The following is a 56,932-nucleotide window of genomic DNA, read 5'->3' as shown; positions in this document are numbered from 1 at the left end:
AGTTGATGACGCAGACGGCGCTGAGCGCGGACGAGATGCGCGCCCAGTTGGCCGAGCAATTTCGCATGAAGCCGATCAGCATGCGCGAGTTGAACCAGTACGAGCCCGATTTCGACGTGATGTCGTTCGTCGAAGCGACGACTCGCCTGTGTGTGTGCTTTCGCGAGGCAAGCGGCGCAAATGGTACAAGCGGCACAAACAGTGGCAACGGTCTTCTGTTCGTCATCGCCGATCCGCTCGACGCGCGCACGCGAGGCTGCGTCGAACACCGCATGCGCTCACGGCCGACCGTGCCGTACGGCTGGGCGCTCGCGAGCGCGGGAGACATCAGCGCGTATCTGGCCGTGCGCGAAAAAGACGTGCGGGCGATGGATTCGCTCGCGTTCGACGACCCGATCCAGAGTGCAGTCGATCCGTCTTCGCTTGCGTTGACGCTGCAGGGCATCAGCAGTGACGACAGCCCGGTGGTGAGGCTGCTCAACTCGACGATCTATGACGCGCTGAAGATGATGGCAAGCGACATCCACCTCGAATGCCGTGCCAGCGGTTTGATGATCAAGTGCCGCGTGGACGGCGTGCTGACTGTGGTCCGCCGGGTGGAAGGCCGCGATGTCGCCGACCAGGTCCTGTCGCGCGTGAAGGTGATTTCCGAACTTGATATTGCCGAGCGCCGCGTTCCGCAGGACGGGCGTTTCAAGGCGCAGTACGCGGGACGTGACATCGATTTCCGCGTGTCGATCATGCCGAACCAGTTCGGCGAGGACGCGGTGCTGCGGATCCTTGACCGCTATCAGCTCTCGCAGGCTTCCGGCGGCCTGACGCTCGAGGCACTGGGTTTTCAGCAGGCCGATACACGCTTCATGCGTTCGGTCGCCTCGATGCCGTATGGAATGCTGCTCGTGACCGGGCCGACCGGCAGCGGCAAGACGACGACGCTCTACGCGATTCTTACTGAAATCAACAACGGCCTTGAAAAGATCGTGACGATCGAGGACCCGGTCGAATATCAGTTGGGCGACATCCTGCAGATTCCGGTCAACGAAGCGAAGGGGCTGACGTTCGCGCGCGGACTGCGGTCGATTTTGCGGCATGACCCCGACAAGATCATGGTCGGCGAAATCCGCGATCCGGAAACCGCGCAAATCGCCGTGCAGGCAGCGCTGACCGGTCACCAGGTGTTCACCACCGTGCACGCGAACAACGTGTTCGACGTGATCGGCCGCTTCACGAACATGGAGGTCGATCCGTACAGCTTCGTGTCCGCGCTCAACGGCGTCGTCGCCCAGCGTCTCTTGCGGCAGTGCTGCCCGGATTGCACAACCGATGAGACGGTCGACGCGGACACGCTGGTCCGTTCAGGCATCGATCCGGATACCGCCGGCAGTTATTTGTTTCATCGCGGCACGGGCTGCGCGGCGTGCCGCGGCAGCGGGTACCGCGGACGCCGCGCGATCGCGGAAGCTTTGCGCATGAACGACGAGTTGCGGCAACTGTTGTCGGAGCGCGCGCCGCTTGGAGCTATCAAGGCGGCAGCGATGCGCTACGGCATGCAGTCGCTGCGTACCGCCGCGGTCGAACTGGTGAAGCGCGGCGAAACGACTCTCGAGGAGATTAACCGTGTCACGATGGTTGAATAGTCCGCTTGCAATCGGAGTCGGCACACGCGAGATTGTCGTCGGTGCACGCATGCCCCGGCTGTCGCGCCTGCGCAAACCGGCATCTGCCGCCGAGCCTGCCAGCGTTGCGATTCCAGAGGCGCAGTGCTGCACCGAACCGGGCGCACTCGATGCGCTGCGCACAGCGCTTGCCGACACGCTCATCGCCACGCCCGCGGCGGATGCCGCGTCAGTGCAGCAGGAGGTTGTGCAGAAGCGCAGCGCAACCATCGTGCTGGATGATTTCTGGGGCAATCACGCGATCTTGCGCGGCGATTTCCGCGCGCTGCGCGCGCGCGAACTCGAAGAGATCGCCTTAGCCTATTTCACCGATACCTACGGGATTGACGGCGCGTCGCTGGTGGTGCGGTTCAGTGTGCAGCGCGGCGGTCGGGCTCTGTTTGCCAGCGCGATGTCGCGCGAACTGCTTGACGGTATCCACGACGTGAGCGCGGCCGAACATGTCGGGATTGGCCGCTTGACGCTCTGCCTTCCGGAGATGCTCAACCGCGTCGGCGATGCAGCCGAGGGCGGTGAGGCGCTGCTGCTGTTCGTCGCGGACGAGCAGATGCAGGCGGTCATGATCGAGCAGAATCGCTGGGTCGCCTACGACACACAGCGCCTGTTTCCGGGTGATGCGGGCGACGCGTCCCGGCTGGCCGAACTGGCCGAGCAGTTGTTCGAACGCTCGGCGACGCGGGCGAGCCTGAAGCACGAAGACTGCAAGATCCATCTCTTCGGGGTCGAGACCGAACTGGCGCCGTTCGAAGCGCGTTTTGCGGCGGCAATCCGGCAGACGCCGGCAACGGACCGCTCGCCTGCGCATCGGCTGATGGAGTGTGCACAATGATCCCGCGCCTTGACCTCGACTTCAGTGGGCGCCGCGCCACCCCCGCGGCGGGCGGCCTGATCCTGCTGTGCGCCGCTGCCGTGCTGTTGCTCGCAAGCGGCGCGCGGCTCTGGCAAGCGCACGCGGAAAACGATCGCGCGCAGGCGCAACTGGAGGCCGTCCGGCAGCAGACAATGGCAAGCCGGCATTTGCTGAAGGCGCCGCTGACGCCGGCCGCCAGGCTCGCGGAAAAGCAGAGTCAGTCGGTTCTGCGGGAACTGACCGTGCCGTGGCAGGACCTCTTCTCGATCGTCGAAGACTATCCGGATCACGATGTCGCGCTGATCGGCATCGATCAGAACCCCGCGCAAAGCCAGATCCGTATCACGGCCGAGGCGAAGAACTTCGACGCGATGATCGCGTACCTGAAGTATCTGCAGAGCAGCGTTCTGCTGCGGGAAGCCGTGCTCAACGATCACCTGATCGAGACGAACGTGCCGGGCAAACCGGTGCGTTTCCAGATCACTGCCGTCTGGAGGAAGTCATGAAAGCGGACCAGCTACAGGACATGCTGTTGACGCTGCGCTTCGAGATGCGGCGCGCGTTCGGCCTGCCGGGACTGCTCGGCGCGCTGGTGATCGGCGCGGCCGCCATCGTGTGCGCCTCAACTCCCAGTGTGGACGCCGGGACGCGCGACATGCACGAGATGCAGGATCCTGCGCGCGTCGCGCGGACGGCGAACGCGCATCACCGTGCCGGCGAGCGCAGCGAGCCGGCGGATGCGGTTGCGCTCGATACCTTGCCGGGACTGTTCCCGGGTTTCACGCAAAGCGCGAGCGATATCGCGGTGATATTCGCGCAGGCTCGCGACAGCAATCTGACGCTCGGCTCCGCCGAATATCAGGTGACGACCGAAGCCGGTGCGCCCTTTACGCGGTATCAGGTGCTGTTGCCTGTCAAGGATCAGTACAGCGCGATCCGGCATTTTCTCGCGGCAGTCCTGAACAACGTGCCCAATGCGGCGCTACAGGCGATCCACGTCGAACGTCCTGCGGTCGACGGCAACATTCTCGATGCGCGGGTCCGCTTCGAACTCATCTATCGGACGGCGCAGCCATGAACCTCGCTCTGGTCAAACGCGTTCGAACTCATCTATCGGACGGCGCAGCTTTGAACCTCGCTCTGGTCAAACGCGTTCGAGCTCATCTACCGGACAGCGCAGCCGTGAAACCCGCTCTGGTCAAACGCGTGTTGCTGACGTTCTGCGCGATCGCCGCCGTGGGGCTCGGATATCGCGTGCAGGTGGCGGCGACCCAGACGCCGACGGTGCTTGCCGCGCTCCACGGCGCGAGGCATGACGACATGCAGGCGCGGCCGGCTTCCGTTCATCTCCAGTCCACCACATCGGCCGCGTCCGCAGCTACACACGCAACTACGCACGCAGTTGCGCCGGCCCCGGTTCCTGCGTCGCACGTCGGCGCCGCCAACGCGAAGCCGACGATAGCGGCGACGCCACGCGCAAGGCTGATCTCCCTGCGCGCGCCTCTGTCCGTCGAATCGACCAACAATCCGTTCGCCGCCTCTTCGTGGCTTCCGCCGCCGCCTCCTGTCGAGGTGCCGGTCGTACCGGAGGTGCGAGCACCGGCGCCGACTGCGCCACCCGTGCCTTTCACGTACGTGGGCGAGCTGGATGCGAAAGCGGCCAAGCCGCAGGTATTTCTTAGCAACGGCGAGCGGTTGCTGATTGTTTCACCGGGCGAAGTTGTCGATGACCAGTACCGCGTCGAGTCGGTTTCGGAATCCGACGTGGTGCTGACCTATCTACCGCTTAACCAGACGCAGTCCGTATCCATACCAAGAGAGGCAAAGTAGATGACAACCTCACGCACACGGGGTGCGGGCCGCAATGGGGACAGCGGCCCAGCGAACCATCTCTTGCCACTTGTCCCGTTCCGTGCTCAGCGCAGGCCAATCGCGGGGGTCGCGAGAAAGCGTGCGCTCGCGGTCGCTATCTCCATGCTTGCCGTCAGTGGTTGCGTGCAAATGCCGATCCTGCATGACACTCCAACCGGCGCCGAGGCGAAACTCAACTATCTGCACGACCGCAATGATCAGGTCAACGCGCTACTCGATCAGGCCGACCAGTTTCGTCAGAGCTACCAGTTCGATGCCGCGATCCAGAAGCTTTATGCGGCAAGCCAGATCGATCCGACCAACGAACGCGGCCGCAAGATCGGCGCGCTGATCGACCAGGACCGCCGGGATCTCGCAACCCTGCAGGAAGCGGACCGCATGATGCAGCGCGGTTCGTTTGGGCCGGCGTCCGATCGCGTGCACCGCGTATTGCTGACGAATCCGACCAATGCGCTCGCGTTGCAGATGCAAAAGGAAATCGACGACAAGATTCGGCAGCAACGCGCGGACAAGGAAGAGCAGCGTGCCGCATCGTCGATCATGCGTACCCCGATCACACTGCAGTTTCGCGATGCCAATGTGCGCATGGTCTTCGAAGCGTTGTCGCGCACTTCGGGATTGAACGTCATCTTCGACCGCGACGTTCGTGCGGACCTGAAGACGACCATCTTCGTGACGAACGCGTCGCTGCAGGATACGGTCGATATGATCCTGATGCAGAATCAGCTCGACAAGAAGCAACTCAACGCGAATACGCTTTTCATCTACCCGGCGACGCCGGCCAAGCAGCTTGAATATCAGGAATTGAAGGTACGCACGTTTCAGTTGTCGAATGTCGACGCCAAACAGATCCAGTCGCTGCTGAAGAGCCTGCTGAAGATCAAGGAAGTCGTGATCGACGAGCGCGCGAACACCGTGACGATCCGCGGCACCCCGGACACCATCAAGGTTGCCGAAGAGATGATCGCCGCGCAGGACTTGCCAGAACCGGAGGTGATGCTGGAAGTCGAGGTGCTGGAGGTATCGCACGAACGCCTGTCCAATCTCGGGATCGAATGGCCGAACTCGTTCTCGGTGTCGACACCGTCCACGGCGGACACATGGGGCGCATTGCACCATCTTCCCATCAATGCGCTGAATGTCAGCGGCCTCTCCGCGACGGCGAACTTCAAGCTTACGGATACCGACGCGAATTTGCTGGCGAGTCCACGCATCCGGACGCGTAACAAGGAGAAGGCCCGGATCCTGATCGGCGACAAGTTGCCGGTGATTTCGAGTTCCAGCACGCCCAGCACGAGCGGTCCGTCGTACACGCAAATGATTCAGTACATCGATGTCGGTATCAAGCTCGAAGTGGAGCCGCAGGTCTATCGGGATGGCGATGTCGGCATCAAACTGAATCTCGAAGTCAGCAATATCACCAATACGATCCAGAGCGGCAATTCGCAAACAGGTCTGAGCTCGCTCGCCTATCAGATAGGAACGCGTAGCGCGTCGACAAGCCTGCGTCTGAGAGACGGTGAAAGTCAGATTCTCGGCGGGCTGATTTCGGATCAGGACCGCAGGTCGGCCGACAAGGTGCCCGGCCTCGGGCAGTTGCCTGTGCTCGGGCGCCTGTTCTCGGACCACAACGGCGACCATGTGAAGACGGAGATCGTGTTGCAGATCACGCCGCACATTGTCCGGCCGCAGCTCGCGGCTGACGTGGACACGCAGGAGGTCTGGTCCGGCACCGACGTCAATGTGCACGCCGACCAGCTTCGGCTCGATCCCGTCATGGCCGCCGCAGCGGTGCCCGGAGCGCCTGCTGTAAAGCCGCTGCCCGGCAGCGTAGGCGGTGGCACGACAGGTGGCAAGTCCGCTCAAGCCGGCGCAGCGGCGAACAGTTCGGCGACGGTGCCCGCGACCGGTTCGTTTGGGCAACTGCCGCCACCGCCGCGCACGACGCCGCCACCCGCACCCTACGGAGGACGCTTTGCGCCGCAATCGACCGCGCCGGCGCCGGTGCCGGTTCCCAATGCGCCGCCGGCAGCGGAGCAGGCGGGAGGCGAGGCCGAGCCGGGCGCTGGGGCGAATGCGGCGCCGGCGGCCACCCAGCCGCCCGCGCCTGCCCCGGCGGCACCCGCACCGGCACCCACGCCCCCTCCGTCGATCCTGCAGATGCCGCCGGGTGACATGCCGACCGAGAACCCGCTTCGCTCGATTCAAAACGGGTATTGAGGCGTGGCCATGCCGAAGAACACGGTCCACTCGGGTAGCGCAAGCCGGCTCGATCAGCGTGGGTTCACGTTGATCGAGCTGGTGATCACGCTCGCGCTCGTGTCCATCCTGGCGCTCGCGATCATGCCGTTCTCCGAACTGATCGTGCAGCGTCAGAAGGAACAGCAGTTGAGCGCCGCGTTGCGCGAGATTCGCACGGCACTCGACGCCTACAAGGATTCGAGCGACGCGGGGTTGATCGACAAGGAGGCAGAGGCGTCCGGCTATCCGGCGTCGCTGACCGTACTCGTGACAGGCGTACCCAATGCGAAGGATCCGAAAGGCAGTCTGTTGATGTTCCTTCGCCACGTGCCACGGGATCCGTTTTTTTCCGGCGATCCGGAAACGGCCGCGGAAGACACCTGGAACGTGCGGTCCTATGGGGTGCCGCCGGATCAGGTCGGTGCCGATGCGCCGTCGGGAAACGATCAGGCCGGCAAGGATGTGTTCGACGTGTCGTCGAAATCCGATCGCGCCGGCATCAACGGCGTGCCGTACAAACAATGGTGACGGTGCATCATGAAACCCGCTTATACGCGCAGATCCCGCGGTTTTACGCTGATCGAACTGGTTGTCGTGATGGCGATCATTGGCCTGCTTCTGACGATCGCGCTGCCGCGCTATATGCACAGCATCGAACGCGGCAAGGAGCAGGTCCGGCAGCAGAACGTCGCGGTGATGCGCGATGCGATCGATAAATACTACGGCGACAACGGCCAGTACCCGGATACGCTCGAAGAACTGGTGACGAAGCACTATCTGCGGGCGGTTCCAACCGATCCGGTCAACGGCGACGACAAGTGGGCGGTGATCGCCTCGCCCGATGAAACCAAGACGGGCGTGTACGACGTCGTGCCGGCGAGTAGTCCGCAGGGCACGCCTGCCGACCCAGCAGGAGCAGGCAAGTGAGTCGCGGCGCTTGCTCAGTGCGAGGCGGCGCGCGTATTCCGTCGGCATCGAAGCGGGCTGCGTGGCGCCGAACCAGGCCTTGCGCCGCGCGCCAGCGTGGACTCGTGCTGCTGGCGCTATTGATCGCGCTGACGCTGATGTCGATCGCGTTGGCGGGCGCGCTCGATGTCTGGTCGTTGGAACGGCGGCGCGAGCAGGAGAAACAACTGTTGTTCGTGGGTGACCAGTACCGGCAGGCGATTGTGCGGTATTACCGCGTCGGCCGCGTCTATCCGGCGTCGGTCGACGATCTGCTGGACGACGCGCGCTTTCCGGTTCCGATGCATCATCTGCGTCAGGCATACCCGGATCCGGTCACTGGCAAGACCGATTGGCTCTTCTTGCGGCAGGGCGATCGCTTTTATGGCGTGTACAGCAGCTCGGAGGCGCCGACGATCAAGCGCGCGGAGTTTCCGCGGCGATATGCAGACTTCGAGACGGAGCAGACTTACGGCGGGTGGAAATTCGTCTATCTTGCACCGGGGCTGCGCAACACGCCCACCAATGCTGTTACCCCAGCGCCTGGTCGTCCGGTGCAGACCTTTAGTCCACAAAACGGTATGGGACGCGTTCCGTCGAGACTGACTCGATAGTTGATGAGACGCTCGAAGCGAAGCAGCCGGCGCCGCAGCGGCTTTGTCATGCGGGCAGTCTGGCGTGGATGCGGCGGCAGCGCTGGAAGTGGCGGGGTGGCGCAAGACATCTTTAGATCAACGCGGGGGCCTGAAAAACCGCCGCCTTAAAAGAAAAACGCCCCGCAGGGCGTTTTCCAGAACCTCGGGGACAGCAAGGAACTCGCGCTCCTCACCGACAAGGCAAAACTCGCTTAGAACTTGTGACGCAGGCCTGCGCGAACTGCCAGTTGCGTGCTTGCGCCTGCCACCGGCAGGAAGCTGCTCGTGCTGGAGCCGATCTGCGCTTGCAGACCGGTATTCTTCGACGTCTTGCCCGCAGCAGCCTGATAGACGCCCAGCAGGTACACGTCGGTGCGCTTGCTCAGTGCGTAGTCGACGCTGGCGTCGATCTGATTCCAGTGACCGTTGGTCTGATCCTTGGACTGCATGTACGTGTAGCCCAGCGCGCCCGTCAGTGCCGGCGTGAATGCGTACTTGCCGCCTGCTTCGTACGCGTTGAACGTCGTCATGTGACCGGTAATCTGCTCGATGTTCGTGTGCGTCCAGAGAGCCCACATCGTTGCCGCGCCGATCGAGTACTTGGTGCCGACGCCGACCGTGGACAGGTCCTTCGCCGTACCGCTGATCGCCGAGTTTGCGAGCGTCGTCGAGAAGGTGGTCGGCGATGCCGAACCCGGGTAGCGGATGTCCGTGTACGCAGCGCCGATGCCGAACGGGCCGTTCGCATAGTTCACGCCAAAGCTGTAAACCGACGATGAACCGCTTGCGCCCGGCGCGCCAGCAAATGCACCAGCCTGGTTCGAGAAGCCGTACATGCCGCCGAAGGTCAGGCCCGCGAAGTTCGCGCTGGTGAACTTGACCGCGTTGCTGACGCGGCTCGACGTGAGCTGGTCGACATCGTTGATGTGATAGCCGTAGTTACCAGCGACGGTCTGGCTGCCGTTGGTGTACACGCCACCCAGAAAGTCGGTCGAGAACGAGTATTGGCGACCGAACGTGAGCGTGCCGATGCCGTTCTGCGACAGACCGACGTATGCCTGACGGCCGAACAGCGAGCTGCCCTGGCCGAGCGCGCCGGTGCCGGAGTTAAAGCCGTTTTCCAACGTGAACAGCGCCTTCAGGCCATTGCCGAGGTCTTCAGAACCGCGCAGGCCCCAACGGCTGGCTTGGGCGACACCGTCGCCGTATTGATAGAGCTTCTGGCCTTGAGGGCCAGCATGGTTGACATAGGTGAAACCGGCATCGATCAAGCCATACAGCGTGACGCTGCTTTGTGCGTGTGCGGCGGTGGCGAAGACGGCGAGCGTAGCGGCGGCCAATACTTTCTTGTTCAAGACTTTCTCCGATTAAAAATTAAGCGATCACCACGCCGTACTCTTTGGTAAGGTCGTGCGATGGCCCGAAATTTAAGGGAACGCAGAGTAAGGTATGTGACAGCTTTGCTTATTTTTGTAATCTGTCGCGCCGGCGCGACACTCACATAGCGTTGCCAGTTGAAATCAAGCAAGGCACGCCGCTCATAAGCTTTTTCCAGATCGTGCATATAAGCGTGTGAAAAACGATTGGTTTTCGGGGGCATCGGGGGCATGCGACGATCCGCACCTACCAATCAAAATCGCTTGTGGGGAAACGCATGCAACGCCGCAAAATCATCCAGAATCTGCTCGCTATCGCCGCCGTTTCGCTTACGGCAACGTTTGCGCATGCCGACGACAAACAACTGAAGATCGGCACGATGAGCGGCCCGGACGCACAAATCTGGTCGGTCGTGACCAAAGTGGCCGCGCGCGAAGGGCTGAATGTGAAGGTCATCGAATTCAACGACTACGTGCAGCCGAACGCGGCGCTCGACTCCGGTGACCTCGACGCCAACGGTTTCCAGCACCAGCCGTTTCTCGATAGCCAGATCAAGCAGCGTGGCTACAAGATCGTCAACGTCGGCCTGACCTACGTTTCGCCGATGGGCTTCTATTCGAAGAAACTCAAGTCACTGAAGGACTTGCCGGAAGGCGCGAAGGTCGGCATCCAGAACGATCCGTCGAATGGCAACCGCGCGCTGCTGCTGCTGCAGAAGTACGGCGTGATCAAACTGAAGCCGGGCGTCGGCACGAACGGCGTCAATGCCACGCCGCTCGACGTCGCCGAGAATCCGAAGAAGATCAAGCTGGTGGAGCTCGACGCCGCGCAATTGCCGCGCTCGCTCGACGACCTCGACGCGGCGTCGATCAACACGGACTACGCGGTGAAGGCCGGCTTGCAGCCGACGAAAGACGCGATCGCGATCGAGGACCTCAAAGGTCCGTACGCGAATCTGATCGCCGTGCGCGCGCAGGATCGCGACAAGCCGTGGGTCAAGAAGCTGGTCGCGGCGTACGAGTCGGATGAAGTGCGCAAGTACATCGACACGCAGTTCAAAGGCGCGATCATTCCGGCTTTCTGAGCGCTTTTATAGGCGGCTTTCCGGCCGCCTTTGAGCACTCCGCTCTTTCGCAACAGACCCGTAAACGCAAAACACCCGCAGAAATAGCGGGCGTTTTGCTTGGCAGACACAGCTTCCGCAGATGAATCCTGGGAAGGCGCGGCTTCAGTTGTTCTTCAGTTGCTCAACAACGACCCGCTTCTGAACGCCTTCGCTCCGGCAATGCGCGCGAATTCCAGCCCGGCCGTCGCGAAGCGCGTCAAATGCCGCGCATACAGCACGCCGGCTACGGTGCTCTTCAGTGTGACGACACGATCGGTCAACGGATCGACAATATCGGCGATCTCATGGCCGACATCGACCCAGGTACCGACTTCACAACGATACACGAGCACACCGCTGATCGGCGCGACGATCGGCTCGGCGCCGGCCAAAGGCGTGGCGGCGAATTCGAGCACCGGCAGCGGCGCCGGTGTGCCGTCGATCACGCCACGCGAGGTCAGGTACTCGATGATCGCCTGAGCGTCACGCTCCGCGTACTCGTACGACACTTCGCGTTGACCGCGCAGCTCGATCGTGACCGAGACCGAGCCGTTCGGAATCGGGAAACGCTCGCCGTAACGGCCGCGCAGATCCGACCAGCAGAAGCTGTGGATTTCGTCGAACGGATTGCCCACCGAATTCAGCGCCAGCAGCGACGCCTTGGCGTCCAGATAGCAGGCGAGCGGCTCGACTTCCGGCCACAGGTCCGGGTTCGTGTAGAGGTGCATCGCGGCTTCCCAGTCGCAGTGCAGATCGAGCACGACATCGGCGTCATACGAGAGCTTTTGCAGCGCCAGACGTTGCGATTCGAGTTCTGTTTCTGGCTTCTGCGCGTCGAGCGCTTCACGCATCGCCGCGCGGATCGCCGTGCGATTGGCGTCGATGTTGTCGGTCAGGCGCGCTTCGATGCCGGGCTGAATCAGCGCCGACAGCTCGTAGAAATTGCGGTTGAAGTTCTGCGCGCTGTTGGTCTCGAAGCGGCCCGTCAGATGGCCGAGAAAGTGCTGGTTCAGGCCGATCGGATTGGCCACCGGCACGATCACGACTTCGCCGCGCACCTTGCCGGCCGCTTCCAGCGCGGCGAGCTTGCGGCGCAACGCCCACGAAACCAGCATGCCAGGCAACTCGTCGGCATGCAGCGACGACTGGATGTAAATCTTCTGCCCGCCGCCGGGACCATAGTGAAAACTCGTCAGAATACGGGCGGTGCCGAGCGTCGGGGCAATCAGCGGATGGGTTTGGGTTTGCATGGTTTTCAAATCCGCGGGCATCTGGGGCGTGCCGCGCTATGTCGATGATTACAAGGGGAAAGGGTGTCTAAAGGTCGGTCATTGGCGGGCGGGTTCGCAGCGCCTCTAGCGCACGATCTTAGCCGATATGACGCGGCGCGTGGTCTTATGCGGCGCGGCCCGGAGCGCACGGCGCGCGGGCCGGCCGGTCAGCTTCGATCGCAGTCCAGGCGGCGCGGCAAAGCGGTCCCGCAAACGAAACGGGCTCCGCGTGATGCGGAGCCCGGTTTTTGCGAGCCGGCAAGCGCGCCGTCAGGCGCGCGTGGCTGGCTTAGCCGCCGTACACGTCGAAGTCGAAGTACTTCTTCTCGAGCTTCTTGTACGTACCGTCCTTGATGATGTCGGCAATCGCCTTGTCGACCTTCGCCTTCAGATCGGCGTCTTCCTTGCGCATGCCGATGCCTGCGCCGTTGCCGAGGATCTTCGGATCGTCGAGGTCCTTGCCGACGAAGTCGAAGCCCGCGCCGCGCGGCGTCTTCAGGAAGCCGATGTCAGCTTGCACCGCGTCTTGCAGCGCTGCGTCCAGACGGCCCGACAGCAAGTCGGCATAGACCTGGTCCTGGTTCTGATACGGCACGACCTTCGCGCCCTTCGCTTCCCAGTACGTCTTCGCGTAGGTTTCCTGGATCGTGCCTTGCTCGACGCCAACCGTCTTGCCCTTGAGCGAATCGGCGGTCGGCAGGATGCCCGAACCCTTCTTCGCGACGAGGCGCGTCGGCGTGTTGAACAGCTTCGACGAGAAGGCGATCTGTTCAGCGCGTTGCGGCGTCATGGACATCGACGACAGCACGCCGTCGAACTTCTTCGCCTTCAGGGCCGGGATCATGCCGTCGAAGTCGTTTTCGACCCACACGCACTTGGCCTTCAGGCGCGCGCAGATTTCATTGCCGAGGTCGATGTCGAAGCCCGCGAGCTTGCCGTCCGAGCCCTTGGACTCAAACGGGGGGTAGCTGGCGTCAACGCCGAAACGGATTGTCGACCAATCTTTAGCGTGTGCGCCAATCGAGACGGTTGCAAGCAGAGCAACCGTCAAAGCCGCTAGCAGTTTTTTCACTGTTTAACTCCTCGGTGTAGTTCGAATACTCCCGTATGCGGTTGTGCCGCTGCGGGACGCCCGGCGCGACTCACGACCAGGCTTGGGTTGAAGCTGCCGGCCGGGGCGGCCAGCAGCGCGCGCCAAGCTTATCAGTTCAAAAAGATAGGGTAGTTAGTGAAACACCGGATAGCGTTCGGGAATAGCTTCTAAAGCCTGAATGTGGTGGAGATTCGACGGCGCCGCCATGCGTCTTGCATGGCCTTGGGATGCTACCTGTTGTCGTGTAACGAAGCCGTAATGAAGTTGGCTAACCACGGCGCGTTGCCGGCGTACTTCGCAAGACGCGTTGTACCGGCAAAACCAGTATTCAGAATGGCGCTATTACCAGCACTTATTGCAGACTATTACGGCGAGCGCGATTGTTTCAATTGCCTGTCGGCGAGTTAAAGATTTCGCTTGAACAACCGTTAAATACAGATGAGCGTATTTGTTAAATCACACCTGACCGATTGTTTTTTCTCGATTGAGGCGGGGCCGGAACCAAAAATGCATGGCTTGGCGCTATGATCAACGCTCCGAACGGCTGCCGTTGCAGCGTACGATCATATCGGTATCTGTCTGAACAAAGTCATCGAGCACTACGCCCGCGATTAAATACCGCGCGCCTGTTTGCGTTCGTCTTAATGACCTTCTGCTAAGCGGTTGTATATGCACACGATTTCGATGGCAGACGAAATGCGCTGTTTCAAACCATCGCACCGGAGCCGAACTGCAGTCGCAGCGGCACGCGCGAAGTCACTGCGCGGCCGCGGGTTTTCCGGGTTTTTGACATTACTGATAAACGCCGCTTTCTGCTGTAGCCTTTTGTCTTCAGCACCCGTCGTGGCCGCCGACAACGTTCTGCGTGTACTGGCATGGCCCGGTTATGCGGACGCCGACGTCGTCAAGACTTTCGAGGCGCGCTACAACGCGAAGGTCGAAGTCACGCTGGTCGATTCCGACGAGGCGCTATGGGCGCAGATGCATGCTCAGGGCACGCCGCAGTTCGATGTGCTCGCTGCGAATACTGCTGAAATCGAGCGCTATACCCGCGCGAATCTGCTGGCGCCGCTCGATCTGGCCAGTTTGCCGAATACGAAAAAACAGTTGCCGCGGTTTCAGGCGCTGTCGTCGATCGAAGGGCTGACCTCGGCAGGCAATGTGTACGCCATTCCATTCACGTACTCGTCGATGGGGCTGATCTATGACCGCAAGCAGATCGCCGTTGCGCCGCGCTCGATGCGCGAATTGTGGAACCCGCGCTATCGCGGCAAGGTTCTCGACTTCAATAGCGCCCAGCATAATTTCTCGTTCACCGCGCTGGCGCTGGGCTATCCCCATCCCTTTCAGCTCGACGCCACGCAGATGCGCGTGATCGCTCACAAGCTCGTCGATCTGCGCCGCAACCTGCTGACCTATTACACGCTGCCTGAAGAAGCGACCGCGTTCTTCATCCAGCATAAAGTTGCCTTGATGTTCGGTAACTACGGCACTCAGCAGGTTGAATCGTTGCGCCGCGCCGGCGCCGACGTGGGCTACGTGATTCCCGACGAAGGGGTGCTCGCCTGGCTGGACTGCTGGTCGATGACGCGAACCGCCAACGATCGCCCGCTCGCGCTTGCGTGGATCAACTACATGCTCGAACCGGACGTCAGTGCGTTGCTGACGCAACGCCAGGGGCTCGCCAACACGTTGACGGCGCCGGCGGAGAACAGCGACAAGGCGCATATCGTCTGGATCGGCCCGGTGGAAGATATTCAGCGGCGCGAAGACCTGTGGAGCAGAATCGTGTCCGGCGACAGGTCGGAGCGTTTTTGATGATGCGCCCCGGCTTGACATTCAAGTTATCGATTCTGCTTGCGTGCATTGGCGTGCTCGCGTCCGGTGCGACCGGTTATTACACGTATCGTGCCAACCGTACGATGCTCGTGAACGAAGCCGGACACAGCCTGCTGACTTCAACGGAGCTGTTGGGCCAGCGCTTTTCCGTGGCGATCGACGATGTTGCCGCAGACGCGCTGGTGCTCGCGAGCTTGCCGTCTTTGGCGGACGTCGCGCAGACCGACGACGGCGTTGGCGCGAATGCGCCGCGCGAACAACTGGCGCAGGTGTATGCCAGCTTCATGGTTCACCACCCCGAGTACCTGCAGATTCGTTTCATTACTCGCAAGCACTTCGGACTCGAGCTGATCCGTTTCGACCGCGATGCGGACGGCCTCGTGCGGGTCGAGGGGAACAACCTGCAGGAAAAAGGCCAGTTTGCGTATGTGTTCGACACACTGGCGTTCTCGCCCGGACGCATTTACACCTCGCCGATCGCGGTGAACCACGAGTACGGCGCGCATGCCGCCGAGGGCAAACCGACACTGCGGCTCGGCACACCTGTGGCGGACGCGAGTGGCGCAGTGGTGGGCGTCGTGATTATCGATATCGATCTGGCCGGACTGTTCAACCGTTTGCAGAGCGATTTGCCGAGCGACTATCAGGTTTATCTCGCCAACGAATGGGGTGATTTCCTGGTCCATCCGGATGCCTCGAAAACGTTCGGCTTCGACAAGGGCCGCCGCGTTCTGATGCAGGACAGCTTTTCCGCTACGAGGCCGCTCTTCGATCTGTCAAAAAGCGAAGTTCTGCTGGACGGTCTCGAGCGGCCGAGGCAGGCGGCCGGTCAGGTGCTTGCTTTCGTGCGCAGACCGTTCGGCGCCTCCGAAGGCAACCGTTTTGTCGTGATCGGCCTCGCCAAGCCGCTCGAGGATGTATTGTCCGGCGCCACCCAACTGGGTAACAGAATCATTCGCATGGTGTTGATCTTCAGCGTGCTGGCGCTGTTCCTCGCGATTCTGTTTGCGCGCGCCCTGACCAAGCCTTTGCACATTCTCGCGTATGCGGCGACGCATCTGTTCGCCGAGCACGCGATGGAAACGCTGCCGCTCAAACGTACCGACGAGATCGGCATACTCGCGCGCTGCTTCGATCGTCTGCGCCGGGAAATCAAGTCGCAAATGGATGTGCTGCATAACAAGCAACGTGAGCTCGTGCATCTCGCCACGCACGACGGGCTGACCGGCCTGCCGAACCGCATGTTGTTCATGCAGAAGCTCGAGGCGGCGATCGGGGAAGCGACACGGCGCCAGGAAGGGCTTGCCGTGCTGTTCGTCGACCTCGACCGCTTCAAGCAGATCAACGACCAGTTCGGCCATTCGATTGGTGACAAGGTGCTCGCCGCGGTGGCGCAGCGGCTGAAGCAGGTGCTCTGCAGCGCGGATGTCGCCGCGCGCCTCGGCGGCGATGAGTTCATCGTGTTGGTCGAGGGGCCGCGCTCCACGGAGGCCGCACCGGGGATTGCCTCGCGCATCATGGGGGCGTTGAACGAAGAACTGCTGATCGACGGACAAAGCATGACGGTGGGCGCGAGCATCGGCATCAGCCAGTTTCCGGACGATAGCGCCACAGTGGAGGAGCTGCTGCTCCACGCCGACGCGGCGATGTATGCGGCCAAAGCCGGTGGACGGTGTGGCTATCTGCGCTACCAGGATGTGCTGGCGGCGCGCAAGCGCGAGCAGGAGAAGGCGAGCGAAGGCGCAACGGAAGGGCGTGAGGCGAAGCCGACCGCCTGAAGCGCCGAATTTCATTGCAATGCCGCAATGGCCCCTTGCGCGCCGTTTTCGTGAAGCAACTGCAATGCGTGTCGAAGCGCTTTCCTGAACTCGGGAAGGGTGGCCAGATCTTCCGGAAACACCTCACGCACAGTCAGTAACGCGTCCATCAGCGCCTGCGGCTCAGCTTGCGCGGATGCCGCGAGCGCCTTTAATCTGCCGGCCAGCGGATCGCTGATTTCGTAACGCGTGCCGTCGTCCGCGTGGCCGCGCAAAAACATCATCCAGGCCGCTATCGCCAGCGCGAGACGCGTGAACGGTTGACCTGCGCCGATTCGCGCCGCAATCGTCGCGAGCAGACGCGGTGGAATCTTCTGGCTGCCATCCATCGCGATCTGCGCGCAGCGATGTTTCAGCGCCGGATTCGCGTAGCGCTCGAGCAGTGCGTCCCGATAGGCGGCCAGGTCGAATGATGCGGGCATGGTTAGCGTCGGCGCGATTTCTTCCATCATCATCGCGTGGATGAGATTGCGCATGGCGGGGTGAGAGATCGCTGCATCGATCGTCTCGAAGCCGCCGAGCATCGACAGATAGGCCAGCGTCGAGTGCGTGCCGTTCAGCATGCGCAGCTTCGCCAGTTCGAAAGGCGTGACGTCCTCGACGAGTTGCGCGCCGACTGCGTCCCATGCGGGACGTCCCCCGGCAAAACGATCTTCAATGACCCATTGCCGGAACGGCTCGCATGGCACCGGTGCGGCATCCGCATAAACGATTGCGTGGGCTACGGTGATGCGTTCAGCGTCGGTGGTGGCCGGCACGATACGGTCGACCATCGTCGACGGAAACGCAACGTGGGCGGCGATCCAGTCGGCCAGATCGGGATCGCGTTGCCGCGCGAACGAACAGACCACCTGGCGCAGCGCGGCGCCGTTATGGGAAAGGTTGTCGCACGAGAGCACCGTGAACGGTTTGCCGTGCGCACCGTCGCGCCGCTCGCGCAATGCCGCGACGAGGATGCCTGGCACCGTGCGCGGTTCGAGCGGGTTGGCCAGATCGTGTGCAACGGCGGGATCGTCCAGCGCGACCTCGCCGGTTTTCGGGTCGCGGCAGTAGCCTTTTTCCGTGACGGTCAGCGAGACGATCTGAACCAGCGGATCCGCGAGGCGCGCGAACAGGGCGGAGCGATCGTGCGGCATGGCCAGCACTTCGCGCAGCGCACGCACGACCGTCACCTTGGCACCATGCGGCCCGCGTTCAACCACGCTATACAAACCTTGCTGCTCCATCAGCGCGTCGCGCTTGCCGACATCGCCTTGCAGCGTGACGCCGCAAATGCCCCAGTCGCCGCCCGCGGCAAGCATGGCCTCCTCCGTGTAGAGGGCTTGATGCGCGCGATGGAAGTTGCCAATCCCCAGATGAACGATGCCGATGCGCGGCTCCTGCCATTGAGGTGAGAGCAGATGTGTTTGCAGCGTAGGTAGTGCTTGGCGGACGAGGCGAGGCAAGGTAGCTACAGAAATCATGTGACGAATTCCAGGTTGCGGAAAGGCTTCAGACCGACGCCGTTCAACGGGAAAACCCTGATTTGACGTGTCGCTATACTTGTATGGTAGCATCGTTCAAACGGTTTGAGACAGGTTGACGAGTGCGATTTTCCACTTCATTTTCCACTTCAACCGGCACTCAAAATCGACATGAAAAACAGCCAGTCGCATGCCGCCGTTGTGCACGGTTCGCGACTCGCCTCTGCAAGGAAGATGTCATGAAGATCGTTCGCGCCGACGTGATCGTCACGTGCCCGGGCCGCAATTTCGTCACATTGAAAATCGTCACGGACGAAGGCGTACACGGCATCGGCGATGCAACGCTGAACGGCCGCGAACTCGCAGTCGCTTCGTATCTGAAAGACCACGTGTGCCCGTTGCTGATCGGCCGCGATCCCGGTCGTATCGAAGACACCTGGCAGTACCTCTACAAAGGCGCGTACTGGCGCCGCGGCCCTGTCACGATGACGGCGATCGCCGCGGTGGATATGGCGCTGTGGGACATTCTCGGCAAAGTAACGGACATGCCGCTGTACAAGCTGCTAGGCGGCGCGTCACGAGAAGGCGTGATGGTGTACGGCCACGCCACCGGCCGCGACATTCCCGAAGCGCTCGACCGTTACGCGGAACACATCGAAGCCGGCTATCAGGCCATTCGCATTCAATGCGGTGTGCCGAATATGCGCTCGGTGTATGGCGTGTCGAAAGGCAGTGGCATGTACGAGCCGGCCACCAAGGGCGCGGTGGAGGAGCAGAGCTGGTCGTCGGAAAAGTATCTCGACTTCGTACCCAAGCTCTTTGAAGCGGTGCGCGACAAATTCGGCTTCGATACGCATTTACTGCATGACGTCCACCACCGTTTGACGCCGATCGAGGCCGCGCGTCTCGGCAAATCGGTCGAGCCGTATCGCCTGTTCTGGATGGAAGACCCAACGCCCGCGGAAAACCAGGCCGGCTTCCGGCTGATTCGCGAACATACGGTCACGCCGATCGCCGTCGGCGAAGTCTTCAACAGCATCTGGGATTGCAAACAGTTGATCGAGGAGCAATTGATCGACTATATCCGCGCGACGTTGACGCACGCGGGTGGCATTACGCATCTGCGGCGCATTGCAGATTTCGCTTCGCTGTACCAGGTGCGAACCGGTTGTCATGGGCCGTCGGATCTGTCTCCAGTGTGCATGGGCGCGGCGCTGCATTTCGATCTGTGGGTGCCGAATTTCGGCGTGCAGGAATACATGGGCTTTCCACCCGAGGCGCTCGACGTATTCCCGCATGCATGGCGCTTCGAGCGCGGCATGATGCATCCCGGCGAAGCGCCGGGTCATGGTGTCGATATCGACGAAGCAGCGGCCGCGCGGTATCCCTACGACCCCGCGTATCTGCCGGTCGCGCGTCTCGAAGACGGGACGCTGTGGAACTGGTGAGCTGATTTCGCTTCTTCATCTTCTTTCGCGCGGCACTGAGCGCGAGACCTTTGTCATACCGGAGTCCTTCATGCTCGCAGCCGTGCTTCACGAACCCAAACTGATCCGCATCGACGAAGTCGAGCCGCCTGTACCCGGCCCCGGCCAGGTGCGAGTACGCGTGCGCGCCGGCGGCATTTGCGGCTCCGATCTGTCGTACTACTTCAAAGGCAAGAGCGGTGATTTCGCGGTGCGCGAGCCATTCGTGCTCGGACATGAAGTGGCCGGCGAGATCGATTCGCTCGGCGAGGGCGTGAGCGCGGAGAGTCGTCTGACACCCGGACAGCGTGTTGCCGTCAATCCTGGACTTGCCTGTGGGACGTGCCGCTTTTGCATCGGCGGGATGCCGAATCATTGTCTGAACATGCGCTTCATGGGCAGTGCATCGACGTTCCCGCATACGCAGGGCATGTTCCGTCAATACATCGTCGTCGCGGCGCGGCAATGCGTACCGGTGCCGGATGGCGTCGATTTTGCGCAGGCGTCGATGGCCGAGCCGCTTGCCGTTGCATTGCATGCAGTGAAGCAGGCGGGTTCGCTCGTCGGCGCGAGTGTCTTGCTGGTGGGTTGCGGGCCGATCGGTTGCATTCTGCTGAGCGTGGCGCGCCGCGCCGGTGCTCATCGCGTGGTCGCGCTGGATCTTTCGGATCGCGCGTTGCAGGTTGCGCAGCAACTCGGTGCGGATCAGACCGTGAATGCGACAGACAGCGCCACGATCGATCAATGGTCCGCGCAACGCGGCACGTTCGACGTGGTCATCGAGGCATCGGGCAGTCCCGCCGGACTCGATACGGCGCTGCGTGCGGCACGAGCCGGCGGTACGGTGATTCAGGTGGGCAATCTGCCGGCCGGCCAGTCGCCGGTGGCGGCGAACCTGGTGATGTCGAAGGAACTCCGCTATCAAGGCTCGTTCCGCTTCACTGGCGAATACGCCATCGCTGCCGATGAAATCGCCTCCGGCAAAGTCGATTTGCGACCGCTCATGACGCATGCATTCGCGATGAACGAAGCGAACCATGCGTTCGAAGTGGCTCTCGATCGCTCGCAGTCGATGAAGGTGCATCTGAACTTCGATTGAACATCGCCCGTGGCATGAGGCGTTGCACGTGACCGCTGCGCCAGGCCAATCCAGATACTTAAGCTATTCAAAACGCCCATCAAGAGGCGACCCGAAGGAGACACCTGATGATCAAGAGTCAACGCTGGTTTGTTGTCGCGCTACTGTTTCTGGCCGGCGTCATCAACTATCTCGACCGCGCGGCGCTGTCGATTGCGGCACCGTTGATCCAGAAAGACCTGCACTTCTCGCATGCGCAGTTGGGCATCGTGTTCAGCAGCTTTTTCATCGGCTATGCGCTGTTCAATTTTGTCGGCGGCGTGCTGTCGGACAAGGTCGGTGCGAAACGCGTATTCGGCACCGCGATGGGCGTGTGGTCGGTGTTCTGCGGCGCGACCGCGTTGGCCGCCGGCATCGGTTCGCTGATCGTGCTGCGTGTGCTGTTCGGCATGGGCGAAGGTCCGTTCAGCTCGTCGAACAGCAAGATGGTCAATAACTGGTTCCCGCGCAAGGAGGTCGCGAGCGCGATCGGCGTGATCAGTTCGGGCACACCGCTCGGCGGCGCGCTGGCGGGGCCGGTGGTCGGCTTCATGGCGGTGCAGTTCGGCTGGCGCTGGGCCTTTGTCGCGATCATGATGCTGGGCCTCTTGTGGCTTGTATTGTGGGCGGCAACGACCACCGAACACCCGCACGAAAACTCGCGCGTTACGCCTGATGAGATCGAACTCATCCGCGCCGGACAGGCGGACGAGCATGCGATCGCGCATTCGGCCGACGGCGAGCGGCTCGGCCTGCGGCACTTCCTGAAGAAGCCGATCATTCTTGCGACGGCCTTCGCGTTCTTCTCATACAACTACGTGCTGTTTTTCTTCCTGTCGTGGTTCCCGACCTATCTGACCGAAGCGCATCACCTGAGTCTGCGCGACATGAGTTTCGCCACGGTGATTCCGTGGCTGCTCGGCAGTATCGGGCTCGCGGCGGGCGGCTTCATCTCGGACTTCATCTTGCGCCTGACCGGTAAGCCGCTGCTGTCGCGCAAGATCGTGCTGAGTACTTGTCTGGGCGCGGCGGCGGTGTGTGTCGCGTTGGCCGGGCGTGTTGCCAGTACTCAGGGGGCGGTCGCGCTGATGTCGGTGTCGATCTTCTTCCTGTATGTGACGGGCGCGGTGTATTGGGCCGTGATTCAGGACACCGTGCCGCGCGAACACGTCGGCGGCGCGGGCGGTTTTGTGCACTTGCTGGCGAATCTGGCCGGCGTGATCGGACCCGCGGTGACGGGCTTCATCGTCGAAGCGACGCACGGGAATTACGCTAGTGCGTTCGTGCTGGCGGGGGCGATTGCCGTGCTCGGCGCGCTGTGTTCGCTGGTGTGGATTCGCGAGCCGCGAGCGAGTGCCTTAAACATGAAGCGTGCATGGTAGTATGGTGCGACACACTTTAGTGGATATCCTGGTGGGTATTCATGGTGTGCGCCGTCTCTGTCGCTATTCATTCGTTGCTATCCGCTGCTTTACCCGATGCCGACCAAGAACCTCCACGCCAACGCGTCTTCTTTCTCCTCCGATGCCTCGCTTGCGTCCCGCACAAGGCGTCGCGCGAGCGTGCAGGCCGGCGCGCGTGTCGAACTGCCGGATCTGACCGCCAGCGTCTCGTTCGACTCGCATGAGCCGATCGGCAAGCAGATTTTCCGTGCGCTGCGTCAGGCAATTTTCGTCGGTCAACTGGTGCCGGGCACGCCGCTCTCGGAGAAGGAAGTGTCCGACATGTTTCAGGTGTCGCGGCAACCGGTGCGGGAGGCGTTCATCAAATTGGTGGAAGCAGGTGTGCTTCAGGTATTGCCGCAGCGCGGCACTTTCGTGAAGCGCATTTCGCCGCGCCAGGTGCGGGAAGGGCGTTTCATTCGCGAAGCGATCGAGACGGCGGTGGTGAAGAAGGCAGCCGTGTCGATCACGGACGAGCAGTTGCAGGCACTGGCCGACAACCTTCGTGACCAGAAGCTTGCGGCGAAATCGAACGACACCGCCGCCTTCCTCGCGCTCGACGAGGCGTTTCATTACGCGATCGCCCAGGCGATCGATTGCACGGCGGCATGGGAAACGATTCAGGACATCAAGGCGCAGATGGACCGGGTGCGCTACCTGAGCTTGCCCGACGTGTCACCGCTCGATCTGCTGATCAAGCAGCACGCGAAGATTCTGGCGGGCCTGCGCGCGCACGACCCGAGCGCGGCTGAAGAAGCAATGCGCAGTCACCTGCGCGAGATTCTGATGTCGCTTGGTCCGATTGCGGAGCGCAATCCGGCGTGGTTCGATGCGGATGAACCGGAGCGCGTGCCGCTGTCGACTTAGGCCGATGTGCGGGTAGGCCGCCGGCTTGCTCGCTTACGGCCATATTACGGCCCTAGGCGTAGCCCCCCGCTGCGCCAGCCAATTTCATCCACGCATAACCCGCGGAGCCCCGTCTCGCGGCGTCCCCAGCCCCCAATCATCAGACGATTTCAGTGGCAAAAACCCGAGGGAAGTTTGCCTCGATCGGTGCTTCGTCGAGCGCTGACGCAATCGTTTGCGCCGATCTTGAGGTAACTCTGTCTGATTTGCGCCAATGCGTTTTCGGCCTATCAACTTTTGATGTGGGTTTGCCGAAAACATCGTTACAGCAACGGGATTGACTGGAGACGGGTGTGAAGCGACAGGTGTGGTTTTTGGTAGCCGTTCTCGCGCTGGCCGGGTGCGCACAGATGCCTGCGCAGAATGCCGCGCACACGGACAAGGCGCCCAACGAAGTCATCAGCTTCGAGATTCCGCCGGATGCGCTCGGGGCGCATGACCCGCAACTCACCGCCGTGCTGACCAAGGCAGGCGCACTGGCTGCCGCGCAACAGCAGTCCACGGTCGTGCTGGTCACCGCGCTGGGTCAGGATTTCGCGTACCTGAACCAGGCGGTATGGAAGGGCGTGCCTGCGCAACGCATGTCGAAGGTGAGCTTTGAGAATCGAACCGCTGGTCTGGGTCAGCCCTATAGCGTGTCGATCAGGACGGTGCAATGAAGGAGGCCATCGCGATGCTTCGAATCACCTTACTGACGGCGGCCACGCTGCTCGCCACACCTGCTTTTGCGGGCCAGCCGGGAACGGATCTGCAATCGGCCGGAGCGTTTCCTGCCACGTTTCCTCCGGCGGCGGACAAGGTTTATCCACCGTTGCCAACGCTTGCGATGCTGCCACCGTCGAGCGGCAGCGATGATGACTTGCCTGTGAAGCCGACGACGCATCGAAAGAAGTCGCGTGCGCCGATCCAGTCGCAGGAACGCAAGGGAGCGCCGCTGCCGGCTGTCCGGCTCGTCGTGTCCGATGCTTCGCATACGTACCTCGACTCCGTGCAACGGCAAATCGATCTGGCGTTGGCCAAGTAATTCGCCCGCGGCGTGGAGCTCGCCACTTTTGCTGCTATCAAGCGGAAGGATGAATCGTGTCCTTGAAACTCTTCTGTGCCGCGCTAGCGTGGCTGTCGATGTGCGGCGCGGCCTACGCGGCCGACGATTGCTTCAATGAGGCCGCGGCCTATCAGGGCGTCAATCCCTGGATATTGCGCGCGGTTGCATGGTACGAATCGAAGGGGGACCCGGACGCGATACACCAGAACGCGAACGGTTCGATCGACGTCGGCCAGTTGCAGATCAATTCGATTCATTTCGGTGACCTCGCGCGCGAGGGCGTACCGCACCGCGCATTGACCGATCCATGTGTGAACGTCTACGTGGCCGCGTGGCTGCTGAAGCAGAAGATGGTCAAATACGGCAATACCTGGCGCGCGATCGGCGCGTACCACTCGGAGTCCCCGAAGCAGCGTGACGCCTACGCCCGCAGCATCCAGCAGGTGCTGGTCGGATGGGGGCAGTTGCTGCCCGCCCGCCAAACGCTAGTCGCCGATCGCTAGTCACGAAAACGCAGCTTCGCGTGGTTATCATGAGGCCCCCGGACGGCCTCGATTTCACGCACGGCGCGGCCTCATGCATGCTGCATCGTGCGGAGAAAGCGGGGCCAGGCTGTACTTGCTGAGGCCTTCGTTGATCAGATCACATACGCGTAAAGCGGCAGTGTTGGTGGCGCTTGCCGGTATCGGCCTCGCCGTCGGCGCGCCTTTCGTTCTCAATTCGCACGCGGCGTTCGTCGGGCTGCGTAACGTCTCTCTCTACGTATTCGCCGCGCTTGCCGCGAGTGCTGCGATCAGCGCGATGGCAAAAGCGGGCAAGCTGCATCTGATGCAGACCGCGCTCGGCTTCCGGGTCAGTTTCCTGCGCACGTTTGCCATCACGCTGGCTACCGATTTCGCGTTCCTGGCTTCTCCGTTGGGCGCGGCGGGCTACGGCGTCAACATCGGCCTGCTGCAGCGCGCCGGCGCATCCTGGTCGCTTGCGACGACGGTTGTCGGCGCGGATCAGGCGCTCGATCTCGCGTTCTTCACGACCGCCGTACCGGTGTCCCTGCTGTTCGCCTTCGGACCGTTGACGCAGGTGATTCCGCGCGCGAGCGCGCCGCTTGTGTTCGGCGTGCTGGCCGGAGCCGCATGCCTCGTCGGTGTCTGCTGGATGAATCGCCGGCGCGTGGCGGCGACACTGGACGCCGCCGGCCGGCGCGTTCATTGGCTCAACGAGCGCCGCGCGAGATTGAGCCGGTTTTTCCATAGCGTTCGCCGGCAATGGCTGGAACTGGTCGCCGGACCCAAGTGGCGGCTTGCCGCGTTGTGTCTGCTCACGACGCTGCAGTGGTTGCTGCGCTACGGCGCACTCTGGTTTATCTTGCGCGAACTCGGTTACCGCCTGCCGTTGGGTTTCGTTCTGGCCGTGCAGGCCGTCGTGCTGCATGCCGCGTTGTGGACCGGCGTGCCCGCGGGTGGTGGCACCGGCGATATCGCTCTCGCTGCCGCATTCGCGAGTTGGGTGCCCCGCGCGGGCATCGCGACGGCGCTGGTGTTGTGGCGTTTCGCGACGCTTTACAGCCCTCTGGCGCTGGGCGCGGCAGGTTTCGTTGCGCTGGCAACGAGGGGGCGCAACCCACTGTCGGCCGTCGACTGAAACCTCGAGGGCCAGGCTGGAACGGCACAACGCGGCACAGTGCGGCTCACGGCGTTCGCCAGCTTCGGTAAGCGCTTCAGCGCGGACTATCGGTATCGGGCACTTTGCGCATGCGTGCCGCAAAACTCGCGCGTGAGTCCTGCTCACTGCGTAAGCGAAGCATTTGAAAGGTCTGTGAAATCAGCGCGAGCGGATAGACCGCCTTCAGGAGGTCGGCGATCATGCGCCATTCCGCACGCATGCCTTTCCAGTAGCCGAGTTTCTCTGTTTTGCGAGCCTGCGTGACGCGTGGCCAGTGAGTCACCGCAATCGGCAGACGGCGCGCGATGATGCGGCGGTTCATGAACACTTCGACCCCGAAGCGCGGCAAGCCGTGAACGTCCTGCAGGACTTCGCTTAGCAGCGCTTTTTTGACCACGCGCTCGCCGGAGACGAAATCGAGGCCGATGGCGCGGAATGCCAGCAGGCTGTTCTGGCGCAGGCTCATGCTCACTTGCGCGCTGCCTTGCAGGACAGGCAGGGCGAGCGCGCTGATGCTCTCGGCCGTCAGACCCTTCAGGTCGGCATCGAGCAGCATCAACAGTTCGCCACGCGCGGCGGCGATCCCGGTTGCCATGGCGGCGCTTTTACCGCGGTTCTCTGCGCACCGGATCAGCCGCGCCGACGCGAAACGCTCGACCACATCGGCGGTGCCGTCGGTCGAACCATCGTCCACCACGATGACTTCGTCGAGCAAAGGATGCGCGCAGGCCACGGCCAGCACCGTGCCGATGCGGGGCGCCTCGTTGTACGCGCAAATGACACAGGAGATTCGTGGAGCAGGTCTGAGCGGGGCGCGAGCGGTCATGTAAAGGGCAGTAAAGATCAACAATGGTGCGCTGCAGCACAATGCGTGTTTTTCAGCTATAGTCAGGGCACGGCATATGTCCAGAGAGGTACAGAATGTACGACGCCGAAATCGCCGCCACCCTCCTGAATCGTTGGGCCACACGTTCGTCAACGACTGACTTCGACGTCTACCTCGAGTTGTTGCGCGAAGGCAATCTCAGTTTCACCTACCAATCCGGTCACGTGCGCGACGCCGGCATTGAAGAGGGGAGCGCATTCAATATCGAATCCCTGGTATTCGGCGACGGCTCGCGCACCTTGCGCGTCGAAGCGCCTGACCAGACACCCCGCTGGACGCGCTGGGCCGCGGTGGAACCACTGCTGCCCGTCACCAGCGAGGCCTGACAACATCGTCAGACGATCCGTGCCCCGGCGCGATACGTCGCGCGCGGCACCGGCAACGCGTCGAGCATCGTGACGCGCACGAAGTCCGCGCGCAAACCCGCTTCGATCGCCCCGCGGTCATGCAGCCCCGCCGTGCGGGCCGGCTCGGCGGAAACCGTCGCCATGGCGCGCGGCAGGGTCCAGCCGGCCTTGCTCACCAGGTCGAACACAGCCGTCATCAAACTGGACGGCACGTAATCCGAGGACAGGATATCGAGCAAGTCCGCCTTCGCCAGTTCGAGGGCCGACACGTTGCCCGAATGCGAGCCGCCGCGCACGATATTCGGCGCCCCCATGATGGTCGAAATGCCATGCTCGCGTGCCGCCTCGGCGGCGATGCGGGTGGTCGGAAATTCGGCCAGCACGATACCTTCGGCCTTGGCCTGTTCGACGTGTTCGATCAGCGTGTCGTCATGGCTCGCCACGGGAATGCCGAGCCGGTTGCAGCGTGCCACGATCTCGCGGCGGTGCGCGTCGGCGTAACGTTCCTGTTCGACGGACAGTTCGACCAGGGCGGTCGCCACGTGTTCGTCAGTCAGCTTGCCGTTGCGCTCCTGGAAGCGGCGCCATTGTTCGCGGTCGTGCCATTGACGTTGGCCGGGCGTGTGATCCATTACCGAGGCGAGCCGCAGCAACGGATGCGTGCACAACGAATCGAACAACTCGACCACGTCGGCGGTGGCGATTTCGCAGCGCAGATGCAGAAAGTGTTCGGCGCGCAGCAGCTTGCGCTCCGAGAAGCGCGTGAGGGATGCGGCACATTGCATTTGCATATCGCGGCCGCGCAGCCCTACGTTCGAGCGCGAACCGATCGCGAGGGCATCGAACACCGTGGTGATGCCGGCCGCCGCCACTTGCGCGTCGTGGATCACGAAGGCGGCATCGGTATTCCATTGCACGCCCGGACGCGGCACCAGATGCTTCTCGAGGTTGTCCGTGTGCAGTTCGATCAGACCCGGCAACAGATAGTCGCCTTCCCAATCTTCCGCTTCGCGCGCCGAGGTCGTGCCACGCTCGACGTCGCGAATCATCCCGTCTTCGATGCGTAGCATGCCGGTAAATACTTCGTCTCGCGTCACGATGCGAGCGTTTTTGATCAACATCGACTTGCTCCGTAGTCTGTCCTGAGTGTTGCACCGCTGTGTTTCGATTCAGTGCGCGACTCAATGTTTCAGCTCAGTGGTTCAGTTTAGTGCCGTTTCGTGTCAGTTAGTGACGTAACGGCGGACGCAACGGCTGCTGGAGTTCAAGACGGCGTGTGGCCACCTTGTTGCGGGTATCTTCGTCGTGAAAGATGCCGACGATCGCCGCGCCGCGCTCGCGCGCTTCGACGATCAGATCGGCGACCACGTCGCGGTTTTCCGCGTCGAGCGAGGCCGTGGGCTCGTCGAGCAGCAGCAGCGGGTGCCCGGCGATCAAACCGCGGGCGATGTTCACGCGCTGCTGTTCGCCGCCGGAGAAAGTGGCGGGCGCGAGCGACCACAGCCGCTCGGGCACGTTCAATCTCGCCAGCAGGGCTGCCGCACGCGCACGCGCTTCGTCTTCGGCCACGCCGCGCGACAGCAGCGGTTCGGCGACGAGCGTCAGCGTCGGCACGCGCGGAATCACGCGCAGAAACTGGCTGACGTAGCCAACCACGCCGCGGCGCAGCCGCAACACGTCGTGCGGCTCGGCGCCGGTGATCGACACCGGCGGCCCGTCATCCGCCGCCGCATCGCGAATGGCAATCGAGCCCGAGCTGGCCAGGTAGTTGCCGTACAGACAGCGCAGCAGCGTACTCTTGCCCGCGCCTGAAGGTCCGATCAGCACGACGCACTCGCCGCGCTCGACATCGAGCGACACGCCCGCGAGCGCTTCGATCTGCACGCCGCCCTGGCCGTGAAGCGTGAAGGTTTTGCCGATGCCGACCGCGCGCAGCATCAGTGCGTTGTTCTCGATGAACGCGCGTTCGGTGGCGTGGAATTCCTTGCTTGTTTCAATGGATCGCATTGTGAGCCTCAAACCGGCAGAACCGAGGAAACCAGCGTTTGCGTGTACGGATGCTGCGGATCGTCGAGCACCTGGTCCGTCAGGCCCGACTCGACCACTTCGCCGCCTTGCATGACCATCAAACGATGTGCGAGCAGGCGCGCCACGCCGATATCGTGCGTCACGATCAGCACCGACAGATGCAGCGTGGACGTCAACGTGCGCAGCAAGTCGAGCAGACGCGCCTGCACCGAGACGTCGAGACCGGCGGTCGGCTCGTCCATGAAGACGAGGCGCGGACCGGTGACGAGGTTACGTGCGATCTGCAAACGCTGCTGCATGCCGCCGGAAAACGCCGCCGGGAATTCGTCGATGCGAGTGGCGTCGAGTTCGACACGCTCCATCCACTGCGTGGCGGTGTGGCGGATGTCGCCGTAATGGCGGGCGCCGACGGCCATCAAAGGCTCGCCGATATTCGCGCCGGCGGAGACGCCGCTGCGCAGGCCGTCGCGCGGATTCTGCTGCACGAAGCCCCACTCGGTGCGCATCAACAGACGCCGGCGCGGTTCGGACAAGGCGAGCAGATCGAGCTTTTCGCCATGCGTGGCCGTGTAGTGGAGCGAGCCGCTATCGGTTTCGGTTTTCAGGGCGAGTGCATTGAGCAGCGTGGTCTTGCCCGAACCGGATTCGCCGACGATGCACAGCACTTCGCCCGGATACAGATCGAAGCTGACATTCCTGCAGCCGTTGCGGCCGCCAAATTGTTTGGTGAGCGAACGGGCGCTCAACAGCGGCGTCATGCGGTTTCTCCTTTGCGCGCTTCGTAGGCCGGCAGCTCGAGGTCCTGATCGCCGCGGCGTTCGTGGCAGTAGTCGCTGTCCGAGCAAACGAACATGCGCTTGCCGGCGTCGTCGACGATCATTTCGTCGAGGAAGCTTTCCGTCGATCCGCAAAGCGCGCACGCGTGCTGCCACTTCTGCACTTCGAACGGATGATCGTCGAAGTCGAGACTGCGCACGGGCGTGTACGGCGGGATCGCGTGAATGCGCCGTTCGCGGCCGGCGCCGAACAATTGCAGCGCGGGGTTCATATGCATCTTCGGATTGTCGAACTTCGGAATCGGCGACGGCGAACTCAGATAGCGGTTGTTGACGATCACCGGGTAGTCGTACGTGGTGGCGATGCTGCCGTGATGCACGATGTCCTCGTACAGCTTCACGCTGATCAAGCCGTAGTCAGCCAGTGCGTGCAGCTTCTTGCATTCCGTAGCGCGCGGTTCCAGCTTGTATAGTGGTTCGGGCATCGGCACCTGATAGACCAGAATCTGCTTGTCGGTGAGCGGCGCTTCCGGAATCCGGTGACGTGTCTGGATGATCGTCGCTTCGGTCGTGCGGCGCGTGGTCGCCACGCCCGTGGTGCGCGCGAAGAAGCGGCGGATGTTGACCGCGTTGGTGGTTTCGTCGGAACCCTGATCGATGACCTTCAGCGTATCGTTCCTGCCGATGATCGCCGCGGTCACCTGAATGCCGCCCGTGCCCCAGCCGTACGGCAGGGGCATTTCCCGCGAGCCGAACGGCACCTGATAGCCCGGCACGGCGACCGCCTTGAGCAACGCGCGGCGCAGCATACGCTTGGTCTGTTCGTCGAGGTAGGCGAAGTTGTAGCCGTCCGCGGCGCTGTCGTACGACGCGGTGGTGTGAGATGTGGCCGGCGCGTTCATGCGGCTTGCTCCTGCTGATCGTGATCCCGACTCTTGCCTTGATCCTGGCCCTCTGCGCTGTGTTGCGCCCGCAGTCGCCGCACGAGTTCGAGTTCGGACTGAAAGTCGACGTAGTGAGGCAACTTCAGATGCTGAACGAAGCCGGACGCTTCGACGTTATCGCTATGCGAGAGCATGAATTCGATGTCCTGCGTCGGCGAGGCGAGCGTTTCGCCGAGCTCCTCGGCGCGCAACGCACGATCCACGAGTGCCATGGCCATGGCTTTGCGTTCCGAGTGTCCGAACGCGAGACCATAGCCTTGCGTGAAAGTAGGCGGCACGTTGCCGCTGCCGGCGAACTGGTTGATCATCTGGCATTCGGTGACATCGATGTCGCCGATTTCAACGGCTTCGCCCAGTTCGTCGAGTTCCATTTCGACGGCGATCGTGCCGAAGCGGATCTCGCCGGCAAACGGATGCGTGTGCGCGTAGCCCCGTTGGGTGGCGTAGCCCATGGCGAGCAGGAAGCCTTCGTCGCCGCGCGCGAGATTCTGCAAACGCGTGGCGCGGCTCGCGGGAAACGCGAGCGGCTCGCGCGAGAGATCACCGGGTTCCGGCGCGTCCGGCGTGGGGCGTTCCTGTTCGATCAGGCCTTCCTTGTCGAGCAGCGTGACCACACGCGGCATGGCCTCTGCTGCGGGCTGGGCGGCTTGAATGGAAGTTGGGATTGCGGCCGCATCGGTTCCGGCATCGCCTTCGGCAAGCAGCGCGAAATCCAGCAGACGTTGCGTGTAATCATAGGTCGCGCCGAGCAATTGCCCGCCGGGCACGTCCTTGAACGTTGCCGAAATACGGCGCTCAACTTGCATGGCTTCCGTGTCGATCGCCTGCGTATAACCGAAACGCGGCAACGTGGTGCGATACGCACGCAGCAGAAAGATCGCTTCGACCAGATCGCCCGCGGCCTGCTTGATCGCGAGGGCGGCGAGTTCTTCGTCGTAGACCGAACCTTCGGTCATCACTCGCGCGACGGCGAGGCGCAATTGCTCGCGAATCTGCGCGACGCTGAGCTCGGCCAGCCGCGTATCGCCGCGGCGCGACTTGTCGAGCAGACGCCACGATGCTTCGATCGCGCGTTCTCCACCCTTGACGGCAACGTACATCAGTTCACCTTCGCTTGAGTTGTGCGCGGCAGGCCGATCAACGTGCTGTCGCAGACGAGATAACAATCGATACCGCACGGAAAGAGCGGCGCGAGGGCGGCGCGTTCGCGCCAGAAGTGCTCGGGCAGACCGATCGGCGCAATCGTCGTGGTGTGCTGAATGCCGGGACCGCTGAGCACGATCGGTGCGCCACCTGTCAACGCTTCGACGCGGATCAGCAAGGTCACCGAGTGCTCAGGCGATTCCGCTTCGCCGAGTGCAAAGCTTTCCAGCGCCGGCATTGCGCTTGCGTCGTGGATATAGGCGAAGGCCGCAAGTCCCGGTTCGTCGACGAGCGGCGCGCCGGTATGAAAGCGCAGCGCCGAGCCCAGCGCCGTATCGGGCTGCGCGAGCCATACGGGCGTGGCGTAGTCGCACAGGGTCAGCAGCGCGGCGAAAGCGGCGAGCGCGGCGCGAGTGGCCCGCACCTCCGGCAAGCCTTTTTCGACGACGCCCACCGTGCCCGGGCGCGACAGTGCGTCGAGCAGCGTGCGGAATACCGCCTGGGTGTCGTGGACCGGGTCTGCGAAACCGGGTGTCAAGGTAGACAATGCAATCTGCGAGTTTTCCATCAGTCGCCTCTGACCATCGTAAAGAATTCGACGCGTGTGGCTGCGGCGTCCTGTCTGCGTTCGGCGCGTTGCGCGGCTTGCTGTTCGGCAAACGGCGCGATCAATTGCTGGTGCAAGGCGGTGTGATGTTCGGGCATTTGCAGCAACGCATCGGCAAGCGCTGCCAGTTCGGCGCGGCGGCGGTCGCGGCCCAGATGGCACGCTACGCCGACGGCTGCGGCTGCGTCACCCGTGACGCGCAAACGCAACGTGGCGCGCGTGACGGTGGCCTCGCCGAGATTGAACGGGTCGCCGCTGCCGCCGACGCGGCCGCGCACCATCGCGAGGCCGATTTCGGGTGGCCGCAGCCAGTCGTAAGCAGGGGGTGGAACGCCTTGCAGCGCGCGTTGCAGCGCGGCTTCGAGATCGGCGCGCGGGGTGCGGGCCAGCACGGCCATCCATGCGCGCCGCGTGGCGGAGGAAGGCGAGGCGGAAGTGGCACTCATCGAAATTCCTGTTGATCCAGCGAGTGGACATTTAAGCATCTATTCATCTAAACGTCTAGACGTTTAGGGGTATGCTGGCCGGGTGTTGCTGTGCATGGTCACCGTTTCACATTTCCATCACGGCTTGCGCACTACAATGCATGGCATAGCGAATATTTGAACCCAAGGGAATGACAGCTCCATGACATCGAACGACAACGCGACGCCGGGCACGCTGCTCGAACGCGGCGCGGGCGTTGCCGTCTGGCGGCAGATCGAACAGATTCTGGCAGCGGAAATTGCAGCGAGCGGCTTTGGCGAAGACGGCCGTTTGCCGAGCGAGGGCGAACTGGCCAAACGCTTCGACGTGAACCGGCATACCGTGCGCCGCGCCATGCTCGGTCTTGCCGCATTGGGCCTCGTCAGCGTCGAGCAGGGACGTGGCACCTTCGTGCAGCCCGGCGCGATCGACTATACGATCGGTCGGCGCACGCGGTTTACAGAAAACTTGCGACAGCAGCATCATGCGGCGGCGGGCACGATGTTGTCGGCCGCGCGCGTGAAGGCCGAGCCGAATGTCGCGAAGGCGCTCAGCTTGCGGGCGGGCGCCTCGGTCTACCGGATCGAGACGTTGCACGAATCGGATGGCGTGCCGCTCACGTTCGCGCGCAACTGGTATCCGGCCGCGCGTTTTCCAGACTTGCCGGAAGTGCTGGAGCGTACCGGCGGCATTACCAAGGCGATGGCCGAATTGGGCGTGACCGACTATCTGCGTAAGTGGAGCCGTATCGGCAGCGTGTTGCCTGAGCCGGAAGTAGCGCGGCGTTTGAATATCAACCGCCAGCAACCGGTGTTGTGGGTCGAAAACGTCGACGTCGATCTGGAAGGCACACCGATTAAATACGGTTTCACGCATTTTGCGGCGGACCGTGTGCAGTTGCTGGTGGAGCACGAAGTATGAGCGCCGTGGTGGGGAACACCGGCGATCAGGTCGAATGGAGCACCGGCGCGCGGTTCGCGGTCTATTACGCGCCGTCGCGCGAGTCGGCATGGTGGCGCGCCGGTTCGGCGTGGTTGGAGCGTGACGCGGAAAGCGGCGAGCGCTGTGCGGCGCCCCAGCCGGAAGGCTTGACGCGTCCGCTGGCGGAGCTAACCGAAGCCCCGCGTCGCTATGGGTGGCACGGCACGCTGGTCGCGCCGTTTCGTCTCGTTGAAGGCGTGACTCAACACGATGTGCTGGAAGCGACGCGTCAATGGGCGCATACGCAAAACCCATTCGCGTTGCCGGTCGAAGCCGCGACACTCGGCGATTTTGTGGCGCTGCGTCCCGCGGATCAGAACGGCGAAGCAAACATTGGCGCTGTTGCCGCAAGTGCACTGCGCTCGCTCGATGCACTGCGCGCGAGACCCTCCGCGGCCGATCTCTCGCGCCGTCTCGCCGCGCCATTGAGTGAACGGCAACGTGCGCTGCTGATCGAATGGGGTTATCCGTACGTCTTCGACGAATTCCGTTTTCACATGACGCTGTCCAGTTCTCTCGCCAATACCGACGAGCGCGCAACGCTGGTTGCGTGGTGGCAGGCGCAAACACCCGCGCTCGGGCCGCTCGTTATCGATCACGCGGCGCTCTTTGTCGAACCCGCGCCTGGTGAGCCGTTCGTCCTATGGCAGCGCGTGCCGTTTCAGACCCGCGAGGTGAAATAACAATGGCAGGTCGTTTGATTTATGTAATGGGGCCGTCCGGCGCGGGCAAGGATTCATTGCTGGGTTTTGCGCGCAGCCGCCTGATGGGAGAGCCGATTCTGTTTGCGCATCGCTACATCACGCGGCCGAGCGGCAACGGTGAAGAGCACGTTGCGTTGAGCGTCGAAGAATTCGCGGCGCGTTCGGTGCTCGGTCTGTTCGCGCTCGAATGGTCGAGCCACTCACTGCGTTACGGCATCGGTATCGAGCTCGATGCATGGCTTGCGCGCGGTTGCACGGTCGTCGTCAACGGGTCGCGTCAGCATTTGCCGCATACGTTGGCGCGTTATCCGCACACGGAAGTCGTGCATGTGGACGCCGCGCCGCATATTCTCGAAGCACGGCTCGGCGCGCGGGCGCGTGAGTCGGCGGAACAGGTCGCGGCCAGGCTTGCACGACGGGCACCGTTTTCATTGCCGCAAGGGCTTCGGTGCACGACGATCGATAACTCCGGGGCACTGGAAGACGCGGGGCACGCGCTGATCGCTTTTTTGCAGGCGGAGGGCGATATTCGCCACGTTTCCCACGCTCCCCACGTTCGCTAGGCTCGACTACCCGGCCGCCGCCATGCGCTCCCGGGTCGCTTCCTGCAAACACGACACGAACTGCAGCACCGCTGGAGTCGGCAGCAATTCACGCCGCGAGATGATGCTCAAAAAACAGTATCTTGTTCGAACAAGATGGCGTGGCTATAGTGCTCGTCTGTTTGCCGCGTCATGCGGCGTGAATTCCATGGAGCGATAGATGAGCGAAGCCGCGCGTTTTACCGAAGTGTCCGACCTGGCGCCTGCAACCGAGAGCCTGCGCGAGATCCGCCATCACATCCATCACCATCCGGAATTGGCCTACGAGGAAGTCCAAACGGGCGCACTGGTGGCGGAGAAGCTCGAACAATGGGGCTGGCAGGTCACGCGCGGGGTCGGTCAAACCGGCGTGGTGGGTACGCTGAAGGTGGGCAACGGCACGCGCAGCATCGGCATTCGCGCCGACATGGATGCGCTGCCGATCATCGAACAAACCGGTCTGCCGTATGCGAGCGGCACGCACGGCAAGATGCACGCATGCGGCCACGACGGCCACACGACGATGCTGCTCGGCGCCGCGCAGCACCTTGCCGCCACGCGCAATTTCTCGGGCACCGTGCATCTGTACTTCCAGCCGGCCGAAGAAAGCGGCATCGACAGCGGCGCGATGAAGATGATTAACGACGGCCTGTTCGAGCGCTTTCCGTGCGATGCCGTGTTCGGTCTGCACAATCATCCGGGCGAGGAACCGGGCGTGATGCTGTTCCGCAAGGGGCCGTTCATGTCGGCGGGCGACAAGGCGATCATCACGATCGAAGGCGTCGGCGGCCATGCGGCGCGTCCGCATCTCACGGTCGATCCGGTAGTGGTGGCGGCGAGCATCGTGATGGCCTTGCAGACCATCGTGGCGCGTAACGTCGACCCGTCGCAGCCGGCGGTGGTGACGGTCGGCTCGATGCATGCGGGCACCGCGAACAACGTGATTTCAAGCAGCGCGCGACTGGAATTGAGCGTGCGCTCGTTCAGCCCCGAAGTGCGCACGCTGCTGAAAAAACGCATTACCGAACTCGCCGAAAGCCAGGCCGCGAGCTATGGCGGCAAGGCGGTGGTGGAGTATATCGAAGGCTATCCGGTGGTGATCAATTCGGATGCCGAAACGGACTTCGCGGTGCAGGTGGCGCGTGAACTGGTTGGCGACGACAAGGTGATCGAGCAGACCGACATCTTGATGGGCAGCGAAGATTTCGCCTTCATGCTGCAAAAACGGCCCGGTACATTCCTGCGGATCGGCAACGGGGCGGGCGAAGACGGCTGCATGGTGCACAACCCCCATTACGACTTCAACGACCGCAATCTGCCGGTCGGCGCCGCATTCTGGACGCGCCTGGTGGAGCGGTATCTGGGGCAGTGAGGGGCCCGGGTTGTTAACGAGGGGCCTCAGGCGCAATGGGCGCGCATGCGAGAAACGCGCGCCTTTCGAGGCACCTTCGTGTACTCAATCGCGCTCAACCGCAATCAATCGCAATCAACCGCGCCGCGCCACCATCTCCGAGACCGTCTGCGCGGCCTGCTGCAGCGGCTCCAGAAACGCCTTCACCATCTGCTTGGCTGAATTGCGCTGAGCATTGCCGCTGATGTTCATCGCCGCGATCACGCGCCCCTGGCGGTTGCGAATCGGTGCGGACAGCGAAATCAGACCGCCTTCCAGCTCCTGGTCGACGATCGCCCATCCCTGGCGGCGCACCTGCGCGATCAGCTTTTTCAGCTCCTCCTTGTCGGTCACCGTGCGCGGCGTATGCGCATAGAGCGGCGTCGAACTCAGGGTCGCTTCGAGCGTGTCGTCGTCGAGCGCGGACAGCAGCACACGGCCCATCGACGTGCAATACGCCGGCAAGCGGCTGCCGATCGACAGGTTGATGGTCATGATCTTGTGCGTCGGCACGCGCAGCACGTAGACGATCTCGGTGCGGTCGAGTACGGCCGCCGAGCAACTCTCGTGAACCTGCGACGACAGATTTTCCATCACCGGTTCGGCGAGATTCCAGAACGGCATCGAGGTCAGATACGCGAAACCCAGGTCGAGAATCTTCGGCGTGAGGCGGAACAGGCGACCTTCGGCCTCCACGTAGCCGAGCGTCTGCAGGGTCAGCAGAATGCGGCGTGCGCCGGCGCGTGTCAGGCCGGTGGCGGCGGCGACGTCAGTGAGCGTCTGTTCTGGGCGGGTGGCATTGAACGCGCGAATCACCGAGAGGCCTCGCGCGAACGACTGCACATACGAGTCGCCCGGTTTGTCCGCGGCCGGTTCGGCGCTGACAGGAACGGCAGAAGGCGGTGGCAGGGCTTTGCTCATGGACCTTGAAAGATGCGTTCGAAGAAGGGCGTGTAGCGTTCGCGCGTTTCAGCCGGCGCGATGCGGTGCAAAGGCGTGACGATAGCTTAAGCCTTCTGTTTCGCCAACTTTGCCCGCTTTTGCCCCTAGGGCGCCGCGAGTGAAATCTGCCTTGCGCCTAGTGGCTAAGCCATTGATTATAAATAATTCGTAGGCTTGGAAGGCGGGTTAAACGCTAACTCGCCTCCTGCGAGGCAGCGTCCCGATGATGGTCGGCGGCGAGGAACATATACATCGCAGGCACCACGAACAAAGTAAAAAGGGTGCCGATCGACAGCCCCGTGAAGATCACGAGCCCCATCGCATTGCGGCCCGCGGCGCCTGCTCCCGAAGCGAACACGAGTGGCACGACGCCGAGCACCATCGCCGCGGTGGTCATCAGAATCGGGCGTAGCCGCACGGCCGCCGCTTCTTCCAGCGCTTCGCGCTTCGACTTGCCGGCGTGTTGCAGTTCGTTGGCGAACTGGACGATCAGGATGCCGTGTTTGCTGACGAGCCCCATCAGCGTGACGAGCCCGACCTGCGTGTAGATGTTCAGCGTCGTCAAGCCGATGTTGATGAAGATGAGCGCACCGAACAGCGCCATCGGCACCGAAACCAGGATCACGATCGGGTCACGGAAACTTTCGAATTGCGCCGCCAGCGCAAGGAACACGATGATCGTGGCGAGCAGCAGTGTGATGACGAAGCCGCCCGATTCCTGCACGAACTGCCGCGACTGGCCCGAGTAGTCCGCTGCATAGCCTGCCGGTGCGACCTGGGTGGTGGTCTTGCGCAGAAAATCGAGCACCTCGCCTTGCGACACGCCCGGCACGATCACGCCTGAGATCGTCGCCGAGTTGAGTTGCTGGAAGTGGTTGATCGATTCCGGCACGACGTTGTGTTCGAGATGTGCAATCGTCGAAGCCGGCATGACGCTGCCGTCCGGCGTACGCAGGTAGTAATCGAGCACCTGCGAAGGATTCAGGCGGTCGGTCTGCAGGACCTGCGGAATCACCTTGTAAGAGCGCCCGGCGATCGAGAAGTAGTTGACATAGCCGCCCCCTAGCGCCGAACCGAGCGCTTGCCCGACGTCGCTCTGCGAGAGCCCAAGGGAGGCGACCTTGTCGCGGTCGACGACGAGCGTGGCTTCCGGCTTGTCGAGCTTGAGATCGCTGTCGACGAAGAAAAACATCCCACTCTCGCGGGCTTTTTGCAGGACTGCCTGTGAAACTTCGTTGAGGTTCTCGAACGGCTCGGTCGTGCTGATGACGAATTGCACCGGCAAGCCCTGCGAGCCCGGCAGCGGCGGAAACTGGAACGCCGCGACGCGCGCACCTGAAATCTGATTCCATTTCTGTTGCAATTCCTGCTGCAAGGCGGTCGCGCCCTTGCTGCGCTGATCCCATGTCTTGAACAGCACACCGCCGATCCCCTGGTTGAGTGTCGGCGCGCCCGTGAGCTGGAACATCTGCGCGTATTCAGGCAGCGCCTTGGAGATATCGAACACCTGGTCCGCGTACATCTGCATCTGCTGAATGGTCGCGTTCGGCGGTCCCTGGATCTGCGACAGGACGATCCCCTGATCCTCCTGCGGCGCGAGCTCCGATTTCGAGGTCATGAACAGGTAGACCGTGCCGCAGAGCAGCAGCGCGCCCATCACGGTGAACACGGGCCAGGTGTCGAGCGTCGCGTGCAACAGGCGGCTATAGCCACGATGGACGCGTTCGAACTGGCGGTCGACGAAACGCGCGAAGCGCCCGGACTCCTGGTCCGCACGGAAGAAGCGCGAGCACATCATCGGCGACAACGTCAGCGCGATTACACCGGACACCGTCACCGCGCCGGCGAGCGAAAAGGCGAACTCGGTGAAGAGGGCGCCCGTCAGGCCACCCTGAAAACCGATCGGCACATACACGGCGATCAGCACGACAGTCATCGCGAGAATTGGTCCGCCGAGTTCGCGCGCGGCGATCAGTGCGGCATCGAAAGGCGCCTTGCCTTCCTCCTTCATGTGACGATCGACGTTTTCGACGACGATGATCGCGTCGTCCACGACGAGCCCGATCGCGAGCACGAGCGCGAGCAGTGTCAGCAGATTGATCGAATAGCCGAGCAACTGCATCACGAAGAACGTGCCGATGAGCGATAACGGCATCGCGATCAGCGGCACGATGACCGCGCGGAAGCTGCCGAGGAACAGGAAAATCACCGCCGTGACGATCAGCAGCGCCTCGACCAGCGTCTTGATCACCTCGACGATCGCCGTGTTGACGAAATCGGTGGCGTCATAAACGATCTCCCCCGTCATGCCGGTTGGAAACTGCTTCTGCAGCCCGGGAAACACGGCCTTCACGCGTTTGGCGACATCGAGGATGTTGGCGTCCGGCGCCACCTTGATGCCGATGAACACCGAACGCTTGCCGCTGAACGCGACGTTGAAGTCGTAGCTGTCGGCGCCGAGCACGACGTTCGCGACGTCTTCGAGGCGCACGATCGCGCCGTTTTTCTGCTTGATGACGAGTTGCTTGAAGTCGGCGACGGTATGCAGGTCCGTGCCCGCGTTCAGGTCGACGCTGACCATTTGCCCCTTCGTCGTGCCGAGTGTCGCGAGGTAGTTGTTGTTGCCGAGCGCCGTGAAGACGTCGCTTGCCGTTACGCCGTGCGCAGCGAGCCGTGTGGAATCAAGCCACGCGCGTAACGCGAACTGCCGTCCGCCGAGGATTTCCGCCGTCTGCACGCCTTCGATCGAATCGAGCTTGGGCTTGATGACGCGCAGCAGATAATCCGTGACGTTGTTGCTCGGCAGCACGTCGCTGTAGAAACCCATGTACATCGCGTCGGTGGTCTGCCCGGTTTGTACCGTCAGCACCGGCTGCTGCGCCTGCGGCGGCAACTGGTTGCGCACCGAGCCGATCTGCGTGTTGATCTCGGTCAGCGCGCGGTTCGCGTCGTAGTTCAGCCGCAGTGTGGCGGTAATGGTCGACACGCCAGTGCTGCTCGTCGAAGACATATAGTCGATGCCTTGCGCCTGAGCAATCGCCGCCTCGAGCGGCTGCGTGATGAAACCGGCGATGGTGTCGGCGTTCGCCCCATAGTAGGCCGTGCTGATCGTCACGACGGCGTTTTCGGTTTGCGGATACTGGCTGACCTTCAAGGTGGCCAGCGAGCGCAGTCCGAGCACGAGAATCAACAGGCTGACGACCGATGCAAGCACGGGCCGCCGGATAAAGAGATCGGTGAATGTCATCGCGCGGTCTCTCTATTGTTCCTGCGGCGTCGGGTTGGGACTGTCCGAGGGCTGCACGCTGTTGTTGATGACGAGCGGCGTGCCGTTCTTGAGCTTGAGTTGCCCGCTCGTCACGACCTGCGTGCCGGCGGCGACGCCTTTGAGGATCGCAACCTGATCGCCGCGCGTCGGCCCTGGCGTGACGAACACCTGCTGCGCGACGGGCAGGGTCTTGCCTTGCGCATTGGCTTGTGTGCCCGGCTTGACGACGAACACGGTCGCGCCGTAGGGGTTGTAGGTGATGGCCGTTTGCGGCAGCGTCAGGTAGCGCTGTCCGGTGCCTGCGTCGATCTTCACGTTCGCATACATGCCCGGCAGCAGCTTGCGCTCGTGATTGTCTACGCTCGCTTCGATCTGCACGTTGCGCGTGGTGCTGTCGACTTTCGGGCTGAGCGACTGGATCTTGCCCACGAACGTTTGTCCGCTAAACGCGTTGGTGTCGACCACGATGGTCTGGCCGATCGCGAGCTGGCCGAGCTGCTGTTGCGGCAGGTAGAAATCGGCGTAGATCGGATCGATCGCTTGCAGCGTGACGATCGCATCGCCAGGATTGATGTATTGGCCCGGATTGATCGTGGTGATGCCAAGGCGCCCCGCAAACGGTGCGCGGATAGTTTTCTTTTCGACGAGCGCGGCTTGTCCCGCGACTTGCGCCTTCTTGCCCTTCAGGTCGGCGGCGTCCGCGTCGAGCTGCGCTTTGGCGATCGCCTTGATGTCGTACTGCGCCTGATCGCGCGTGAAGACGGTCTGCGCGAGTTCTGCCGCTGCCTCTAACGAATGGAGCAGCGCCACGTCGGTGTCGTCGTTGAGCCGGACGAGGACTTGCCCGGCCTTCGCTTCCTGCCCTGAACTGAACGCCACCTCGCGCACGAGGCCCGCGACTTCGGTGGTGACGTCGACGCCGCGCACGGCACGCAGGCTGCCGACCGCCGCCAACTGCGGTTGCCACGACTGATAGCCGGCCACGACCGCCGAAACGGTGGCGGGCGGCGCCGCGTTGCCCGCCATGAACTTGGCGAACATGTACGAGCGGAACTGGTTGAAGCCGACGAGTGCGGCCAGCAGCAGGCCGACACAGATCAGCATGATCACCATCCGCTTCGTCATCGGTTTTCTTTCGGTCATCGTGATGTCCTTGCACGGCATTGGGCGAAGCGCCGGACTTTGCATGCCTTCGTATCTGACAGCGCGTGTTGCAAAGAGCGGTACGGCGAGCGTTCTGTCTGGCTATGTCATTGCGTCAGTCATTGCGTCGTCGCAGCGGCGGTCGGCGCGGCGGCGTTCCACCAGCCGCCACCGAGCGCCTGGAAGAGGGCCGCGGTGTCGGCGTAGCGGGAGGCCTGTGCCTGCGCGAGGCTCACCACCGTTTGCTGGTACTGGCGTTGGGCATCGAGAAGCGCCAGGTAGCTCACGCCGCCGACGCGATACTGCCCGCGCGTGAGTTCCAGCGAGTCACTGGCGGAGCGCCAGGCGTCCGTCTGTGCTTTCAGGCCGGTCGCGTCGTGATCGAGCGCGCGCAGCGAATCCGCGACGTTCTGGAACGCCAGCAGCACCGTTTCACGATATTGCGCGTCGGCCTGCTCGTACGCCGCCTCGGCCGCGCGCTTCTGCGCACTCAGTTGACCGCCGTGGAAGACCGGTTGCAGCAGGCCCGCGCCCAGGCTCCAGATCGTGCTGCCGGCCTTGAACACCTGGGCCGGCGTCAGGGCCTCGGCGCCGTAGCTGGCGGACAGGGTGATCTGCGGATACATCGCCGCGGTCGCCACGCCGACTTGCGCGCTGGCCTGATGGAGCACGGCGTCGGCGGCGAGAATGTCGGGCCGCTGCTGTACCAGTGCCGACGGCAGGCTCACAGGCAGCGCCTCGGGCAACGAAAACATCTCGAGCCTGAATTCAGGCAATGTGGCGTCGCTGGGCAATTTGCCGGCCAGCACGGCGAGCTGGTGACGCGTCTGGTCGAGCTGTTGTTGCAGCGGCGGCAGCGTGGCGCGGGTCTGCGCGAGGAGGGTTTGCTGCGCGAGCACCGCCGTGCGGCCCACGCCCCCCAGTTCGAACTGCTTGCCGAGTACGCCCAGTTGCTCGTCTTCCTCCGCGGCGATCCGCTCGGTTGCCTCGATCTGTGCGCGCAGTGACGCTTCCTTGACGGCCGCGGTCACGATGTTGGCGGACATCGCGAGATAGGCGGCCTGCAACTGGAAACGCTGGTAATCGATTTGCGCGTGCAGCGCTTCGAGTTCGCGCCGCGAGCCGCCGAACACGTCGAGTTTGTACGACACGTTCACCGACGCGTTGTACAGATTGAACTCATCGACCACGCCGGGTTGGCCGAACGCGATGCCGTTCAGTTTTTCGCGCGTGGCGCCAAGTTGCGCGTCGACGCTGGGCAAAAGCGTGCCGCCGGCTTGCGCCGAGAAGTTTTCGCGTGCCTGCCGCAATGCGGCTTGCGCCGCGGTGATGTTTGGACTGTTGACGAAGGCCTGACGGATCAGCGCGTCGAGCGGTTCGCAATGAAAGAGCGCCCACCAGGCGGCGGGAATGTCCTGTCCCGGCACAAAGCGCTGCGGCAAGCCGGCGGCCCCTGGAGAAGAGGCCGTCTGCTCGGGCAATGGCGAGGCGGTGTAGGTGTCGGTAGCGGGCGCGGGGGGAGTACGGTAATCGGGACCGACCATGCAGCCGGCGGCTGCGGCGCAGCCGCATAACGCGACCCACAGGCACCGCTGCCGGACAATACGCTGGATAACGTCGATCATCGATCCACCTTATATCGCTTGCGTTTAACCTAAACGACGGAGCGGACGCGGATATTCAGGCAACTTGAACTTTCGATGTTTCTTTTCCTGACGCCGGAATTTATACCATGCGGGACATTTCTACGCTTAGCCTAGCATGGTCGATCTCAGCGCTTGCGCACGAGATCACGTAGTCAGGGCGCTTGACGGGCTTTCAGGCTTGGGGATTAACGTCACCGGGACATCCAGATGAAAGAGATCGCCTCATTTCCCTCCTTTAGCCGCCGCGACAGCGAAGCGGTCCCATGGCAGCGATCGGCCGTCGCCTCTGGGGTTGAAGTCAAAAACCTCGGCACCGCGGACGGCCGTGCCATTCAGTTAGTGAAGTTCGCTCCGGGCGTGACCTTTCCGGACCATTACCATACGGGGCCGGAATTCATTTACATGCTCGAGGGGCAGGCTGTTCAGAACGGCGAGCTTCTGTCAGCAGGATGGGTTGGCATCGCGGCCGCGGGAACCGTCGATCATGGGTTCAGGAGCGAAACGGGGTGCGTGTTCCTGTTTGTCTACGACCATGGGCAAGTATTCGATTCTGTGCAGCCGCCAATGAAGGGATAAGCACGCCACCGCCGGCTGATGTTCGATCGGCGTTACGACGCGTGCGCCGTAGACGTCGCGCGACCGCGCTCGGAAAACTCAGGGTTTGCATCGATGCCGTCCGAGTCTCAAATTTGTATGATGACCCGACAACCTGATTCATCGGGGCCCTCATGTTCGACAAGATTCCTGCCCGGGTGCTGAGCGATACGGTCGCGCAGCAGTTGCTCAAGCAGATCGACAAAGGCACCTTCGCGCGCGTCGGCAAGCTGCCGACCGAGGCGGTGCTGGCGCAGCAGTTCGGCGTGAGCCGCACGGTGATCCGTGAGGCGATTTCGCGGCTGAAGAACGAAGGCGTGGTCGAGCCGCGCCAGGGCAGCGGTGTATTTATCGCCACTCATGGCGCGATCCGGCCGCTGCGCATCGACTATGCGGAAGCGGTCGAAACGGGCTCGGTGCTGCAAATCCTCGCGTTGCGGCGTGCGATCGAGGCTGAAGTTGCTTCGGAGGCGGCCATGTGCCGCAGCGACGCAGACATGGTGTCGATCGACGCCGCCCTCTCGAAGATCGACGAAGCGGTGGCCGAAGGCGAGAACGGCGTCGCCGAAGATGTCGCTTTCCATCGCGCAATCGCCGCGGCCACCGGCAATCCGTATTTCCTCAAGACGCTCACCTTCCTGAATCAGTACCTCGAGGCCGGCACCCTGGTCACCCGTCGCAACGAAGCGCTGCGCGATGACTTCTCACGTCAGGTGCGTGAAGAGCATGCGGCCATCGTCGCGGCGATCCGGGCCGGCGATTCGATGGCGGCGCGCAATGCGGCGAGCACGCATATGAACAATGCGGCACGGCGGCTCGCGGACGCGGGCATTTGTTGAGCTGAACCAAGTCGAGGCGGGTTGCCGGGTTGGGTTTCATCGGGCGCTCGCGGCTAACCAATATAGAGGTCAGGCATGTCCAGAAATGTCGGCGTTATCGGTCTCGGGGCGATGGGCATGGGCGTCGCGCGCTCGCTGCTGCGCGCGGGCTTTCAGGTCCACGCATGCGATCTGCGCAGCGAGATCCTGCAAGCATTCGTAGCGGCAGGCGGCGTCGGCTGTGCGTCGCCTGCCGAGCTCGGCGCGCAATGCGAGGTGGTCGTCACGCTGGTCGTGAATGCCGCCCAAACCGAAGCGGTGCTATTCGGCGCGCAAGGCGCGGTCGCCGCGATGACACCCGGCAGCGTGGTGATTGCAAGCGCAACCGTCGCACCGGACTTCGCGGTCGAACTCGGCAAGCGCATCGAAGCGGCCGGTTTGCAGATGCTCGACGCGCCGGTATCCGGTGGCGCGGCACGCGCGGCGTCCGGCGAAATGACGATGATGACGTCCGGTCCGGACACCGCCTATGCCGCGTGCGAGGACGTGCTGGCCGTGATGGCGGGCAAGGTCTATCGGCTCGGCTCGGCGCACGGCGCGGGTTCGAAGGTGAAAATCATCAATCAGTTGCTGGCCGGCGTGCATATCGCCGTGGCCGCCGAGGCGATGGCGCTCGGCTTGCGCGAAGGCGTCGATCCCGACGCGCTGTACGAGGTCATCACGCATAGCGCCGGCAATTCGTGGATGTTCGAGAACCGCGTGCCGCATATTCTGAGCGGCGATTACACGCCGCTCTCGGCGGTCGATATCTTCGTGAAGGATCTCGGTCTGGTGCTCGATACCGCGCGCCGCTCGAAATTTCCGTTGCCGTTGTCGGCGGCGGCGCATCAGATGTTCATGATGGCGTCGACCGCGGGGCATGGCGGCGAGGACGATGCCGCAGTGATCAAGATCTTCCCCGGCATTGACTTGCCGGCGGCGAAGTAAGCGCGGAGCCTGCCATGACCACTCCGTCCAGACGCGCGCTGCTCGGCTGTATCGCCGACGATTTCACCGGTGCCACTGACCTCGCCAACATGCTGGTGCGCGGCGGCATGCGCACGGTGCAGACCATCGGCGTGCCCGCGTCGAACGATGCCGTAGAAGCCGATGCGCTGGTCGTCGCGCTGAAATCGCGCACGATCCCCGCCGCCGACGCGGTCGCACAATCGCTCGCCGCGCTCGACTGGTTGCGCGCGCAAGGATGTCGCCAGTTCTTTTTCAAATACTGTTCGACGTTCGATTCGACCGACGCCGGAAACATCGGTCCGGTCACGGATGCCTTGCTCGACGCCTTGTCCGCTGAGGTGGGCGCAACGGCTTTCACGATTGCCTGCCCGGCGTTTCCCGAGAACGGCCGCACGATCTATCGCGGCTATCTGTTCGTCGGCGATACCTTGCTGAACGAATCGGGCATGGAAAATCATCCGCTGACGCCGATGCGCGATGCGAACCTCGTGCGCGTGCTGCAGCGGCAGACCGGATCGAAAGTCGGCCTTGTGCGTTACGACACGGTGGCAAAAGGCGTGTCGGCAGTACGTGATTCCCTCGATGCACTATGCGGCGACGGCGTGCGAATAGCGATTGCCGATGCGGTATCGGACGCGGATCTTTACGTGCTCGGCGAGGCATGTGCCGACCTCACGCTGATCACGGGCGGCTCCGGCGTGGCGCTAGGCCTGCCCGCCAATTTCCGTCGCGCCGGTTTGCTTGCGGAAGGCAACGATGCCGCGCAATTGCCGCGTGTCGAAGGATGGTCGGCGGTGCTGGCCGGCAGCGCTTCGAAAGCGACCAATGCGCAAGTGGCGGCCTGGCGCGAAACACGGCCCGCGTTCCGCATCGATCCGCTGGCGGTGGCGCGCGGCGAGCCGGTGGTCGAGCAGGCGCTGGCCTTTGCGCAGCCGTACCTGGATAAAGCCGAGCCTGTGTTGATCTATGCCACCGCCACGCCCGACGAAGTCAAAGCGGTGCAACGCGAGCTTGGCGTCAACGAAGCGGGACACCTGGTCGAATCCACGCTGGCGTCGATCGCACGCGGTTTGCGCGAACGCGGTGTGCGCAAGTTCGTGGTGGCGGGCGGTGAAACCTCGGGCGCCGTAGTGCAGGCACTTGACGTGCACACGTTGCGGATCGGTGCGCAGATCGATCCCGGCGTGCCCGCCACCGCGACGACGGACGCCGACCCGCTCGCACTCGCATTGAAATCCGGCAACTTCGGCACGACCGACTTTTTCGAAAAGGCACTGCGTCACCTCGATGGAGGCGTGCAATGACCAGCACACCCGCACTCCACACGACGAACGAAGCACGCGTGCGCGAAGAAATCTGCGTGACCGGTGCAAGTCTCTATCAACGCGGCTATACGGTGGGCAGCGCGGGCAACATCAGCGCGCGCCTCGACGACGGCTGGCTGATCACGCCGACCGACGCCTGTCTCGGCCGGCTCGATCCCGCCGATATCGCCAAGGTCGATTTCGCCGGCAATGCGGTGTCCGGCGGCAAGCCGTCGAAAACGCTGGCGCTGCACCAGGGCATCTATGCACGCAACGGCGAGGCACGCGGCGTCGTCCACACGCATTCGACGCATCTGGTGGCGTTGACACTCGCCGGCGTATGGCACGACGACGATGTTCTGCCGCCGATCACGCCGTACTTCGTGATGAAAGTGGGTCACGTCCCCCTGATTCGTTATAGGCGCCCCGGCGACCCGCAAGTGGCCGAGCAGATCGCCGCACTCGCCGGCACCGTTCGTGCGGTTTTGCTCGAGCGCCTCGGCCCGGTGGTGTGGGAGCGCTCGGTGGCGCAGGCGTCGTATGCGCTTGAGGAGCTCGAAGAGACCGCTCGCCTGTGGCTGATGACGAACCCGCGACCCGTGCCGCTCGACAATGCGGCGCTCGAAGAACTGCGAACCGTATTCGGTGCGCGCTGGTAGACGCACACGCCATCGCGAGATCTTGTGCCCGGAGCATGCATTCATTGCTGCTTGCGCACGCTGAACGAAACCGTTTTAAAGGAGTTGCTGCCATGCCTCGCTTTGCTGCCAACCTGACCATGATGTACAACGAGCACGCTTTCCTCGATCGTTTCGCCGCAGCGGCAAAAGACGGTTTCACCGCGGTGGAGTTTCTGTTTCCCTACGATTTCCGTGCCGGAGAAATCAAGGCGCGGCTCGAAGCGAACGGCCTGACTCAGGCGCTCTTCAATGCGCCGCCCGGCGACTGGGCCGCGGGCGAACGCGGCATCGCTTCGCTGCCGGGGCGCGAAGACGAATTTCGTCGCAGCATCGAAACCGCGCTCGATTACACGCGCGTGCTCGGCAATCGCAAACTGCATGTGATGGCCGGTTTGATCGACGCGGATCAGCCGCGGGCAAAGCATCGCGAGGTGTATCTGAAGAATCTCGCCTATGCCGCCAAGGCCGCGCAAGAAGAGGGCATCACCGTCGTGATCGAGCCGATCAATACGCGCGATATGCCGGGCTTCTTTCTGAATCGCCAGGATGACGCGCAAGCGATTTGCGCGGAAGTGGGCGCACCGAATCTCAAGGTGCAGTTCGATTGTTATCACTGCCAGATCGTCGAGGGCGACCTTGCGGTGAAGCTGAAACGCGATATGGCCGGCATTGGTCACATTCAGGTCGCCGGCGTGCCGGAACGCCATGAGCCCAATATCGGCGAACTGAATTATCCCTATCTGTTCGATCTGATCGACACGCTGGGCTACGACGGCTACATCGGTTGCGAGTACCGGCCGCGGGCCGGCACATCGGCCGGGCTTGATTGGCTTAAGCCGTATCTGAATGCCGCGCGCTAGCAAGCGACAGAGCAGCCGATAAAGCAAGGACAAAGCACATCATGAAAGTACTGATTACCGGCGGTGCAGGTTTTCTCGGCCAGCGTCTCGCGCGTGAACTGTTGACGCGCGGTTCAGTGAAGGATGAACACGGCAAGCCGCAAGCGATTACCGAGCTGGTGCTGCTCGACGTGATGCACGGAAGCGATTTCGGCGACACGCGTGTACGCACGGAAGTGGGCGATATCGCCGAGCGCAGCGTGCTCGAGCGCGTGATCGACGACAAGACGTCGGCCATCTTCCATCTTGCCGCGATCGTGAGCGGGCAGGCCGAGGCGGATTTCGATCTCGGCATGCGCATCAATCTGGACGCATCGCGCCTGCTGCTGGAAACGTGCCGGCAACGCGGGCATGCACCGCGTGTGGTGTTCACGAGTTCAGTGGCCGTGTATGGCGGCGATCTGCCCGAAGTCGTGCAGGACGACACCGCGCTGAATCCGCAATCGTCGTACGGCGCGCAGAAGGCGATCGCGGAGTTGTTGCTCAACGACTACACGCGGCGGGGTTTCGTCGACGGCCGGGTGTTGCGCCTGCCCACGATTAGCGTGCGCCCGGGCAAGCCGAATGCGGCGGCCTCGTCGTTCGCGAGCGGGATCATTCGCGAGCCTCTGAACGGCGAAGCGGCGGTATGCCCGGTAGCGGGCACGACGCGTTTGTGGCTGCTGTCGCCGCGCAAGGCCATCGAAAGCCTGATCGCCGGACTCGAAATCGATGCCGCTGCGCTCGGCAACCAGCGCGTGCTGAATCTGCCGGGGATTTCGGTGAGCGTCGACGAAATGGTGGCGGCGCTGCGCGAAGTCGCGGGGGAAGAGACCGCGATGCGGATCGTGTGGCAGCCGGATGCGCGGGTTGAGAGGATCGTCGGCAGTTGGCCGGGGCAGTGGGATCCCTCGCGTGCCGAACGGCTCGGGTTGACCGGCGACCACAGCTTCGCCGATGTGATTCGAGGCTATATCGCCGACGAGGGTATTCAGATCCGCTGATAACGCGCGTGCTGGGGCGGGTATTTCAACGGCATCCCGGACCGGACAGCAGAACGACCCAAAGCCTCGTGCCGACAGGCGTAAGAACACGCTTGCCGGCACGAGCGCGTCAATCTTCAGACCTTTTTGACTGGTCATGGCTAAACGCCGCCGGCCTGCAGATATTCCCTGGTCCGAGCCCGGCTTTGCTTGACATGGTTTCAGGCACACGCCTATTATCGAGCCTAAGTTGTTCGATATATGACCGTGTGTTCGTGTATAGAACAAATGGCTGAGATCCTGAGCCCATCGTTCACCATCCTGCGCTAAGCTGCTCTGTCGCGACGGCTGCCATGTAACCGTTCCCGTTGCGTCAACCGGGTCGATACCGCACGGTATCCAGCGCGCGTCACGCGCAAGCGGCCGACGTCACGAACCGATATCCGCTAGCGGCGCAGCGCATGCAGCACATCAACTGGAGACATCACATGACCGAAGCATTCCTGTGCGACGCGATTCGCACCCCCATCGGCCGCTATGCGGGTTCGCTGTCGTCGGTTCGCACCGACGATCTGGGCGCGGTGCCGCTCAAAGCGCTGATGGAGCGCAACAAGGACGTCGACTGGAACGCGATCGACGACGTCATCTACGGCTGCGCGAACCAGGCCGGTGAAGACAACCGCAACGTCGCGCGGATGTCGCTGTTGCTGGCCGGTTTGCCGCAAGGTGTGCCGGGCTCCACGGTGAACCGCTTGTGCGGCTCGGGCATGGACGCCGTCGGCATTGCCGCACGCGCGATCAAGTCGGGCGAGGCTGCGTTGATGCTGGCCGGCGGCGTCGAAAGCATGAGCCGTGCGCCGTTCGTGATGGGCAAGGCCACCAGCGCGTTTTCGCGCCAGGCCGATATCTTCGACACGACGATCGGCTGGCGTTTCGTGAACCCGTTAATGAAGCAGATGTACGGCGTCGATTCGATGCCCGAGACTGGCGAGAACGTCGCGACCGACTACAAGATCAGCCGTGCCGATCAGGACGCGTTTGCGCTGCGCAGTCAGCAGAAAGCGGCACGTGCACAACGCGACGGCACGCTCGCGCAGGAAATCGTCGGCGTGACTATCGCGCAGAAGAAGGGCGATCCGATCACGGTGTTGCAAGACGAGCACCCGCGCGAAACCAGCCTTGAAACGCTCGCCAAACTGAAGGGCGTGGTGCGCCCGGACGGCACGGTCACGGCTGGCAACGCGTCGGGCGTGAACGACGGCGCAGCGGCGTTGCTGCTCGCGAATGAAGAGACCGCGAAGCGCTTTGGCCTCACGCCGCGTGCACGCGTGCTGGGTATCGCAACGGCAGGCGTCGCGCCGCGCGTGATGGGCATCGGCCCGGCGCCGGCCACGCAGAAGTTGCTGGCGCGTCTGAACATGACCATCGACCAGTTCGACGTGATCGAACTGAACGAAGCATTCGCCTCGCAAGGTATTGCTGTGCTGCGCACGCTCGGCGTCGCGGACGACGACGGGCGCGTGAATCCGAACGGCGGGGCGATCGCGCTCGGCCACCCGCTCGGCATGAGCGGCGCGCGTCTGGTGACCACCGCGATGTATCAGTTGCACCGCACGCAAGGCCGTTTTGCGCTGTGCACGATGTGTATCGGTGTCGGTCAAGGCATCGCGATCGCGATCGAACGTGTGTGATGGTTTAGCGCATGTGCAGGGAAGCGCTGAGGCATCTTGAGTGTCGACGCTTCGCGTATGGCGACTCCTGTAGCCGCATCATGAACGGCCCCTTCGCTCAGGCGACGGGGCTGTTTTATTTTGCGCAGCGCGTTGATTCACCGGCTATTGAATTGATGTTTAATCGGTGTTAATGCGACTTTATATTGCGTTGCGGCGAATGTCGTCGATAAAAGAATAATGAAACCATCGGGCTGTCATGCAGTATGCGTTTAATGCTTTATGCATAGTATGTATTGTCGCCCTATATAGATAGGTCTGGCAGGTAAAGCAGTGCTGTCAACCCGCTAGACGCCGCTGCGACGCCACGCTGCGGCATTTCGCAACATGCCGTTCGCTGATTTGAAAATCACAATATAAACAGTCGTAGCTTCTTGTAAGGCATGTACAATCGTTGCGCCGTACCCATTTAGTCATTGTCACCCTGAAGCTGTATGCATTCGTGGCGTTAATCGGCATCCTGCGGTTTCAGATCGCCGTAACGCCAGATCGAACAATTTCTCGAGGAGAGAGTAAATGAAGGCAGCGACGATTGGAGCAGCGTTGATGGTAGCGGCTTTCGCCGCGGCGCAACCGGCGTGGGCGCAAGATGCGATGGCCAGTGCCGCGCAAGGCATTGTCAGCGCGGTGCAACCGGTGCATGTGAAGGCGCAGATCGTCGGTATCGATCAGGGCAGCCGCACGCTCACGCTCAAAGGGCCGGGCGGCAACGCGGTGGTCGTGCTGGTGAGCCAGGAAGTCGCGGGCTTCGACCAACTGAAGGTCGGCGATCGGGTGGACGTGCTGTATAAGAATGCGTTGCTGGTGAAGGCCGATAAGGTCACCGGCCCGGACAAGGGCATTCGTGAGCGCGTCGATACGCAAGTGTATGCCCCGGCCTCGGGCGGCTTTGCATCCGCGCGCCAGATCGAGGTGCTCGCCACCGTGCAGAAGATCGATCACAAGAAGCGCCTCGTCACGCTGCGCGGCGCGTATCAGACGCAAACGCTCGAAGTCGGACCGGACGTCGATCTGAAGGGCGTCAAGGTTGGCGATACGGTTCACGCGGTATTCGTTTCGGCAGCGGCCGTGCAAGTGACGCCGCAATAGGCGGCACAGTCAATGTCATGCCAGTAAGCGGCACGCGTTCAAGCAGTATCAAGCAGCCGCGCAACACGGCATGACTGGCTCCTCGCAGCCGGTATGGCTGATCCGCAAACACCCCTCATCGCAGGGGTGTTTGCTTTTGTACGGTACGAAAGTTTGACCATCGAGTCGCGAGGGGGCACGCTATCGAGTCGCCGGTGCCCCCAGGCCCAACCATGCGAGCGGCCCCAGCCATCGCCTGACGAAACCGCGTCTGGCAGGCAGCGCGCAACTCAACGACACGCGCGCGCTGCGTTCGCTATCCGTGCTGAGCCACACGCGTTCGCCGCGCTGCAGCCGGAACTCGTTGCCCGGTTCGAGCCAATGATCGTAAGGCGAGTTGACGCGCGTGAGCCATAGGCGCGCGCCTTGAACACTGAGCGTGCTGTCGGCGTCGACACGCCACGTCAGCGTTGTGCCGCGCACTACGGAAAAATGGACGACTACTTTCGGCAGACGCTCGTCCGGTTGATATGCAGACAGACTTGAGTCGTCATCCATGCACTGCGGGCTTGCCTGATCCATCTTGCTCTCCGTCATCGAGCCGGCGGACGGAGGCACCTATAAAACAAAAGGCCCCTTCCGTTACCGGCGGGGCCTTTGGGTCTTGTTTGCAGATTCAGACTGCTAACGCGCACATGCTCCCAAACGCCTGCCGATGATGGCATGCATTGTTGGGTTTTTAATCGCGACTGCGATGGAGGTGTGCGTCAACATGCGAATGAGTGTGCCGTTTTGCCGCATGTCTTGTCAATAAAAAAATCGCAATGGATTCAAACGACAACACGAGGCACGCAGGGGCGGCTCGCTTTGCTTGCTGAGACGCTGAGGCGAATCTGCGCGGCGAGTGCGTTTCGCAATGCGTAACGCTTGCGACGGGTTGCGCAGCCGGTGTTGTCGCCCTGGCGTTCGGCGAGATAGCGCGCCGGCGGCGCGAGAACGAACCAGCCATTCCAGCGCGCGAGCGCTCCGCACTCGATCGACAGCCGATCGTAGTCTGCAGCCACGCGACGCTTTCTCAGGCAATAGCGCCAGTTCGCATAGATGTGCGCCTGCTTCGAGACGATGAAGGTGCCGCCTGCATCGAGCGCCGCGGCGACACATTGCGCGAGATAAATCACCAGCACTTTCGGCCGCAGTCCATACCACCGTTTGGTGAGCGCGCGAAAGAGCTCGCGGCCGTTGACCGACGTGTCCGGACCCTGGACGGAGCCGATGCAAAGACGTGGTCGCCGCACTTTGCCGCCGAGATAGGCGAGGCTGAAGGTGCAGGAGACAATGCGCCGGTCCCGCGCATCGCGGATGCACAAGGTCCAGTCGCCTTCCTTCTGAAACTGTTCGATCGACTCGAGCGACACGTGCCAGCGCTCGGCGCCTACCTCGAACGATGCGATCGGCGCCGAGCCGGCTGAGGCAATGCGCGCGGCGAGTTGCGGCACGCGCTGCTGAGTCAGCGCATGATGATCGAGGCTCGCCGTGAGTCGTTCGTGCGGACTGAAGCGGGTATGGAGGAACGGCCGATGCATGCGTTCGAGCGCGGTGGGATGACGTCGCACCAGATCTTGCAAGGGTGAGATGGCGCAGCCTTTGAGCCATACTTGCGTCGAACGCCACGACATCAGCGAGCGCAGCCACAATCGCACGCGGCGCCAGCGATGAAACACGCTGGTGCCGGGATAGAGTGCATGAGCGGCTTGCTGAATGACCGCAAAGGACGCAGTGGCTCTCGCGAACCACGGCGAGCGGGCGCGAGCCCCCTGGTTGGAAACGGTCGTCATGGCACATCCCTTGGCTATTTCAACGAGGCGATGCTAGTGGCGGGGATCGCGCTTCCGTGTCGAATTATTTGAGTGTTTGTCGAGTTTTGTCGCGCGTGTCGCATGATGTGCGGCGCATCCGCTATGCTGTGCGTCGAGCCGCCTCGTCCGGTTCGTCCGGCTCGTTGCCGGCCGGGTCCGCGCCGTGCGGATGCGTATATAGAGCGGCGCCATCGCTTGCTGGCCGTGCAGCGCGCCGTACCGTTGCCGGCCGCTATTAAATGAGTTAGCCCTGAACGATTTGTCCATGCCATTCCGGATCCTGCTTGTCGAAGACGATGACCGCCTGTCCGCGCTGGTCGCTGGTTATCTGCGCAAACACGAATACGAAGTCGAGACCGTGCTGCACGGCAACGACGCCGTGCCGGCAATTCTCAAGCGCCGCCCGGACCTGGTGATTCTCGACGTGAACCTTCCCGGCAAGGACGGGTTCCAGATTTGCCGCGAGGCGCGCGAGCAATTCGACGGCGTGATCATCATGGTGACCGCGCGCGATGAGCAGTTCGACGAAGTGCTGGGCCTCGAATTCGGTGCGGACGACTACGTGCATAAGCCTGTCGAACCACGCGTGCTGCTCGCGCGCATCAAGGCGCAACTGCGCCGCGTGAGCGCACGCACGCCGGAGACTGGCCGACCGGAGAGCTATACCTTCGGCAAGTTCGAGATCAGCCGGGCCAGCCGCACGGTCAAGCTGCCGGACGGCAGTCTGCCCGATCTGACATCGGCCGAATTCGATTTACTGTGGGCCTTGGTGAGTTGCGCGGGCGAGGTGGTGAGCCGCGACGAGCTGATGCGGCAACTGCGCGGCATCGAATTCGACGGCCTTGACCGCACGATCGACGGCGGCATTTCCAAGCTGCGCCGCAAGCTGCATGACGACGCCGGCACCCCGCAGCGCATCAAGACGATACGCGGCAAGGGCTACCAGTTCAGCAAGCTGGCGTGGGATTGAAGACGCATGCGGCGGTTGCAGTCGCGGTTGAGTTGCGGTTGCAATTCGGCTGAGTCGGCATTGAGTTTCAGTCGAGTAATACGTCGAAATATCGGCCGACAAAACTCCACAAACGCGGCAGCAAATCGACAGTCACGCGAGACGGGGATGATTAGCATCGCAAGCTTGTGTAATGACAGGCTTATCGATGTCCGCTCGCGTTTCCCCACTTTCCCGCCATGCCGTGTTGATGATTCACGGCTTGGGTGGCACACGCCATGATTTCGGCGCGCTCGACCGCAAGTTCGAGCAGATCGGTTGCAACGTACATTTGCCGTCGCTACCGGGCCACGGTTCGAACCCTGACGCGTTGAGCCGCGTGACGTTGAGCGACTACATGCAGTTGCTGAGCCGCACCTACCGCGATCTGGCCAAACGTTATGAGCGAGTCGACGTGGCGGGCATTTCGATGGGGGCCTTGCTTGCATTGATGTTGAGTGCGCGGGAGCGCATGACGACAGGGCGTCTGATTCTGCTCTCGCCGCCGTTATTCCTCGACGGCTGGGGCGGTTCACGCCTGCGTCCCTTGCGCTATCTGATGTATTGCGTGCCGGGCCTGCGCCGATTGATTCGCGTCCCGGAGGGCGAGCCGTTCGGCATCAAGAACGCGCGCATACGCAACCTGATCCGCCGCCACCTGCAGAAGGGCAGTGGCGTCCACTATCCGTATGTGCCGTTGGCGGCGATCGAGCAGGTGGACTGGATGCGCTTCGCGGTGAAGCGAGCCCTGAGCCGCGTGACATGCGAGACCCTGGTCATGCATTCCGAGGAAGACGAAGTGACGAGCATCCGCTCCGCGGAATTCGTGTGCGAACACTTGGGAAGCCGCGCCGTGACCTTCGTACGCTTGACCGACAGCTACCACATGATCACACTGGACAACGAACGAGACACAGTAGCGGAGCAAACCCTGGCATTCGTACAGAGGGCGTAAGGGACGAGCGGAAGAGCAAGCAAACAAACGCAGCCCAGCGCAAAGCAAACCACGGTGCCGCACCGAAGGAACCGAGCTAAACTGCCGCTTGGTTTCAAGAAATACTCTTCGGCGCGCGCAGCGCCGCCGGAAGTATGACGCCCTTGTCACTGGCGTATGCAGGTGCACGAACCCAGATTCCAGATGCACCACTACCCTGCGTAAGCTACGGTGCCCACTTAGCAGGAGTGGTTTGAGCCGCTTTCTTTGCTTATCTTTCTTTGCGGCGGCGTAACTATTCAGCAGCCGGAAGCGGCGAAACGACGAACCCGGCGAAGCCCAAAGCCAGCGCGTCGATCAGCGAACGGTTCTGTTTGCGCAGACTGGCAAGGTAGGAGCGGATCGTGCAGAACGCCTC

General features: G+C 62.6%; 54 protein-coding genes and 1 pseudogene. 36 read left to right on the top strand and 19 right to left on the bottom strand.

Features of this window, described 5'->3' with window-relative positions:
• Positions 1-5 precede the first annotated feature (5 nt).
• The 9 genes from FSO04_RS28320 to FSO04_RS28280 all read left to right on the top strand — a co-directional run bounded on the left by FSO04_RS28320 (position 6) and on the right by FSO04_RS28280 (position 8,198).
• Positions 6-1,637: a GspE/PulE family protein gene (locus FSO04_RS28320; RefSeq protein ID WP_233465008.1), complete on the top strand. Its 1,632-nt coding sequence runs from the start codon at positions 6-8 to the stop codon at positions 1,635-1,637.
• Positions 1,638-1,863: 226 nt separating this feature from the next.
• Entirely contained in the window at positions 1,864-2,505 is a 642-nt protein-coding gene (locus FSO04_RS28315; protein WP_233465005.1) for a hypothetical protein, read from the top strand.
• Positions 2,502-3,032: a hypothetical protein gene (locus FSO04_RS28310; protein ID WP_154564727.1), complete on the top strand. Its 531-nt coding sequence runs from the start codon at positions 2,502-2,504 to the stop codon at positions 3,030-3,032. Before FSO04_RS28315 ends, FSO04_RS28310 begins: the two co-directional genes overlap by 4 nt.
• Positions 3,029-3,604 carry a hypothetical protein gene (locus FSO04_RS28305; RefSeq protein WP_154564725.1) on the top strand — a complete coding sequence of 192 codons (576 nt, stop codon included), beginning with the start codon at positions 3,029-3,031 and terminating at the stop codon, positions 3,602-3,604. Before FSO04_RS28310 ends, FSO04_RS28305 begins: the two co-directional genes overlap by 4 nt.
• A 104-nt stretch (positions 3,605-3,708) precedes the next feature.
• Complete coding sequence (locus FSO04_RS28300) at positions 3,709-4,356, top strand: hypothetical protein (protein WP_168435874.1); 648 nt, start codon at positions 3,709-3,711, stop codon at positions 4,354-4,356.
• 171 nt (positions 4,357-4,527) lie between these two features.
• Positions 4,528-6,618, top strand: coding sequence for a secretin N-terminal domain-containing protein (locus FSO04_RS28295; protein WP_233465004.1), 2,091 nt, complete (start codon positions 4,528-4,530; stop codon positions 6,616-6,618).
• Between the two features lie 9 nt (positions 6,619-6,627).
• Positions 6,628-7,167 (top strand): type II secretion system protein, encoded by a 540-nt coding sequence (locus FSO04_RS28290; protein WP_154564721.1) that lies wholly within the window; start codon positions 6,628-6,630, stop codon positions 7,165-7,167.
• Positions 7,168-7,176: 9 nt separating this feature from the next.
• The gene (locus tag FSO04_RS28285; protein WP_154564719.1) at positions 7,177-7,566 is read left to right on the top strand and encodes a type IV pilin protein; all 390 of its coding nucleotides are present in this window, start codon (positions 7,177-7,179) and stop codon (positions 7,564-7,566) included.
• A gap of 35 nt (positions 7,567-7,601) precedes the next feature.
• On the top strand, positions 7,602-8,198 hold the full coding sequence (locus FSO04_RS28280) for a type II secretion system protein (RefSeq protein WP_168435877.1): 597 nt from the start codon (positions 7,602-7,604) through the stop codon (positions 8,196-8,198).
• A 233-nt stretch (positions 8,199-8,431) separates the two neighbouring features.
• On the opposite strand, the gene FSO04_RS28275 is transcribed toward FSO04_RS28280, so the two are convergent.
• Positions 8,432-9,574 (bottom strand): porin, encoded by a 1,143-nt coding sequence (locus FSO04_RS28275; protein WP_154564717.1) that lies wholly within the window; start codon positions 9,572-9,574, stop codon positions 8,432-8,434.
• 299 nt (positions 9,575-9,873) lie between these two features.
• Here FSO04_RS28275 and FSO04_RS28270 point away from each other — a divergent pair, with 299 nt between their 5' ends.
• Entirely contained in the window at positions 9,874-10,680 is an 807-nt protein-coding gene (locus FSO04_RS28270) for a MetQ/NlpA family ABC transporter substrate-binding protein (RefSeq protein WP_154564715.1), read from the top strand.
• Positions 10,681-10,835: 155 nt separating this feature from the next.
• On the opposite strand, the gene FSO04_RS28265 is transcribed toward FSO04_RS28270, so the two are convergent.
• Positions 10,836-11,951, bottom strand: a complete 1,116-nt coding sequence (locus tag FSO04_RS28265) for a succinylglutamate desuccinylase/aspartoacylase family protein (protein WP_154564713.1) — start codon at positions 11,949-11,951, stop codon at positions 10,836-10,838.
• A 310-nt stretch (positions 11,952-12,261) separates the two neighbouring features.
• Positions 12,262-13,044 carry an ABC transporter substrate-binding protein gene (locus FSO04_RS28260; RefSeq protein ID WP_168435873.1) on the bottom strand — a complete coding sequence of 261 codons (783 nt, stop codon included), beginning with the start codon at positions 13,042-13,044 and terminating at the stop codon, positions 12,262-12,264.
• Between the two features lie 690 nt (positions 13,045-13,734).
• Here FSO04_RS28260 and FSO04_RS28255 point away from each other — a divergent pair.
• Both FSO04_RS28255 and FSO04_RS28250 read left to right on the top strand, forming a co-directional pair.
• Positions 13,735-14,883 (top strand): ABC transporter substrate-binding protein, encoded by a 1,149-nt coding sequence (locus tag FSO04_RS28255; protein WP_154564711.1) that lies wholly within the window; start codon positions 13,735-13,737, stop codon positions 14,881-14,883.
• A complete protein-coding gene (locus tag FSO04_RS28250) occupies positions 14,883-16,682 on the top strand; it encodes a diguanylate cyclase domain-containing protein (RefSeq protein WP_154564709.1) in 1,800 nt (599 codons plus the stop codon). The genes FSO04_RS28255 and FSO04_RS28250 overlap by 1 nt, the downstream gene beginning before the upstream one ends.
• An 11-nt stretch (positions 16,683-16,693) precedes the next feature.
• Here the strand turns inward: FSO04_RS28250 and FSO04_RS28245 are convergent, their stop codons facing one another.
• On the bottom strand, positions 16,694-18,184 hold the full coding sequence (locus tag FSO04_RS28245) for a mannitol dehydrogenase family protein (protein WP_154564707.1): 1,491 nt from the start codon (positions 18,182-18,184) through the stop codon (positions 16,694-16,696).
• A 239-nt stretch (positions 18,185-18,423) separates the two neighbouring features.
• Between FSO04_RS28245 and manD the strand changes: the two genes are divergently transcribed.
• The 8 genes from manD (at position 18,424) to FSO04_RS28205 (ending at position 25,801) form a co-directional block, all read left to right on the top strand.
• On the top strand, positions 18,424-19,632 hold the full coding sequence (manD, locus tag FSO04_RS28240; RefSeq protein ID WP_154564705.1) for a D-mannonate dehydratase ManD: 1,209 nt from the start codon (positions 18,424-18,426) through the stop codon (positions 19,630-19,632).
• A 70-nt stretch (positions 19,633-19,702) separates the two neighbouring features.
• On the top strand, positions 19,703-20,749 hold the full coding sequence (locus tag FSO04_RS28235; RefSeq protein WP_154564703.1) for an L-idonate 5-dehydrogenase: 1,047 nt from the start codon (positions 19,703-19,705) through the stop codon (positions 20,747-20,749).
• Between the two features lie 107 nt (positions 20,750-20,856).
• Complete coding sequence (locus tag FSO04_RS28230; protein ID WP_154564701.1) at positions 20,857-22,149, top strand: MFS transporter; 1,293 nt, start codon at positions 20,857-20,859, stop codon at positions 22,147-22,149.
• A 96-nt stretch (positions 22,150-22,245) separates the two neighbouring features.
• Positions 22,246-23,076: a GntR family transcriptional regulator gene (locus tag FSO04_RS28225; RefSeq protein WP_154564699.1), complete on the top strand. Its 831-nt coding sequence runs from the start codon at positions 22,246-22,248 to the stop codon at positions 23,074-23,076.
• A 389-nt stretch (positions 23,077-23,465) separates the two neighbouring features.
• Positions 23,466-23,774, top strand: coding sequence for a hypothetical protein (locus FSO04_RS28220; RefSeq protein WP_233465006.1), 309 nt, complete (start codon positions 23,466-23,468; stop codon positions 23,772-23,774).
• 14 nt (positions 23,775-23,788) lie between these two features.
• The gene (locus tag FSO04_RS28215; RefSeq protein WP_154564695.1) at positions 23,789-24,139 is read left to right on the top strand and encodes a hypothetical protein; all 351 of its coding nucleotides are present in this window, start codon (positions 23,789-23,791) and stop codon (positions 24,137-24,139) included.
• Positions 24,140-24,237: 98 nt separating this feature from the next.
• On the top strand, positions 24,238-24,663 hold the full coding sequence (locus FSO04_RS28210; protein ID WP_154564743.1) for a lytic transglycosylase domain-containing protein: 426 nt from the start codon (positions 24,238-24,240) through the stop codon (positions 24,661-24,663).
• A 130-nt stretch (positions 24,664-24,793) separates the two neighbouring features.
• On the top strand, positions 24,794-25,801 hold the full coding sequence (locus tag FSO04_RS28205; RefSeq protein ID WP_166618263.1) for a lysylphosphatidylglycerol synthase transmembrane domain-containing protein: 1,008 nt from the start codon (positions 24,794-24,796) through the stop codon (positions 25,799-25,801).
• 76 nt (positions 25,802-25,877) lie between these two features.
• On the opposite strand, the gene FSO04_RS28200 is transcribed toward FSO04_RS28205, so the two are convergent.
• Complete coding sequence (locus FSO04_RS28200) at positions 25,878-26,648, bottom strand: glycosyltransferase family 2 protein (protein ID WP_154564691.1); 771 nt, start codon at positions 26,646-26,648, stop codon at positions 25,878-25,880.
• Between the two features lie 95 nt (positions 26,649-26,743).
• Here FSO04_RS28200 and FSO04_RS28195 point away from each other — a divergent pair, with 95 nt between their 5' ends.
• Positions 26,744-27,034, top strand: a complete 291-nt coding sequence (locus FSO04_RS28195; protein ID WP_097395939.1) for a hypothetical protein — start codon at positions 26,744-26,746, stop codon at positions 27,032-27,034.
• Between the two features lie 8 nt (positions 27,035-27,042).
• Here the strand turns inward: FSO04_RS28195 and FSO04_RS28190 are convergent, their stop codons facing one another.
• From FSO04_RS28190 to phnG, 7 genes are all read right to left on the bottom strand, one after another.
• Positions 27,043-28,176, bottom strand: coding sequence for an alpha-D-ribose 1-methylphosphonate 5-triphosphate diphosphatase (locus tag FSO04_RS28190; RefSeq protein WP_154564689.1), 1,134 nt, complete (start codon positions 28,174-28,176; stop codon positions 27,043-27,045).
• Between the two features lie 106 nt (positions 28,177-28,282).
• Positions 28,283-29,062, bottom strand: coding sequence for a phosphonate C-P lyase system protein PhnL (phnL, locus tag FSO04_RS28185; protein ID WP_154564687.1), 780 nt, complete (start codon positions 29,060-29,062; stop codon positions 28,283-28,285).
• A gap of 8 nt (positions 29,063-29,070) precedes the next feature.
• Positions 29,071-29,841 carry a phosphonate C-P lyase system protein PhnK gene (gene phnK / locus FSO04_RS28180; protein ID WP_054041997.1) on the bottom strand — a complete coding sequence of 257 codons (771 nt, stop codon included), beginning with the start codon at positions 29,839-29,841 and terminating at the stop codon, positions 29,071-29,073.
• Entirely contained in the window at positions 29,838-30,761 is a 924-nt protein-coding gene (locus FSO04_RS28175) for an alpha-D-ribose 1-methylphosphonate 5-phosphate C-P-lyase PhnJ (protein ID WP_154564685.1), read from the bottom strand. The genes phnK and FSO04_RS28175 overlap by 4 nt, the downstream gene beginning before the upstream one ends.
• Positions 30,758-31,903, bottom strand: a complete 1,146-nt coding sequence (locus tag FSO04_RS28170; protein WP_154564683.1) for a carbon-phosphorus lyase complex subunit — start codon at positions 31,901-31,903, stop codon at positions 30,758-30,760. The genes FSO04_RS28175 and FSO04_RS28170 overlap by 4 nt, the downstream gene beginning before the upstream one ends.
• The gene (phnH, locus tag FSO04_RS28165; protein ID WP_093634778.1) at positions 31,903-32,514 is read right to left on the bottom strand and encodes a phosphonate C-P lyase system protein PhnH; all 612 of its coding nucleotides are present in this window, start codon (positions 32,512-32,514) and stop codon (positions 31,903-31,905) included. The genes FSO04_RS28170 and phnH overlap by 1 nt, the downstream gene beginning before the upstream one ends.
• Positions 32,514-32,999 (bottom strand): phosphonate C-P lyase system protein PhnG, encoded by a 486-nt coding sequence (phnG, locus tag FSO04_RS28160; protein ID WP_154564681.1) that lies wholly within the window; start codon positions 32,997-32,999, stop codon positions 32,514-32,516. Before phnG ends, phnH begins: the two co-directional genes overlap by 1 nt.
• Before the next feature lie 181 nt (positions 33,000-33,180).
• On the opposite strand from phnG, the gene phnF reads away from it, so the two are divergent.
• From phnF to phnN, 3 genes are read left to right on the top strand one after another with little or no spacing between them, the layout of a single operon-like run.
• Positions 33,181-33,939, top strand: a complete 759-nt coding sequence (phnF, locus tag FSO04_RS28155; RefSeq protein WP_154564679.1) for a phosphonate metabolism transcriptional regulator PhnF — start codon at positions 33,181-33,183, stop codon at positions 33,937-33,939.
• On the top strand, positions 33,936-34,682 hold the full coding sequence (locus tag FSO04_RS28150) for a DUF1045 domain-containing protein (RefSeq protein ID WP_154564677.1): 747 nt from the start codon (positions 33,936-33,938) through the stop codon (positions 34,680-34,682). The genes phnF and FSO04_RS28150 overlap by 4 nt, the downstream gene beginning before the upstream one ends.
• A gap of 2 nt (positions 34,683-34,684) precedes the next feature.
• Entirely contained in the window at positions 34,685-35,266 is a 582-nt protein-coding gene (phnN, locus tag FSO04_RS28145; RefSeq protein WP_154564675.1) for a phosphonate metabolism protein/1,5-bisphosphokinase (PRPP-forming) PhnN, read from the top strand.
• A gap of 6 nt (positions 35,267-35,272) precedes the next feature.
• Here phnN and FSO04_RS28140 read toward each other — a convergent pair.
• Positions 35,273-35,377 (bottom strand): annotated as a pseudogene (locus tag FSO04_RS28140) (LysR family transcriptional regulator); the annotation flags it as partial.
• Positions 35,378-35,465: 88 nt separating this feature from the next.
• Between FSO04_RS28140 and FSO04_RS28135 the strand changes: the two are divergent.
• Positions 35,466-36,656 carry a M20 aminoacylase family protein gene (locus FSO04_RS28135; protein ID WP_154564673.1) on the top strand — a complete coding sequence of 397 codons (1,191 nt, stop codon included), beginning with the start codon at positions 35,466-35,468 and terminating at the stop codon, positions 36,654-36,656.
• 114 nt (positions 36,657-36,770) lie between these two features.
• On the opposite strand, the gene FSO04_RS28130 is transcribed toward FSO04_RS28135, so the two are convergent.
• From FSO04_RS28130 to FSO04_RS28115, 4 genes are all read right to left on the bottom strand, one after another.
• Positions 36,771-37,595 carry an IclR family transcriptional regulator gene (locus FSO04_RS28130; RefSeq protein WP_154564671.1) on the bottom strand — a complete coding sequence of 275 codons (825 nt, stop codon included), beginning with the start codon at positions 37,593-37,595 and terminating at the stop codon, positions 36,771-36,773.
• Between the two features lie 214 nt (positions 37,596-37,809).
• A complete protein-coding gene (locus FSO04_RS28125; RefSeq protein ID WP_154564669.1) occupies positions 37,810-40,863 on the bottom strand; it encodes an efflux RND transporter permease subunit in 3,054 nt (1,017 codons plus the stop codon).
• A gap of 12 nt (positions 40,864-40,875) precedes the next feature.
• Entirely contained in the window at positions 40,876-42,027 is a 1,152-nt protein-coding gene (locus FSO04_RS28120; RefSeq protein WP_154564667.1) for an efflux RND transporter periplasmic adaptor subunit, read from the bottom strand.
• Between the two features lie 119 nt (positions 42,028-42,146).
• A complete protein-coding gene (locus tag FSO04_RS28115) occupies positions 42,147-43,652 on the bottom strand; it encodes an efflux transporter outer membrane subunit (RefSeq protein ID WP_154564665.1) in 1,506 nt (501 codons plus the stop codon).
• Positions 43,653-43,880: 228 nt separating this feature from the next.
• Here FSO04_RS28115 and FSO04_RS28110 point away from each other — a divergent pair, with 228 nt between their 5' ends.
• The 9 genes from FSO04_RS28110 (at position 43,881) to FSO04_RS28070 (ending at position 52,757) form a co-directional block, all read left to right on the top strand.
• A complete protein-coding gene (locus FSO04_RS28110) occupies positions 43,881-44,249 on the top strand; it encodes a cupin domain-containing protein (RefSeq protein WP_154564663.1) in 369 nt (122 codons plus the stop codon).
• A 152-nt stretch (positions 44,250-44,401) separates the two neighbouring features.
• On the top strand, positions 44,402-45,106 hold the full coding sequence (locus tag FSO04_RS28105) for a FadR/GntR family transcriptional regulator (RefSeq protein ID WP_154564661.1): 705 nt from the start codon (positions 44,402-44,404) through the stop codon (positions 45,104-45,106).
• 75 nt (positions 45,107-45,181) lie between these two features.
• Entirely contained in the window at positions 45,182-46,072 is an 891-nt protein-coding gene (gene ltnD / locus FSO04_RS28100) for an L-threonate dehydrogenase (protein WP_154564659.1), read from the top strand.
• Between the two features lie 14 nt (positions 46,073-46,086).
• Positions 46,087-47,397 (top strand): 3-oxo-tetronate kinase, encoded by a 1,311-nt coding sequence (gene otnK, locus FSO04_RS28095; RefSeq protein ID WP_154564657.1) that lies wholly within the window; start codon positions 46,087-46,089, stop codon positions 47,395-47,397.
• Positions 47,394-48,056: a 3-oxo-tetronate 4-phosphate decarboxylase gene (gene otnC / locus FSO04_RS28090; RefSeq protein ID WP_154564655.1), complete on the top strand. Its 663-nt coding sequence runs from the start codon at positions 47,394-47,396 to the stop codon at positions 48,054-48,056. The genes otnK and otnC overlap by 4 nt, the downstream gene beginning before the upstream one ends.
• A 92-nt stretch (positions 48,057-48,148) precedes the next feature.
• A complete protein-coding gene (gene otnI, locus FSO04_RS28085) occupies positions 48,149-48,937 on the top strand; it encodes a 2-oxo-tetronate isomerase (protein WP_154564653.1) in 789 nt (262 codons plus the stop codon).
• 41 nt (positions 48,938-48,978) lie between these two features.
• Positions 48,979-49,959, top strand: a complete 981-nt coding sequence (gene denD / locus FSO04_RS28080; RefSeq protein WP_154564651.1) for a D-erythronate dehydrogenase — start codon at positions 48,979-48,981, stop codon at positions 49,957-49,959.
• A 467-nt stretch (positions 49,960-50,426) separates the two neighbouring features.
• On the top strand, positions 50,427-51,629 hold the full coding sequence (gene pcaF, locus FSO04_RS28075) for a 3-oxoadipyl-CoA thiolase (RefSeq protein ID WP_154564649.1): 1,203 nt from the start codon (positions 50,427-50,429) through the stop codon (positions 51,627-51,629).
• Positions 51,630-52,184: 555 nt separating this feature from the next.
• Positions 52,185-52,757: a hypothetical protein gene (locus FSO04_RS28070; RefSeq protein ID WP_154564647.1), complete on the top strand. Its 573-nt coding sequence runs from the start codon at positions 52,185-52,187 to the stop codon at positions 52,755-52,757.
• Between the two features lie 180 nt (positions 52,758-52,937).
• On the opposite strand, the gene FSO04_RS28065 is transcribed toward FSO04_RS28070, so the two are convergent.
• A complete protein-coding gene (locus FSO04_RS28065; RefSeq protein ID WP_154564645.1) occupies positions 52,938-53,318 on the bottom strand; it encodes a DUF2917 domain-containing protein in 381 nt (126 codons plus the stop codon).
• A gap of 248 nt (positions 53,319-53,566) precedes the next feature.
• Positions 53,567-54,571 carry a DUF535 family protein gene (locus tag FSO04_RS28060; protein ID WP_154564643.1) on the bottom strand — a complete coding sequence of 335 codons (1,005 nt, stop codon included), beginning with the start codon at positions 54,569-54,571 and terminating at the stop codon, positions 53,567-53,569.
• A 286-nt stretch (positions 54,572-54,857) separates the two neighbouring features.
• On the opposite strand from FSO04_RS28060, the gene FSO04_RS28055 reads away from it, so the two are divergent.
• Positions 54,858-55,562, top strand: a complete 705-nt coding sequence (locus FSO04_RS28055; protein WP_154564641.1) for a response regulator — start codon at positions 54,858-54,860, stop codon at positions 55,560-55,562.
• 187 nt (positions 55,563-55,749) lie between these two features.
• Positions 55,750-56,535 carry an alpha/beta hydrolase gene (locus FSO04_RS28050; RefSeq protein ID WP_166618262.1) on the top strand — a complete coding sequence of 262 codons (786 nt, stop codon included), beginning with the start codon at positions 55,750-55,752 and terminating at the stop codon, positions 56,533-56,535.
• Positions 56,536-56,932 lie beyond the last annotated feature (397 nt).

It is taken from the genome of Paraburkholderia madseniana (assembly GCF_009690905.1).
Taxonomy (GTDB): domain Bacteria; phylum Pseudomonadota; class Gammaproteobacteria; order Burkholderiales; family Burkholderiaceae; genus Paraburkholderia; species Paraburkholderia madseniana.
Note: the sequence above shows the minus strand (reverse complement) of the source record. Positions and strands in the feature narration are given on the sequence as shown.

Bases quoted from the DNA above. Each gene is read 5' to 3' on its own strand.
- FSO04_RS28320 (WP_233465008.1), top strand. From the start codon at position 6: ATGACGCAGACGGCGCTGAGCGCGGACGAGATGCGCGCCCAGTTGGCC.
- FSO04_RS28310 (WP_154564727.1), top strand. From the start codon at position 2,502: ATGATCCCGCGCCTTGACCTCGACTTCAGTGGGCGCCGCGCCACCCCC.
- FSO04_RS28305 (WP_154564725.1), top strand. From the start codon at position 3,029: ATGAAAGCGGACCAGCTACAGGACATGCTGTTGACGCTGCGCTTCGAG.
- FSO04_RS28295 (WP_233465004.1), top strand. From the start codon at position 4,528: ATGCCGATCCTGCATGACACTCCAACCGGCGCCGAGGCGAAACTCAAC.
- FSO04_RS28290 (WP_154564721.1), top strand. From the start codon at position 6,628: ATGCCGAAGAACACGGTCCACTCGGGTAGCGCAAGCCGGCTCGATCAG.
- FSO04_RS28285 (WP_154564719.1), top strand. From the start codon at position 7,177: ATGAAACCCGCTTATACGCGCAGATCCCGCGGTTTTACGCTGATCGAA.
- FSO04_RS28270 (WP_154564715.1), top strand. From the start codon at position 9,874: ATGCAACGCCGCAAAATCATCCAGAATCTGCTCGCTATCGCCGCCGTT.
- FSO04_RS28265 (WP_154564713.1), bottom strand. From the start codon at position 11,951: ATGCAAACCCAAACCCATCCGCTGATTGCCCCGACGCTCGGCACCGCC.
- FSO04_RS28255 (WP_154564711.1), top strand. From the start codon at position 13,735: ATGCACACGATTTCGATGGCAGACGAAATGCGCTGTTTCAAACCATCG.
- FSO04_RS28250 (WP_154564709.1), top strand. From the start codon at position 14,883: ATGATGCGCCCCGGCTTGACATTCAAGTTATCGATTCTGCTTGCGTGC.
- FSO04_RS28245 (WP_154564707.1), bottom strand. From the start codon at position 18,184: ATGATTTCTGTAGCTACCTTGCCTCGCCTCGTCCGCCAAGCACTACCT.
- manD (WP_154564705.1), top strand. From the start codon at position 18,424: ATGAAGATCGTTCGCGCCGACGTGATCGTCACGTGCCCGGGCCGCAAT.
- FSO04_RS28235 (WP_154564703.1), top strand. From the start codon at position 19,703: ATGCTCGCAGCCGTGCTTCACGAACCCAAACTGATCCGCATCGACGAA.
- FSO04_RS28230 (WP_154564701.1), top strand. From the start codon at position 20,857: ATGATCAAGAGTCAACGCTGGTTTGTTGTCGCGCTACTGTTTCTGGCC.
- FSO04_RS28225 (WP_154564699.1), top strand. From the start codon at position 22,246: ATGCCGACCAAGAACCTCCACGCCAACGCGTCTTCTTTCTCCTCCGAT.
- FSO04_RS28220 (WP_233465006.1), top strand. From the start codon at position 23,466: ATGCCTGCGCAGAATGCCGCGCACACGGACAAGGCGCCCAACGAAGTC.
- FSO04_RS28215 (WP_154564695.1), top strand. From the start codon at position 23,789: ATGCTTCGAATCACCTTACTGACGGCGGCCACGCTGCTCGCCACACCT.
- FSO04_RS28210 (WP_154564743.1), top strand. From the start codon at position 24,238: ATGTGCGGCGCGGCCTACGCGGCCGACGATTGCTTCAATGAGGCCGCG.
- FSO04_RS28200 (WP_154564691.1), bottom strand. From the start codon at position 26,648: ATGACCGCTCGCGCCCCGCTCAGACCTGCTCCACGAATCTCCTGTGTC.
- FSO04_RS28195 (WP_097395939.1), top strand. From the start codon at position 26,744: ATGTACGACGCCGAAATCGCCGCCACCCTCCTGAATCGTTGGGCCACA.
- FSO04_RS28190 (WP_154564689.1), bottom strand. From the start codon at position 28,176: ATGTTGATCAAAAACGCTCGCATCGTGACGCGAGACGAAGTATTTACC.
- phnL (WP_154564687.1), bottom strand. From the start codon at position 29,062: ATGCGATCCATTGAAACAAGCAAGGAATTCCACGCCACCGAACGCGCG.
- phnK (WP_054041997.1), bottom strand. From the start codon at position 29,841: ATGACGCCGCTGTTGAGCGCCCGTTCGCTCACCAAACAATTTGGCGGC.
- FSO04_RS28175 (WP_154564685.1), bottom strand. From the start codon at position 30,761: ATGAACGCGCCGGCCACATCTCACACCACCGCGTCGTACGACAGCGCC.
- FSO04_RS28170 (WP_154564683.1), bottom strand. From the start codon at position 31,903: ATGTACGTTGCCGTCAAGGGTGGAGAACGCGCGATCGAAGCATCGTGG.
- phnH (WP_093634778.1), bottom strand. From the start codon at position 32,514: ATGGAAAACTCGCAGATTGCATTGTCTACCTTGACACCCGGTTTCGCA.
- phnG (WP_154564681.1), bottom strand. From the start codon at position 32,999: ATGAGTGCCACTTCCGCCTCGCCTTCCTCCGCCACGCGGCGCGCATGG.
- phnF (WP_154564679.1), top strand. From the start codon at position 33,181: ATGACATCGAACGACAACGCGACGCCGGGCACGCTGCTCGAACGCGGC.
- FSO04_RS28150 (WP_154564677.1), top strand. From the start codon at position 33,936: ATGAGCGCCGTGGTGGGGAACACCGGCGATCAGGTCGAATGGAGCACC.
- phnN (WP_154564675.1), top strand. From the start codon at position 34,685: ATGGCAGGTCGTTTGATTTATGTAATGGGGCCGTCCGGCGCGGGCAAG.
- FSO04_RS28135 (WP_154564673.1), top strand. From the start codon at position 35,466: ATGAGCGAAGCCGCGCGTTTTACCGAAGTGTCCGACCTGGCGCCTGCA.
- FSO04_RS28130 (WP_154564671.1), bottom strand. From the start codon at position 37,595: ATGAGCAAAGCCCTGCCACCGCCTTCTGCCGTTCCTGTCAGCGCCGAA.
- FSO04_RS28125 (WP_154564669.1), bottom strand. From the start codon at position 40,863: ATGACATTCACCGATCTCTTTATCCGGCGGCCCGTGCTTGCATCGGTC.
- FSO04_RS28120 (WP_154564667.1), bottom strand. From the start codon at position 42,027: ATGACCGAAAGAAAACCGATGACGAAGCGGATGGTGATCATGCTGATC.
- FSO04_RS28115 (WP_154564665.1), bottom strand. From the start codon at position 43,652: ATGATCGACGTTATCCAGCGTATTGTCCGGCAGCGGTGCCTGTGGGTC.
- FSO04_RS28110 (WP_154564663.1), top strand. From the start codon at position 43,881: ATGAAAGAGATCGCCTCATTTCCCTCCTTTAGCCGCCGCGACAGCGAA.
- FSO04_RS28105 (WP_154564661.1), top strand. From the start codon at position 44,402: ATGTTCGACAAGATTCCTGCCCGGGTGCTGAGCGATACGGTCGCGCAG.
- ltnD (WP_154564659.1), top strand. From the start codon at position 45,182: ATGTCCAGAAATGTCGGCGTTATCGGTCTCGGGGCGATGGGCATGGGC.
- otnK (WP_154564657.1), top strand. From the start codon at position 46,087: ATGACCACTCCGTCCAGACGCGCGCTGCTCGGCTGTATCGCCGACGAT.
- otnC (WP_154564655.1), top strand. From the start codon at position 47,394: ATGACCAGCACACCCGCACTCCACACGACGAACGAAGCACGCGTGCGC.
- otnI (WP_154564653.1), top strand. From the start codon at position 48,149: ATGCCTCGCTTTGCTGCCAACCTGACCATGATGTACAACGAGCACGCT.
- denD (WP_154564651.1), top strand. From the start codon at position 48,979: ATGAAAGTACTGATTACCGGCGGTGCAGGTTTTCTCGGCCAGCGTCTC.
- pcaF (WP_154564649.1), top strand. From the start codon at position 50,427: ATGACCGAAGCATTCCTGTGCGACGCGATTCGCACCCCCATCGGCCGC.
- FSO04_RS28070 (WP_154564647.1), top strand. From the start codon at position 52,185: ATGAAGGCAGCGACGATTGGAGCAGCGTTGATGGTAGCGGCTTTCGCC.
- FSO04_RS28065 (WP_154564645.1), bottom strand. From the start codon at position 53,318: ATGGATCAGGCAAGCCCGCAGTGCATGGATGACGACTCAAGTCTGTCT.
- FSO04_RS28060 (WP_154564643.1), bottom strand. From the start codon at position 54,571: ATGACGACCGTTTCCAACCAGGGGGCTCGCGCCCGCTCGCCGTGGTTC.
- FSO04_RS28055 (WP_154564641.1), top strand. From the start codon at position 54,858: ATGCCATTCCGGATCCTGCTTGTCGAAGACGATGACCGCCTGTCCGCG.
- FSO04_RS28050 (WP_166618262.1), top strand. From the start codon at position 55,750: ATGTCCGCTCGCGTTTCCCCACTTTCCCGCCATGCCGTGTTGATGATT.